This is a genomic window from Ruegeria sp. CDSA020, assembly GCF_059612345.1.
The window spans coordinates 1-56533 of record NZ_JBXWQK010000008.1 but is presented as its reverse complement, the minus strand read 5'-3'; the positions used below and the strand labels follow the sequence as shown (position 1 = coordinate 56533).

Annotated in this window: 54 protein-coding genes and 1 tRNA gene (1 of these 55 cut by a window edge); 21 read left to right on the top strand and 34 right to left on the bottom strand. The window is 56.7% G+C overall.

Going from position 1 to position 56533, the window contains the following annotated elements; translation table 11 throughout:
• Nucleotides 1-2212, bottom strand: the 5' portion of a protein-coding gene (gyrB, locus tag AC2FJW_RS14795) for a DNA topoisomerase (ATP-hydrolyzing) subunit B (RefSeq protein ID WP_271950736.1). 206 nt of this gene lie to the left of the window's left edge; the window shows 2212 of its 2418 coding nt (coding positions 1-2212); it begins with the start codon at nt 2210-2212; its stop codon lies off the left edge, out of view.
• Nucleotides 2213-2313: 101 nt separating this feature from the next.
• On the bottom strand, nt 2314-2886 hold the full coding sequence (locus tag AC2FJW_RS14790; RefSeq protein ID WP_496697438.1) for a TetR/AcrR family transcriptional regulator: 573 nt from the start codon (nt 2884-2886) through the stop codon (nt 2314-2316).
• A 99-nt stretch (nt 2887-2985) separates the two neighbouring features.
• Between AC2FJW_RS14790 and AC2FJW_RS14785 the strand changes: the two genes are divergently transcribed.
• Entirely contained in the window at nt 2986-3552 is a 567-nt protein-coding gene (locus AC2FJW_RS14785; RefSeq protein WP_271950739.1) for a carboxymuconolactone decarboxylase family protein, read from the top strand.
• On the opposite strand, the gene recF is transcribed toward AC2FJW_RS14785, so the two are convergent.
• The 6 genes from recF to mutM form a co-directional block, all read right to left on the bottom strand.
• Nucleotides 3549-4643, bottom strand: coding sequence for a DNA replication/repair protein RecF (recF, locus tag AC2FJW_RS14780; protein WP_496750470.1), 1095 nt, complete (start codon nt 4641-4643; stop codon nt 3549-3551). The two genes, AC2FJW_RS14785 and recF, sit on opposite strands and share 4 nt — an antisense overlap.
• Nucleotides 4644-4682: 39 nt before the next feature.
• Nucleotides 4683-5804, bottom strand: a complete 1122-nt coding sequence (dnaN, locus tag AC2FJW_RS14775) for a DNA polymerase III subunit beta (protein WP_496750469.1) — start codon at nt 5802-5804, stop codon at nt 4683-4685.
• 227 nt (nt 5805-6031) lie between these two features.
• Nucleotides 6032-7417: a chromosomal replication initiator protein DnaA gene (dnaA, locus tag AC2FJW_RS14770; RefSeq protein WP_496750468.1), complete on the bottom strand. Its 1386-nt coding sequence runs from the start codon at nt 7415-7417 to the stop codon at nt 6032-6034.
• 549 nt (nt 7418-7966) lie between these two features.
• The gene (rpsT, locus tag AC2FJW_RS14765; RefSeq protein WP_281973595.1) at nt 7967-8230 is read right to left on the bottom strand and encodes a 30S ribosomal protein S20; all 264 of its coding nucleotides are present in this window, start codon (nt 8228-8230) and stop codon (nt 7967-7969) included.
• 227 nt (nt 8231-8457) lie between these two features.
• A complete protein-coding gene (acuK, locus tag AC2FJW_RS14760) occupies nt 8458-9234 on the bottom strand; it encodes an acryloyl-CoA hydratase (RefSeq protein WP_142638228.1) in 777 nt (258 codons plus the stop codon).
• Between the two features lie 65 nt (nt 9235-9299).
• The gene (gene mutM, locus AC2FJW_RS14755) at nt 9300-10151 is read right to left on the bottom strand and encodes a bifunctional DNA-formamidopyrimidine glycosylase/DNA-(apurinic or apyrimidinic site) lyase (protein WP_496750467.1); all 852 of its coding nucleotides are present in this window, start codon (nt 10149-10151) and stop codon (nt 9300-9302) included.
• An 86-nt stretch (nt 10152-10237) separates the two neighbouring features.
• Here mutM and ubiE point away from each other — a divergent pair, with 86 nt between their 5' ends.
• Together ubiE and ubiB are read left to right on the top strand one after the other, a co-directional pair.
• Nucleotides 10238-10990, top strand: a complete 753-nt coding sequence (gene ubiE, locus AC2FJW_RS14750) for a bifunctional demethylmenaquinone methyltransferase/2-methoxy-6-polyprenyl-1,4-benzoquinol methylase UbiE (RefSeq protein ID WP_496750466.1) — start codon at nt 10238-10240, stop codon at nt 10988-10990.
• A complete protein-coding gene (ubiB, locus tag AC2FJW_RS14745) occupies nt 10990-12519 on the top strand; it encodes a 2-polyprenylphenol 6-hydroxylase (protein ID WP_282022492.1) in 1530 nt (509 codons plus the stop codon). The genes ubiE and ubiB overlap by 1 nt, the downstream gene beginning before the upstream one ends.
• A gap of 97 nt (nt 12520-12616) precedes the next feature.
• Here the strand turns inward: ubiB and AC2FJW_RS14740 are convergent, their stop codons facing one another.
• A complete protein-coding gene (locus tag AC2FJW_RS14740) occupies nt 12617-13792 on the bottom strand; it encodes an acetyl-CoA C-acyltransferase family protein (RefSeq protein WP_496750465.1) in 1176 nt (391 codons plus the stop codon).
• A gap of 118 nt (nt 13793-13910) precedes the next feature.
• Between AC2FJW_RS14740 and AC2FJW_RS14735 the strand changes: the two genes are divergently transcribed.
• The 5 genes from AC2FJW_RS14735 (at nt 13911) to AC2FJW_RS14715 (ending at nt 18588) form a co-directional block, all read left to right on the top strand.
• A complete protein-coding gene (locus tag AC2FJW_RS14735; RefSeq protein ID WP_496750463.1) occupies nt 13911-14474 on the top strand; it encodes a helix-turn-helix domain-containing protein in 564 nt (187 codons plus the stop codon).
• 110 nt (nt 14475-14584) lie between these two features.
• Nucleotides 14585-15769 carry a glycine C-acetyltransferase gene (locus AC2FJW_RS14730; protein WP_496750462.1) on the top strand — a complete coding sequence of 395 codons (1185 nt, stop codon included), beginning with the start codon at nt 14585-14587 and terminating at the stop codon, nt 15767-15769.
• Nucleotides 15770-15783: 14 nt separating this feature from the next.
• Nucleotides 15784-16812 (top strand): L-threonine 3-dehydrogenase, encoded by a 1029-nt coding sequence (gene tdh / locus AC2FJW_RS14725; protein WP_496750575.1) that lies wholly within the window; start codon nt 15784-15786, stop codon nt 16810-16812.
• Nucleotides 16813-16875: 63 nt separating this feature from the next.
• Nucleotides 16876-17757, top strand: coding sequence for a tryptophan 2,3-dioxygenase (locus tag AC2FJW_RS14720; protein WP_142638241.1), 882 nt, complete (start codon nt 16876-16878; stop codon nt 17755-17757).
• A gap of 3 nt (nt 17758-17760) precedes the next feature.
• Nucleotides 17761-18588: an alpha/beta hydrolase gene (locus AC2FJW_RS14715; protein WP_496750460.1), complete on the top strand. Its 828-nt coding sequence runs from the start codon at nt 17761-17763 to the stop codon at nt 18586-18588.
• A gap of 300 nt (nt 18589-18888) precedes the next feature.
• Here AC2FJW_RS14715 and AC2FJW_RS14710 read toward each other — a convergent pair whose 3' ends face one another.
• The 4 genes from AC2FJW_RS14710 to AC2FJW_RS14695 form a co-directional block, all read right to left on the bottom strand.
• Nucleotides 18889-19668: an IclR family transcriptional regulator gene (locus AC2FJW_RS14710; protein ID WP_496697447.1), complete on the bottom strand. Its 780-nt coding sequence runs from the start codon at nt 19666-19668 to the stop codon at nt 18889-18891.
• A gap of 11 nt (nt 19669-19679) precedes the next feature.
• Complete coding sequence (locus AC2FJW_RS14705; protein WP_496689852.1) at nt 19680-21038, bottom strand: TRAP transporter large permease; 1359 nt, start codon at nt 21036-21038, stop codon at nt 19680-19682.
• Nucleotides 21038-21703, bottom strand: coding sequence for a TRAP transporter small permease (locus AC2FJW_RS14700; protein ID WP_142638249.1), 666 nt, complete (start codon nt 21701-21703; stop codon nt 21038-21040). The genes AC2FJW_RS14705 and AC2FJW_RS14700 overlap by 1 nt, the downstream gene beginning before the upstream one ends.
• A gap of 65 nt (nt 21704-21768) precedes the next feature.
• The gene (locus AC2FJW_RS14695; RefSeq protein ID WP_142638251.1) at nt 21769-23007 is read right to left on the bottom strand and encodes a TRAP transporter substrate-binding protein; all 1239 of its coding nucleotides are present in this window, start codon (nt 23005-23007) and stop codon (nt 21769-21771) included.
• Nucleotides 23008-23116: 109 nt separating this feature from the next.
• On the opposite strand from AC2FJW_RS14695, the gene AC2FJW_RS14690 reads away from it, so the two are divergent.
• On the top strand, nt 23117-24712 hold the full coding sequence (locus AC2FJW_RS14690; protein WP_496697453.1) for a GMC family oxidoreductase: 1596 nt from the start codon (nt 23117-23119) through the stop codon (nt 24710-24712).
• Between the two features lie 635 nt (nt 24713-25347).
• Here AC2FJW_RS14690 and AC2FJW_RS14685 read toward each other — a convergent pair.
• Nucleotides 25348-26271: a LysR family transcriptional regulator gene (locus tag AC2FJW_RS14685; RefSeq protein WP_496698153.1), complete on the bottom strand. Its 924-nt coding sequence runs from the start codon at nt 26269-26271 to the stop codon at nt 25348-25350.
• Between the two features lie 101 nt (nt 26272-26372).
• Between AC2FJW_RS14685 and AC2FJW_RS14680 the strand changes: the two genes are divergently transcribed.
• The 3 genes from AC2FJW_RS14680 (at nt 26373) to AC2FJW_RS14670 (ending at nt 29330) form a co-directional block, all read left to right on the top strand.
• On the top strand, nt 26373-27359 hold the full coding sequence (locus AC2FJW_RS14680) for a sterol desaturase family protein (RefSeq protein ID WP_496698155.1): 987 nt from the start codon (nt 26373-26375) through the stop codon (nt 27357-27359).
• A 10-nt stretch (nt 27360-27369) separates the two neighbouring features.
• A complete protein-coding gene (locus AC2FJW_RS14675) occupies nt 27370-28140 on the top strand; it encodes a 3-methyl-2-oxobutanoate hydroxymethyltransferase (protein ID WP_496750457.1) in 771 nt (256 codons plus the stop codon).
• A gap of 419 nt (nt 28141-28559) precedes the next feature.
• Nucleotides 28560-29330, top strand: coding sequence for a lysophospholipid acyltransferase family protein (locus AC2FJW_RS14670; protein WP_496697457.1), 771 nt, complete (start codon nt 28560-28562; stop codon nt 29328-29330).
• Nucleotides 29331-29658: 328 nt separating this feature from the next.
• Here AC2FJW_RS14670 and AC2FJW_RS14665 read toward each other — a convergent pair whose 3' ends face one another.
• Nucleotides 29659-30027 carry a hypothetical protein gene (locus tag AC2FJW_RS14665; RefSeq protein WP_496697459.1) on the bottom strand — a complete coding sequence of 123 codons (369 nt, stop codon included), beginning with the start codon at nt 30025-30027 and terminating at the stop codon, nt 29659-29661.
• Between the two features lie 621 nt (nt 30028-30648).
• Here AC2FJW_RS14665 and AC2FJW_RS14660 point away from each other — a divergent pair.
• Complete coding sequence (locus AC2FJW_RS14660; RefSeq protein WP_496697461.1) at nt 30649-31245, top strand: TetR/AcrR family transcriptional regulator; 597 nt, start codon at nt 30649-30651, stop codon at nt 31243-31245.
• A 122-nt stretch (nt 31246-31367) separates the two neighbouring features.
• Nucleotides 31368-32474, top strand: coding sequence for an alkene reductase (locus tag AC2FJW_RS14655; protein WP_496750455.1), 1107 nt, complete (start codon nt 31368-31370; stop codon nt 32472-32474).
• Between the two features lie 471 nt (nt 32475-32945).
• Here AC2FJW_RS14655 and AC2FJW_RS14650 read toward each other — a convergent pair whose 3' ends face one another.
• The 7 genes from AC2FJW_RS14650 to AC2FJW_RS14620 all read right to left on the bottom strand — a co-directional run bounded on the left by AC2FJW_RS14650 (nt 32946) and on the right by AC2FJW_RS14620 (nt 40480).
• Complete coding sequence (locus AC2FJW_RS14650; RefSeq protein ID WP_496750454.1) at nt 32946-34457, bottom strand: mannitol dehydrogenase family protein; 1512 nt, start codon at nt 34455-34457, stop codon at nt 32946-32948.
• Nucleotides 34457-35230: an L-iditol 2-dehydrogenase gene (locus AC2FJW_RS14645; protein ID WP_496694124.1), complete on the bottom strand. Its 774-nt coding sequence runs from the start codon at nt 35228-35230 to the stop codon at nt 34457-34459. Before AC2FJW_RS14645 ends, AC2FJW_RS14650 begins: the two co-directional genes overlap by 1 nt.
• A complete protein-coding gene (locus tag AC2FJW_RS14640; RefSeq protein WP_142639543.1) occupies nt 35227-36231 on the bottom strand; it encodes an ABC transporter ATP-binding protein in 1005 nt (334 codons plus the stop codon). Before AC2FJW_RS14640 ends, AC2FJW_RS14645 begins: the two co-directional genes overlap by 4 nt.
• 12 nt (nt 36232-36243) lie before the next feature.
• Nucleotides 36244-37074 carry a carbohydrate ABC transporter permease gene (locus tag AC2FJW_RS14635; protein ID WP_142639541.1) on the bottom strand — a complete coding sequence of 277 codons (831 nt, stop codon included), beginning with the start codon at nt 37072-37074 and terminating at the stop codon, nt 36244-36246.
• Nucleotides 37075-37086: 12 nt separating this feature from the next.
• On the bottom strand, nt 37087-37953 hold the full coding sequence (locus AC2FJW_RS14630) for a carbohydrate ABC transporter permease (RefSeq protein ID WP_142639539.1): 867 nt from the start codon (nt 37951-37953) through the stop codon (nt 37087-37089).
• Nucleotides 37954-38060: 107 nt separating this feature from the next.
• Nucleotides 38061-39362 (bottom strand): ABC transporter substrate-binding protein, encoded by a 1302-nt coding sequence (locus AC2FJW_RS14625; RefSeq protein ID WP_271951885.1) that lies wholly within the window; start codon nt 39360-39362, stop codon nt 38061-38063.
• Nucleotides 39363-39454: 92 nt separating this feature from the next.
• Complete coding sequence (locus AC2FJW_RS14620; RefSeq protein ID WP_271951883.1) at nt 39455-40480, bottom strand: LacI family DNA-binding transcriptional regulator; 1026 nt, start codon at nt 40478-40480, stop codon at nt 39455-39457.
• Between the two features lie 113 nt (nt 40481-40593).
• Here AC2FJW_RS14620 and xylB point away from each other — a divergent pair, with 113 nt between their 5' ends.
• Nucleotides 40594-42030, top strand: coding sequence for a xylulokinase (gene xylB / locus AC2FJW_RS14615; RefSeq protein ID WP_496750452.1), 1437 nt, complete (start codon nt 40594-40596; stop codon nt 42028-42030).
• An 8-nt stretch (nt 42031-42038) separates the two neighbouring features.
• Here xylB and AC2FJW_RS14610 read toward each other — a convergent pair whose 3' ends face one another.
• The 8 genes from AC2FJW_RS14610 to AC2FJW_RS14575 all read right to left on the bottom strand — a co-directional run bounded on the left by AC2FJW_RS14610 (nt 42039) and on the right by AC2FJW_RS14575 (nt 46444).
• Nucleotides 42039-42557, bottom strand: a complete 519-nt coding sequence (locus AC2FJW_RS14610; protein WP_496697472.1) for a GNAT family N-acetyltransferase — start codon at nt 42555-42557, stop codon at nt 42039-42041.
• Nucleotides 42554-43108, bottom strand: a complete 555-nt coding sequence (locus AC2FJW_RS14605; RefSeq protein ID WP_496750450.1) for a helix-turn-helix domain-containing protein — start codon at nt 43106-43108, stop codon at nt 42554-42556. The genes AC2FJW_RS14610 and AC2FJW_RS14605 overlap by 4 nt, the downstream gene beginning before the upstream one ends.
• 112 nt (nt 43109-43220) lie before the next feature.
• On the bottom strand, nt 43221-44237 hold the full coding sequence (locus tag AC2FJW_RS14600) for a Fe(3+) ABC transporter substrate-binding protein (RefSeq protein WP_496750449.1): 1017 nt from the start codon (nt 44235-44237) through the stop codon (nt 43221-43223).
• A 247-nt stretch (nt 44238-44484) separates the two neighbouring features.
• Nucleotides 44485-45051, bottom strand: coding sequence for a hypothetical protein (locus AC2FJW_RS14595; protein ID WP_282022427.1), 567 nt, complete (start codon nt 45049-45051; stop codon nt 44485-44487).
• 20 nt (nt 45052-45071) lie between these two features.
• Nucleotides 45072-45593 carry a hypothetical protein gene (locus AC2FJW_RS14590; protein ID WP_496750447.1) on the bottom strand — a complete coding sequence of 174 codons (522 nt, stop codon included), beginning with the start codon at nt 45591-45593 and terminating at the stop codon, nt 45072-45074.
• On the bottom strand, nt 45583-45969 hold the full coding sequence (locus AC2FJW_RS14585; RefSeq protein WP_496750446.1) for a hypothetical protein: 387 nt from the start codon (nt 45967-45969) through the stop codon (nt 45583-45585). The genes AC2FJW_RS14590 and AC2FJW_RS14585 overlap by 11 nt, the downstream gene beginning before the upstream one ends.
• Nucleotides 45970-46153: 184 nt before the next feature.
• On the bottom strand, nt 46154-46279 hold the full coding sequence (ykgO, locus tag AC2FJW_RS14580; RefSeq protein ID WP_008562923.1) for a type B 50S ribosomal protein L36: 126 nt from the start codon (nt 46277-46279) through the stop codon (nt 46154-46156).
• A gap of 90 nt (nt 46280-46369) precedes the next feature.
• Nucleotides 46370-46444, bottom strand: a tRNA-Val gene (locus AC2FJW_RS14575).
• Between the two features lie 148 nt (nt 46445-46592).
• Here AC2FJW_RS14575 and AC2FJW_RS14570 point away from each other — a divergent pair.
• Nucleotides 46593-47453 carry an N-formylglutamate amidohydrolase gene (locus AC2FJW_RS14570; RefSeq protein ID WP_282022428.1) on the top strand — a complete coding sequence of 287 codons (861 nt, stop codon included), beginning with the start codon at nt 46593-46595 and terminating at the stop codon, nt 47451-47453.
• A 2-nt stretch (nt 47454-47455) separates the two neighbouring features.
• Here AC2FJW_RS14570 and AC2FJW_RS14565 read toward each other — a convergent pair whose 3' ends face one another.
• On the bottom strand, nt 47456-48709 hold the full coding sequence (locus AC2FJW_RS14565; protein WP_496750444.1) for a DNA polymerase IV: 1254 nt from the start codon (nt 48707-48709) through the stop codon (nt 47456-47458).
• A 359-nt stretch (nt 48710-49068) separates the two neighbouring features.
• Nucleotides 49069-49773 carry an orotidine-5'-phosphate decarboxylase gene (pyrF, locus tag AC2FJW_RS14560; RefSeq protein ID WP_496703150.1) on the bottom strand — a complete coding sequence of 235 codons (705 nt, stop codon included), beginning with the start codon at nt 49771-49773 and terminating at the stop codon, nt 49069-49071.
• A gap of 139 nt (nt 49774-49912) precedes the next feature.
• Between pyrF and AC2FJW_RS14555 the strand changes: the two genes are divergently transcribed.
• The gene (locus tag AC2FJW_RS14555; RefSeq protein WP_142639515.1) at nt 49913-50245 is read left to right on the top strand and encodes a hypothetical protein; all 333 of its coding nucleotides are present in this window, start codon (nt 49913-49915) and stop codon (nt 50243-50245) included.
• A 125-nt stretch (nt 50246-50370) separates the two neighbouring features.
• Entirely contained in the window at nt 50371-52989 is a 2619-nt protein-coding gene (gene clpB / locus AC2FJW_RS14550) for an ATP-dependent chaperone ClpB (RefSeq protein WP_142639513.1), read from the top strand.
• A gap of 53 nt (nt 52990-53042) precedes the next feature.
• Here clpB and AC2FJW_RS14545 read toward each other — a convergent pair whose 3' ends face one another.
• Nucleotides 53043-53522, bottom strand: coding sequence for a class I SAM-dependent methyltransferase (locus AC2FJW_RS14545; RefSeq protein ID WP_496750574.1), 480 nt, complete (start codon nt 53520-53522; stop codon nt 53043-53045).
• On the opposite strand from AC2FJW_RS14545, the gene AC2FJW_RS14540 reads away from it, so the two are divergent.
• Nucleotides 53466-53681 carry a hypothetical protein gene (locus tag AC2FJW_RS14540; RefSeq protein ID WP_496750577.1) on the top strand — a complete coding sequence of 72 codons (216 nt, stop codon included), beginning with the start codon at nt 53466-53468 and terminating at the stop codon, nt 53679-53681. The two genes, AC2FJW_RS14545 and AC2FJW_RS14540, sit on opposite strands and share 57 nt — an antisense overlap.
• Before the next feature lie 31 nt (nt 53682-53712).
• Here AC2FJW_RS14540 and AC2FJW_RS14535 read toward each other — a convergent pair whose 3' ends face one another.
• A complete protein-coding gene (locus AC2FJW_RS14535) occupies nt 53713-54528 on the bottom strand; it encodes a cyclase family protein (RefSeq protein WP_271951861.1) in 816 nt (271 codons plus the stop codon).
• 256 nt (nt 54529-54784) lie between these two features.
• Between AC2FJW_RS14535 and msrP the strand changes: the two genes are divergently transcribed.
• Together msrP and msrQ are read left to right on the top strand one after the other, a co-directional pair.
• Nucleotides 54785-55687 (top strand): protein-methionine-sulfoxide reductase catalytic subunit MsrP, encoded by a 903-nt coding sequence (msrP, locus tag AC2FJW_RS14530; protein ID WP_496697487.1) that lies wholly within the window; start codon nt 54785-54787, stop codon nt 55685-55687.
• A gap of 4 nt (nt 55688-55691) precedes the next feature.
• The gene (gene msrQ, locus AC2FJW_RS14525) at nt 55692-56315 is read left to right on the top strand and encodes a protein-methionine-sulfoxide reductase heme-binding subunit MsrQ (protein ID WP_271951856.1); all 624 of its coding nucleotides are present in this window, start codon (nt 55692-55694) and stop codon (nt 56313-56315) included.
• Nucleotides 56316-56533: the final 218 nt, after the last annotated feature.

The window sequence follows — 56533 nt, the reverse complement described above, 5'->3', positions numbered from 1 at the left end:
GCAGGGACAGGCCCTTTTCACCCTCTTCCAGAATGGCACGCAACAGGTCCAGCGGACCGTGGATGGCCTGCGACCGGTCGCGGCGGATCAGGGTTGCGGATGTGTTATAGATCTCCTGCAGGCTTTGGGTAAAACTGCCGGTCTTGCGCGCTTCGCCCGAGCGCAGCATCGGGCCATCCAGCGTACGCACCTCTTCAACACCGCGCAGGATACGAGCCAGGCGGATGCCGTGATCCTGCGTGATCCGACCCTGCCAGCCACGTTCGTATTCCAATGCGATCAGGTCAAGACGGGCTGCGACCTTGTCGGCCACGCCTTGCAGATCGGCATCAACCGCACCGGGGACAAAGGCACCGGCCACGGCGGCCTGTTCCAGAATGTGACGCGGATAGTGCGTCGGGAATGCATCCAGAACGCGTTTCAGCTGGCGCGCTTCGTCAACCACGCGCGCCAAGTCCTGGCCGGTCAATTCCTCGCCCGAACCCAGTTTCAGCACCGCACCCTCGACGCCCTGATTGATCAGGTAGTCATCCAGTGCCGCCTGATCTTTCAGATACACCTCGGACTTACCGCGCGCGACCTTATAAAGCGGCGGCTGCGCGATATACAGGTATCCGCCCTCGATCAGCTCTGGCATCTGCCGGAAGAAGAAGGTCAACAACAGCGTCCGGATATGTGCGCCATCCACATCCGCATCCGTCATGATAACGATCTTGTGGTAGCGCAGCTTTTCGATATTGAACTCATCGCGGCCAATGCCCGTGCCCAGCGCCATTACCAGATTACCGATTTCCTGGCTCGACAGCATCCGGTCGAACCGTGCACGCTCCACGTTCAGGATTTTCCCACGCAGCGGCAACACGGCCTGTGTCAAACGATCCCGACCTGTCTGAGCAGAGCCACCAGCCGAGTCCCCCTCGACCAGGAAAACTTCGGTCTTTGACGGGTCCTTCTCGGAACAATCCTTCAGCTTGCCAGCCAGATAGTTCACATCCATCGCCGTTTTGCGGCGGGTCAGTTCACGGGCTTTTCGTGCGGCTTCACGGGCCAGAGCAGCCTCGATGATTTTGCCCACGATGATTTTGGCTTCATTTGGGTTTTCTTCAAACCATTCAGCCAGCTTCTCGTTCACCATTCCTTCGACCGCCGGGCGGACCTCGGAACTGACCAGCTTGTCTTTGGTCTGTGAGGAAAACTTTGGATCCGGTACTTTGACCGACAACACGCAGGTCAGGCCCTCGCGCGCGTCATCGCCCGTAAAGCTGACCTTTTCCCTTTTCGCAATGCCGCTAGATTGGGCATAGTTGTTGATCGTGCGGGTCAGCGCACCCCGGAAACCCGCAATATGAGTACCGCCATCGCGCTGAGGGATGTTGTTGGTAAAGGGAAGAACCGACTCGTGATAGCTGTCATTCCACCACATCGCGATTTCGACACCGATATCGTCCCGCTCACCCTTGATATAGATCGGCTCGGGCATGGCAGACGACTTTGACCGGTCGAGGTATTTGACGAATTCCTTCACGCCGCCCTCATAAAACAGCTCAGTTTCCAGCCGTTCTGCGGGGCGTTCGTCGACCAGGATGATCCGCACACCCGAATTCAGGAAGGCAAGCTCGCGCAGGCGCTTTTCCAGCGTCTCGAACGAGTATTCGAGGTTCGAGAATGTATCAGTCGAGGCCAGAAAGCGCACCTCGGTCCCCGTACGGTCACCACATTCGCCGACCACTTTCAGATGTTCGACGGTTTCGCCCCCTTCGAACCGGGCGACATGTTCTTTGCCCTTGCGCCAGACGCGCAGTTCCAACCAGTTGGACAGCGCATTCACAACCGAAACGCCCACGCCGTGCAGACCACCAGACACCTTGTACGAGTTGCTGTCGAACTTACCGCCCGCATGCAGCTGGGTCATGATGACCTCGGCGGCGGACACGCCTTCTTCGGGATGGATATCCACCGGAATCCCGCGACCGTTGTCGCTGACTGAAACGCTGGAATCGGCGTGAATTTTCACTGTCACATGGTCGGCATGACCGGCCAGAGCTTCGTCAATTCCGTTGTCGACAACCTCATACACCATATGGTGCAGACCCGAGCCGTCATCGGTGTCACCGATATACATGCCGGGGCGCTTTCGAACTGCCTCTAAGCCTTTGAGAACCTTGATTGAATCCGCGCCGTATTCCTGCGGTGCCTGTGCGTCTTCGGACATGCCGTTAGTACCTATATTATTTTGGTAACTTATACGTTCTCTGGTGGGGAATGTCACGCGATCCCCCAATATTTTGTGCCAGAGTTTGGATTTTCAGCCGATCAAAGCTGATCGAGGTCTGCGGCGATATCTGCGGCGATTTCCTTGGCGTTGACGTCGCTGCGTTCAGCGGACAATCGCAGGCCCAACAGGTCGGATTGATAGCGCGCCGCAAGCCGCTCTGGATCGTGGTCAGGACCGATCTCTCGGGCCTGTTGCGCCTGTCTAAACAGCGTTGCAAAACATTGCTTCATCTCAGCCATATGCCGGCTGGCTTTCTGCGCTAGCTGGTGATCCCTGGCCTGCAATTCGGCAAAGGTCTTGGCGAGCATACAGGCCTGCACCGGCGTTTGGCTGGAATCGATCACAATCTGCGGCTGCGTCTTTAACGCGGCCAGCGGCCCGATGTCTTCTGCCAGCGCTGTCAGCCGCGCTACACCGTCCTGCGTGTAACGTTCCAGCGCCAGCGCATAAAGCGCGTCTTTCGACCCAAAGGCCGCATAGAAACTGCCCGGTTTCAACTTCAGCTCGCGCTCCAGATCCTTCAACGACGTCCCGGCCCAGCCATGGCGCCAGAATATGTCGCGGGCCTGCGCGATCAGCGCGTCTCGGTCATAGGTAGGTTTGCGGGGCATCGACATCACCAATTCTTGAACGGTCACTCAAATATATACTTGAGTGATCACTCAAGAAAGACTATTTCCAACTCAGACATCAAAAAATGGAGCATCCACATGGCCGATTTCCCATCCCACGACCTGACCACCGCGCCCGAAGCATCCAAACCTTTGCTGGAAAAATCTCAGGCCGCGTTTGGCCGCCTGCCCGGCCTGCATAAGGTGATGGCCGAAAGCCCGCAGCATCTGGAAGGCTATCAGGTTCTGCACGGTCTCTTCATGCAGACCGATTTCGACAATGACGAAAAAACCGTCGTCTGGCAGACCATCAATGTCGAGAACGAGTGCCACTATTGCGTGCCGGCCCATACCGGCATCGCCAAGATGATGAAGGTGTCGGATGACATCACTGATGCCTTGCGCAACGAAACCGCGCTGCCCAATGCCAAGCTCGAGGCTCTGCGGACGTTCACTTTGCAAATGATGCAGTCCCGCGGCAATCCGACCGATGCGCAGCTGCAAGCCTTCTTTGACGCCGGGTATTCGCACCGTGCCGTGTTGGATGTGGTGCTGGGCCTGGCGCAAAAAACCATGTCGAACTACGTCAATCACATGGCACAAACCCCAGTTGACGAAGTAATGCGCGGCTTCTTGTGGGAACGTAAGGTCAGCGAACCGGCCTAATCGACGACCGAGCCCTCATCGCCTTCGGTGACAACCAGGGTCTGGGCCCGGTCCCCCAATTCCGCAAACAGTTCAGGCCCGGTGCCCGTCATCCAGGCCTGAGCGCCCAGCGCGCAAATCTCATCATAGAGCGCGGCGCGGCGCCCGGCATCCAGATGGGCGGCAACCTCATCCAGCAACACAATCGGCGGTGCCCCGATCATCCCGGCCAAAGCTCGCGCGTTGGACAGGATCAGCGAGACCAGCAGCGCCTTTTGCTCACCGGTCGAGCAATCCTTGGCCGGAACGCCCTTGGCGGCAAAGACGCCGTACAGGTCAGACCGGTGTGGCCCGACCAGTGTGCGCCCCGCCGCCAGATCGCGAAAGCGGCTTTCATTCAGCGCCTCACGCAGATCATCCGCCGTTTCCGGCATGGCACCTTCTGTTTGAACCAGCTCAAGATCAGCCGATGGAAAACCCGTTTCGGCCTGATCCTGTGCTGTGCGCAGATGATCCAGAGCGGCCATGCGCGCCACATGGATGCGATGCCCGGTTTCGGCCATCTGCCCTTCCAGCGCCGCGTACCAATGGGCATCGCGCACCTGCTCTTTCAGCAGCCGGTTTCGTTCGCGCATGGATTTTTCATAAATCAGGGATGCTTCGGCATGGGAGGGATCAAAGCTCAGCGCGATGCGATCGAGAAATCGCCGCCGCCCCTCAGCCCCCTCGATCCACAGCCGATCCATCGAAGGAATCAACCAGACAACCCGCGCCAGTTTACCCAGATCAATCTGACTGGCGGATTTGCCATCAATCCGAACCTGCCGCGCCGTGCCGCCTTCGGACCATGTCTCGATCTCGTAATGCTGTCCCTGCGCTTGCAGCAGACCGGATAGCTTCCAGCCCAGCGCCTCGGGCCGCCGCGTCATCTCGGCAGCACTGGCCCGCCGCATGCCACGGCCGGGTGAAAACATCGAAACAGCTTCAAGGATATTGGTCTTGCCCGCGCCGTTGGGTCCGTGAATGGCAACCGGACGGCCATCCAGCGACAGACGCGCCAGTTTGTGAGAGCGAAAATGCGAGACCGTCAGTTCGGTCAGGGCCAAAGTCATGACCCCTCTCTTTCCTCAGCGATCAGCCCCCAAAGCCAATCAGACACGCATCGGCATGACCACATAGACCGCGCTTAGGTCATTGCCTTCGCGCATCAGGGTCGGATCACCGGCGGAGTTGAACAGGAACACCGCGTTTTCGCGATCTACCTGAGAAGCAATTTCCAGCAGGTATTTTGCGTTGAAACCGATCTCGAGCCGTTCATCTGAATATGCGACGGCCAATTCTTCCTCGGCTGCACCGCTGTCCGGTGCATTGACGGAAAGAACCAGTTTATCTGTATCCAGCTGCAGCTTAACCGCGCGCGAACGTTCCGACGATACCGTCGCAACCCGGTCGACGGCCTGAGCAAACTCAGCCGCATCCACTTCCAGTTGCCGCGTATTGCCCTGCGGGATGACCCGTGTGTAGTCGGGGAATGTGCCGTCGATCACCTTCGAGGTCAGCGTGATATCCGGCGTTGCGAAACGCACCTTGGTTTCGCTGACGGAAACGGCGATATCCATCTCGTCATCGTCCAACAGCTTGCGCAACTCACCCACTGTTTTGCGCGGCACGATCACGCCGGGCATATCCGCAGCCCCATCCGGAAGGTCTGCGTCAATGCGCGCCAGACGGTGACCATCGGTGGCCACACAGCGCAGCACCTTGCCGCCTTCGGAGCCATCTGAAACATGCATATAGACGCCATTCAGATAGTACCGCGTCTCTTCGGTTGAGATGGCGAATTTCGATTTGTCGAACAAACGGCGCAGCAATGCTGCCGAAGCCGTAAAGTTCGACTGGTATTCCGATGAGGCCATAACTGGAAAATCTTCTTTCGGCAGAGTCGCCAGAGAGAAGTTCGATCGCCCGGCTTCAACCGTCAGACGACCTGCCGCACTGTCGGCGGTCAGGGTGACCAGCGCACCATCGGGCAGTTTGCGCACGATCTCGTGCAGGGTTGTGGCGGCAACCGTGGTGGCGCCGGCCTTTTCCACCTGCGCAGGGGCCTTGTCGACCACTTCGATATCCAGATCGGTGGCGCGGAACATGGCCTGACCGCCTTCGGCCTCGATCAGAACATTAGCAAGTATAGGGATCGTGTTGCGTCGTTCGACGACGGATTGGGCCTGGGAAACGGCCTTGAGAAGGGTGCCGCGTTCGATGCTGATCTTCATACCCTTAATTCCTCTGACTTGCGTGCCGAAAATGGGCGGGACTGGCACGTTAGCGCCTCCGCCCTGAGGCACAAGGATTTTTTATGGATTTCTGAGTCGGTTTGCCCGCAGGGTCAAGAGGCCCGTGACCCTGCGGGCACAGTTCATAGCCAACCGTGGACTATTGCGCACAAAAAAACGCCCCGGCCATCAGGATCCGGGGCGCCTGTTTAATGCCTAGAAGATACTCAGGCTTCCAGCGCGCGACGCAGCATTTCCACGTCTTCAGCGATTTGGCCATCGGTTGTCTTCAGTTCTTCGATGCGTTTGACGCCATGCATGACCGTGGTGTGATCGCGACCGCCAAACCGACGGCCAATCTCGGGCAAAGAGCGGCTGGTCAGCTGTTTGCACAGATACATCGCCACCTGACGTGGGCGGGCATAGGAGCGCAAACGCTTGGGGCCTATAATGTCGCTAAGGCGGATATTGTAATATTCTGACACTTTGCGCTGAATCTCTTCGACGGTAATCTTGCGTTCTGACGCGCGCAGCACGTCCGCCAGGCAATCCTGCGTCAGCTCCATGTCGATCTCGCGCCCGACAAGCGAGGCAAAGGCAAACAGCCGGGTCAAGGCCCCTTCCAAAACACGCACATTGGTCGAGATGCGATGGGCCAGGAATTCCAGCACACCATCTACGATAGTCACGTCAGGATAGGTGCGGCTGTATTGCTGAACCTTGGTTTGCAGGATGCCCAGACGCAGTTCGTAATCAGTGGGATGCAGATCGACGACCAGACCACATTGCAGGCGTGATTTCACACGGTCCTCCAGGTCCTTAATCTCGCCCGGGGCGCGGTCGGCCGAGATGATGATCTGTTTGTTCTGGTCTACCAGCGCGTTGAAGGTGTGAAAAAACTCTTCCTGAGTCGAATCCTTTCCAGCGATAAACTGGACGTCATCAACCATCAGCACATCGACAGAACGGAACAGGTGTTTGAAGTCCATCATCCGGCGTTCCCGCAGGGCCTGGACAAAGCGGTACATGAACTGTTCCGCCGACAGGTACAGAACATTCAATTCGGGATGTTTGGTCTTTAATTCCCAGGCGATGGCATGCATCAGGTGGGTTTTACCCAGGCCGACACCGCCATACAGAACCAGCGGGTTAAAAGTCACGGGGCCACCTTCGGACACACGACGCGCGGCGGCATGGGCCAGCTCGTTGGGCTTGCCGACCACAAAGCTGTCAAACGTGAAACGAGAATCCAACGGCGCCGCCTGCAGGGATTCCAACGCATCATTCGCGGTCGCGGATAGAGTCGGCGTATGCGCTTCCTGAACGCGGGCAGGCGCAGTTGCCACGTCGCTCGAAGGACGTACCGGAGAGTTCGCTGCCACTCGGAACGCGAGGCGCTGTACAGATTCTCCAGCGGTGTTCATCTCATACAGGATAAGATCCGCAAAATTCTGGCTCACATAATTGCCCATAAAGTTCGTCGGAACCGAGAACACCGCTACACCGTCCTGCAGCTCTTGGAATTCAAGAGGCTCGATCCAGGTGGTATAGTTGTTCTTTCCGATCGCCTTGAGCAGTTTGTTACGCAGTAGTCCCCATTTCTCTTGTGTCATTAAGCGCCTCACGCATCCCATTCTTTATTGGCCTGTCGGCCTTATTACTAAGCCCCGGTCGCCCGGATCACGATGTCACTCGCAAAAGGATACCCTGCGCCAAACCGCAGAAGTTTGGCGGGTTTGTCCCTGAAAGTCAGCACAATCCAAACTCGTGACATCCAGCACCTGAATATCCCGAAAAGCGGCCTGCGCTTCGCAATCTTATCTTTAGACAGGGCTCGGATCCTCGGTTACCCCAAGACCCTCAGCAGATCAGCAAACCGGTTTATCCGGATGCCAACATTCGTTCCTCGACCGCTCTGATGCCCGTCAGTACAATCGCAGGAACAGCCTGTCCCCCCAAGCGAGTGAATCGCTGTATCAGTGGTAACAAGAGGCCGACGTCTGCGGCAACGAAACTCTGATATTGACTCGGGTCTTTGTGCGAAAGAATCTCTCGGCAACGTGAAGACGCGGTATTCTGGCAACAGCAAAAGGGCGCCGCGATATGCGACGCCCTTCGGAATAGTTCAGCCATGCTTACGTGACCCTAGGTCACATAAAGACTCAGCCCAGCGATTTAACGCGGGCCGACAGGCGGGACATTTTGCGGGAGGCTGTGTTCTTGTGGAAGACGCCCTTTGTGACGCCGCGCATCAGTTCGGGCTGAGCTGCGCGCAGAGCAGCAGTTGCTGCGTCCTTGTCACCGGATGCGATTGCTTCTTCTACTTTGCGCAGATAGGTGCGGATACGCGAACGACGCGCTTTGTTAACGGCGAAACGCTTTTCGTTCTGACGAGCGCGTTTTTTTGCCTGGGGCGAATTTGCCATGTGTCTCTGACCTTTGTTCGGTACGGTTATGTAGTAAGCGCGCCACGGATATCCGCACCGGATCAGAATCACGAGTGTGAGTCGGGCCAAGCGGGCCGCACGCGCATGTATAGCGGCGGTGCATAGCCAAGTTTTCAGGCTTTGCCAAGCCGATTCTTCACTGCTGAACCGCGGGCAAGAAAAAGGCGGGCTCAGCCCGCCTGTTCGATACATATTTCGTGGCCGGTTTATTTGTCCCGGAATTGAGCCGAGCGTTTTTCCAGAAAGGCTGCCATGCCTTCTTTCTGGTCCTCGGTGGCGAACATCGAATGGAACACCCGGCGCTCGAACAACATACCTTCGCTCAACGGCACTTCATAGCTGCGGTTGACCGCCTCTTTTGCCGCCATGGTCGACAGTTGCGATTTCTCGGCAATTTTCTGGGCCACGCCAATGGCTTCTTCGATCAACTTCTTGGCCGGTACAATCCGGCTGACAAGACCAGAACGTTCAGCCTCTTCCGCGTCCATGAAGCGACCGGTCAGATTCATGTCCATCGATTTTGACTTGCCGACGAACCGGGTCAGACGTTGGCTGCCGCCCAGCCCTGCAATAACGCCCAGATTGATTTCAGGCTGGCCAAACTTGGCAGTATCGGCGGCAATGATGAAATCGCACAGCATCGCCAATTCACAGCCACCGCCTAGCGCATAACCCGCAACTGCTGCAATGATAGGTTTGCGGATGGCCGAGATACGATCGTTGGCCTCGGCAAACAGGTTGACAGTGAAGACGTCAACAAAGCTCATCTCGGACATTTCCTTGATGTCCGCACCTGCGGCAAAGGCCTTGTCCGAGCCGGTGATGACGACGCAGCGTACCTTGTCGTTTCCATCCGCCTCTTCCAACGCGGTGCACAATTCACCCAGCAACTGAGTGTTCAGCGCATTCATCGCATCGGGGCGGTTGAGTTTGATGAGGGCGACGTGGTCTTCGATTTCGACGATGATCGTCTCAAAAGCCATGAGTTAAAGCTTCCGGTTGTTCCGTTCAGGTACGATTCCTTACCACGCGAAAAACTTGGATCAAGCTATCTTTGGCATTGCACACAATAGAAGGATGAGCGACCGGACTGGGTGATTCTCTTGATTTCTGCCCCGCAACCCCCTGTCCGGCAGGGCGCACCCTCGCGCCCGTAGACATCAAAGCTGTGCTGAAAATATCCAAGTTCTCCATCGGCTTGCCGGAAATCCCGCAGCGACGATCCACCTGCCTCGATCGCCTCCTGTAGCACTTGACGGATGATCGGAACCAACGCGGCAACGCGGGTAGAAGAAATCTGTCCCGCTTTGCGACGTGGCGACACTCGACCCCGATACAGCGCTTCGCAGACGTAGATATTGCCCAGTCCTGCAACGATTCCCTGATCCAACAGCGCTGATTTGACCGGTGTGTTCTTGCCTTTGAACGCTTCGATCAGATGCTGTTCATGAAAATCATTGCCCAAAGGCTCCGGTCCCAGGACCGATAACAGCTTATGATGCTCGGCGGTTGCCGTAGGTAGCAGGTCCATCGCACCAAACCGACGTGGGTCATTGAAGGTGATCCGGGCACCATTGGCCATGTGGAACACCACATGGTCATGTTTCTCGGGCATGGGATGGGTATGCTCAAATTGGCCCAGCGGATCACCCGAGACCGTCATCCGCCCGGACATGCCCAGATGAATCAGTAACGTTTCGCCACTGCTAAGATCAGCTAGAATGTACTTGGACCGCCGCCGCAACCGATCGACCCGCTGGCCGGTCAGCCGTTCGGCCATCCGGTCAGGAAACGGCCAGCGCAAATCGGGGCGATTTACATCCGCCTGTTCGATCACGATACCTTCCATCGCCGGGGACAGGCCGCGTCTTACTGTCTCGACCTCGGGCAATTCGGGCATTTCCTGGCTCCTATTCCAAAGGGCCGCATTGTGCCCGGTTCTTATCGCCCTATAACAGAGGCGAAATTCGACAAACGGCAAGGCAAATGTCCGACAACAGCGACAAGACCACTCATTTCGGGTTCGAAACCGTGCGCGAGGCCGACAAGGCCGGGCGCGTGCAGGGCGTGTTCAACTCGGTCGCCTCAAAATACGATGTGATGAATGATGTCATGTCGATGGGCATTCACCGGATCTGGAAAGACGCAATGATGGACTGGCTGGCCCCACGCCCCGGTCAGCGCCTGCTGGACGTTGCGGGCGGCACCGGCGATATCTCGTTCCGGTTCCTGAAACGCGCAGGCAGCGGCCATGCAACTGTTTTGGACCTGACCGAGCCGATGCTGATCGAAGGCCGACAGCGGGCCGAGGCGGATCAGATGTCGGACAGTCTGAATTGGGTGGTGGGCGATGCGATGGCCCTACCGTTCGAAGATAACACCTTTGACGTCTACACGATCTCCTTCGGCATCCGAAACGTGACTCGCCCGCAAGAGGCATTGGACGAGGCCTACCGCGTATTGAAACCCGGCGGCCGCCTGATGGTTTTGGAATTCAGCCAGTTGCCCAATGACGGGCTGCAGAAACTCTATGACCTCTATAGTTTCAATGTCATCCCGCGCATGGGGAAACTGATCGCCAATGATTTTGACAGCTATCAGTATCTGGTCGAATCGATCCGTAATTTCCCGGATCAGGATACTTTCCTGAACATGGTCCGCACCGCCGGGTTCGACAACGCGAAATACCGTAACCTGACCATGGGCATTGCCGCGCTGCATTCCGGCTGGAAAATCTGATGCGCGGCCCTCACAATATCATCCGCTTGATCCGGACCGGCGCGACTCTGGAACGGACAGGTGCCATGAATGTCGTTCTGGACGCGTTCGAAGCACCACGTGCCCTGCGAGTTCTGGCCCACACCCTGGGCAAACCCTTTCAATGGCTGGGTTACAAAGGCGATCCGTCGATGCCCCCAGCCACCCGTGCCCTCACCGCCCTGGGACCTGCTTATATAAAATTCGGTCAGGTTCTGTCCACGCGGCCCGACGTGGTTGGAGACGAACTGGCCGAACAGCTACGCGTGCTGCAGGACAAACTACCCCCGTTCTCCAAGGCCGAGGCCATGGCCGAGGTCGAGAAAGAGCTTGGTCAACCCGTCGTCGAGATATTCGATGAGTTCAGCGAACCGATTGCGGCCGCCTCAATCGCCCAGGTCCATAAGGCCAAGTTGGTCAGCACAGGCGAGGATGTCGCCGTCAAGGTTTTGCGGCCGGGGATCGAACGTGCCTTCCGCAAGGATGTTGATGCGTTCTATTTTGCTGCCCGAATCGTGCAACTCTTCGCCCCCGGCGCGCGCCGCCTGCGCCCGATGGAAGTGATCGAACATTTCGACGGCGTCGTGCGTGGCGAGCTGGACTTGCGTCTGGAAAGCTCGGCTGCCTCGGAATATGCCGCTAACACCAAGGACGATGCCGGATTCTGGTTGCCCCCCGTGGTCTGGTCCCTGTCGGCGCGTCGGGTAATGACACTCAGCTGGGCAGATGGCATCCCGCTGGGCGACAATGGCGCACTGGATGCAGCCGGTCATGACCGCCGCGATCTGGCCGAACGCGTGCTGCGCCTGTTCCTGCTGCATGCTCTGCGCGACGGCTATTTCCACGCTGACATGCACCAGGGTAACCTAAAGGTCGCGGCAAATAGCGATATCATTGCCTATGACTATGGCATCATGGGCCATATCGACGAATACACGCGCCGAGTCTATGCCGAGATTCTCTTTGGCTTTATCCGCCGCGACTACAAGCGCGTGGCCGAGGTGCATTTCGAGGCCGGATATGTCCCTGCCAATCAGGACGTCGATGAATTCGCCCGTGCCCTGCGCGCGGTTGGAGAGCCGATCTTTGGTATGAACGCCACCCATATCTCAATGGGACGGTTGCTCAGCTATCTGTTCGAAGTCACTGAACGCTTCGGCATGGAAACCCGTACCGAGCTGATCCTGCTTCAGCGTACAATGGTTGTGGTCGAAGGCGTCGCGCGTTCACTCGACCCGCAAATGAACATCTGGGAAGTCGCCCGGCCCGTGGTCGAAGACTACATCAAACAATCCATCGGCCCCCGCGCCGCACTTCGCGATCTTGGCAAAACAGCAATGGTTCTGGCCCGGTTTGGTCCGCGGCTTCCAGCACTGGTGGAAAACGCATTGATTTCCCAAACCCAAAAGGATGAGCCGACCCGGTCGCGCCTATGGTCCGTTGCCTTGCCCGCCACCATTGGTGCCGCTACCGGCGCGGCGCTCGTCCTATTGCTGACAAGCTTCAGCTAAACCCAATCCCGCCCGCCTCATCCGGCCAAAAATACCTTCGGGGGAATTGCGCCACAGGCGCGATGAGGGCCAGACAGCCCCCCTGCTTGGTTCGGTTTCAGAGCAGCTCAAAGGCAATGGCGATGCCCTGACCGCCACCGATGCACATGGTGACCAAACCCTTGGACCCGCCCGTGCGCTCCAGCTCATATAGGGCTTTCAGCGTTATAATCGCACCGGTTGCACCCACCGGATGGCCCAGCGCAATCGCCCCGCCATTCGGATTTACCTTGGCGGCATCCAAGCCCAGCTCTTTGTTCACGGCCAACGCTTGCGCGGCAAAAGCTTCGTTGCTTTCGATCACATCGAAATCACCCAGCGTCAGGCCCGTCCGCGCCATCAGGTTCTGCACCGCAGGAACCGGACCAATGCCCATCACCTCGGGGCGTACGCCTGCGTGGCCATAGCCCAGAATGCGTGCCTTGGGTTTCAAGCCGACCTTTTCGGCCGCCTCCGCCGTGGCCAGTACCATCGCCGCCGCACCATCGTTGATGCCCGACGCGTTGCCCGCCGTCACCCGGCCATCCTTGCGGAAGGCAGGACGCAGCCCGGCCAGCGCTTCGGCGGATGTCTGTTTGGGATGTTCGTCGACCATGAAATCGACCATGTCGCGCTTGATCTTGACCTGAACCGGCGTGATCTGGTTTTGGAAATACCCCGCCTCCAGCGCAGCCGCCGCACGGGTTTGGCTGGCCATCGCGAATTCATCCATCTGCTCACGTGTGATCTGGTGCTCATCAGCAACGTTTTCCGCCGTAATGCCCATGTGGCCAGTGCCAAACGGGCAGTTCAACGCACCCAGCATCATATCCATCGAGGCGACATCGCCCATCTTTGCACCCCAACGGGCCTGTGGCACGATATAGGGGCTGCGCGACATGCTTTCGGCGCCACCAGCCACCGCGAATTCAGCATCGCCCAGCATCAGGGACTGTACGGCCGATACAATCGCCTGCGCACCGGACCCGCACAGGCGGTTCACGTTCATCGCGGGCGTCTCAACCGGAATACCGGCCTGTTTGGCCGCGGCGCGCGACAGGTACATGTCGCGTGGTTCGGTATTGATGACATGACCAAACACCACAGTGCCGATCTGCGCGGGTGCAACACCGGACCGTTCCAGCGCGGCTTCGGTCACAACGGTCGCTAGATCAATCGGCGCGGTCGAAGCCAATGCGCCACCAAATGTGCCAATCGCGGTGCGTGCACCATCAAGAATGACGATATCTTTCATGTCTCTTCTCCTCGTGGATTTGAGGGCACTATGCATCCGACCCTTGGGGCTGTCCCATGGGACGTACCGTCACAAGCGGAATTGACACAAGGCCCATAAATGCGCATGAGATTCCGTCATGACGGACAATACAGACGATATTCTGACACGCCTGCCCACCCGCCTGAAAGAGGCCCGCCGCGCTAAAGGCCTGTCACTTGAAGCGGTTGCCAATCTCAGCGGTGTGTCCAAATCCATGGTCAGCCAGATCGAACGCGGTGAAAGCAGCCCGACGATCTCGACCCTGTGGAACCTGACCCGCGCCCTGCAGGTGGACTTCGCAGGCCTGCTGGAAGAAACCAACGGCACCGATCAGATCGAAACCCTGCGCAGTGAAGAAGTGCCCAGCATCGACAATATGGGCCAGAATTGCCGCATCCGTATCCTCTCACCGCCCGAAGAGGCCGGAGGGCACGAGGTCTATGATATAAGCTTTGACAATGACGGCGCTCTGAACAGCCAGCCCCATGCGCGTGGCGCGCGCGAACAGCTAACGGTACTTGAAGGTGCGGTGCGCGTCACCTCGGGCAGTGCCGTCAGCGAACTGAACCAGGGCGACACCGCGCGATACGCGGCCGACGTTCTGCACTCAATTACTGCCAAGAAGCCAGCAAGGGTTTTCCTGATCGTCAAAAACGCCTGACACCGGCGCATTTCCGTCTTTACGGAAATTTTTCCTTCATACTGTAATTCCCCTATTTGGGAATTTCATCCGTTATGGTAGACATGCGACTCAGTTGAACGGAGATCGCCATGTCAGATGCATTCCTGTCCCATGTCACCGACACCCTCGTGCAGATCGAAGCGGAGGGTCTGTACAAGCGTGAACGAATGATCACCTCGCCCCAGGGCGGCGAAATTACTGTGGGCGACAGGCAGGTCATCAATCTGTGCGCCAACAATTATCTGGGTCTGGCCGATCATCCGGCACTGATCGCCGCCGCCAAAGACGCGATGGAGCCCAAAGGGTTCGGCATGGCCTCGGTCCGGTTTATTTGTGGCACACAGGACATTCACCGTGAGCTGGAACAGAAGCTGGCACAATTCCTGAATAAGGACGATGCGATCCTGTTTGCAGCCTGTTTTGATGCCAATGGAGGGCTGTTTGAGCCTTTGTTAGGGCCTGAAGATGCCATCATCTCGGACAGTCTGAACCATGCCTCAATCATCGACGGGGTACGGTTGTGCAAGGCCAAACGTTATCGTTATCTGAACAACGACATGAACGATCTGGAGGCCTGGCTGAAGCAGGCACGCGAGGACGGCGCGCGTCACATCATGATCGCGACAGACGGTGTGTTTTCGATGGATGGCTATCTGGCTAACTTGCCGAAAATCCGCGAACTGGCGGACAAATATGACGCCATTGTTATGGTCGATGACTGCCATGCCACCGGATTCATGGGTCCGAACGGGGCTGGTACACCGGATCATTTCGGTGTCGCTGTGGATATTCTGACGGGAACCTTGGGCAAGGCACTTGGGGGGGCAATCGGCGGTTATATCGCCGGGCCGCAGCCGGTGATCGACCTGCTGCGGCAGCGGGCGCGGCCCTATCTGTTCTCAAATTCGCTGCCGCCTTCAATCGTTGCTGCCGGGATCGAAGCCATCCGTCTGGTCGAAGAGGGCGACATGCTGCGCGCGCAACTGTTCGGCAACGCCAAATACTGGCGCGCGGGGCTGGAAGGCTTGGGCTTTGACCTGTTGCCCGGTGAACACCCGATCATCCCGGTAATGCTGGGTGAGGCCCAGCTGGCGCAGGACATGGCATCGCGGCTTTTTGACGAAGGCGTCTATGTCTCGGGCTTTTTCTTCCCGGTCGTCCCGCGCGGGCAGGCGCGGATCAGAACGCAAATGAATGCGGCCCTGACCCGGGATGAACTGGACCGTGCATTGGCCGCCTTTGGCAAGGTCGGCAAAGAACTGGGGATCATCTGATGCGACCCAACACGATGAAAGCGCTGGAAAAATCCAAACCCGGGGAAGGTCTGTGGATGGTCCAGGCCCCGGTGCCCGAAATTGGCCCGGATGAAGTGCTGATCCGCATCAACAAGACCGGCATCTGCGGCACCGATATCCACATCTGGAACTGGGACGACTGGGCCGCCGCCACGGTGCCCACCCCGATGATCACCGGCCATGAATTTGCCGGTGAAATCGTTGAGATCGGGCGCAACGTGACCGGGCTTGAGATCGGCCAGCGCTGCTCCGGCGAGGGGCACCTGATCACAACCGACAGCCGCCAAAGCCGCGCTGGCAAGTTCCATCTGGATCCCGGCACGCGCGGAATCGGCGTCAACGAACAGGGTGCCTTTGCGCAATACCTGAAACTACCTGCCTTCAACGTGGTGCCCCTGCCCGATGACATTCCCGACGAAATCGGAGCCATTCTCGACCCGTTGGGGAATGCCGTGCACACCGCACTCAGCTTTGATCTGCTGGGTGAGGATGTGCTGATCACCGGTGCAGGCCCCATCGGCATCATGGCCGCCGCCGTGGCCCGCCATGCAGGCGCGCGGCATGTGGTGATCACCGATATCAATCCGGACCGCTTGACGCTGGCTGCGCATGTTGTGCCAACATTGCGCCCTGTCGATGTGACCAAGGAAGATTTGCAGGACGTGATCGCCGAACTGGGCATGCAGCAGGGTTTTGACGTCGGGCTAGAGATGTCAGGTTCACAAATTGCACTGGACCAGATGGTCGAGGCACTGGTGATGGGCGGCAAGATCGCTCTGCTGGGCATCCCACCTGGAAAATCCCCCGTGGACTGGTCCCGCATCGTATTCAAGGCCATCACCATCAAAGGTGTCTATGGGCGCGAGATGTTCGAGACCTGGTATAAGATGATTGCCATGTTACAGAACGGTTTGGATGTCAGCCGAGTGATCACGCACCGTTTCAAGGTTGATGAATTCGCCAAGGGCTTTGGCGAGATGAAATCAGGTCGATCCGGCAAGGTTGTTCTGGATTGGACCTAACCCTCTGGCGTTAAACGGCTTCACCCCCTAAACAGGAGGGAACTCAGGTGTTTGGAGGCGCAGATGAGCGACAAGGACAACCGGTATCTTGAACGCGGGATCGAGGACACTCTAGTCACGGATTTCGCCGAAACCCACCGCAAGAGCTATGGCGACTTCCTGCAGCTCAAAACCCTACTGAATCTGCAAAAGACGTTTCAGGATCCCGCGCAACCAGATGAGATGCTGTTCATCATCATCCATCAGGTCAGCGAGCTGTGGCTGAAGCTGATGCATCACCAGCTGGTCGAAGTGCGCCGCTTTCTGCAAGAGGACGAATTTGGCCCGGCAATGAAGAATCTCGACCGGGTCAAAGCAATCCAGCGGCAGTTGATTTCCGCGTGGGAAACGCTTCTGACCATGACCCCCGCCGATTACATGACCTTTCGGCAAGCACTTGGCAGCTCCTCGGGATTTCAAAGCTATGGCTATCGTCAGATTGAATTCATTCTGGGCAACAAGGATGCCTCGACCCTGAAGGTTCATCAGCATGATCCCGAAGTCATGGAATTATTGGATGCCGCATTGACCAAGCCTTCGCTTTACGACGAAGTGCTGCACATGCTGGCCCGGCAAGGGTTTGACGTGCCTGATGACCTGCTGAACCGTGACTTTGCACAACCCTATTCCGGCGACCCGCGCGTGGTGAAAATCTGGGCTCAGGTGTTTCACAATACCGATCAGTATTGGGACCTCTATGCGCTGGCCGAAAAGCTGATGGACGTGGAATCCCTGTTCCAGCGCTGGCGGTTTGACCATGTCACCGCGGTCGAGCGAGTTATTGGCAACCAGCCGGGTACAGGCGGGTCCAGCGGTGTGTCGTTCCTGCGCAAAGCGCTGGACTTGCGGTTCTTTCACGATCTCTACGATGTGCGCACCGAATTGATGTATAGCGGGCAGGAGTAGGCGATGCTGTATCGTGGTTTCACTCAGACAGAGCTGGAGCAGGAGTATTCTCCCAGTTCGATGGTTGGCGGCGATCTGACACCCTATCTTGAGAGCTACGCCGCGCTGAGTGCGCAGAACCGCGCCCGGATGGAATGCCGGGAAAACCTGCCCTTCGGCGAAACATCTGAACAGGTGCTCGACTTCTTTCCTGCGTCGACGGCCAACGCTCCGCTGCATGTCTTTATTCACGGAGGTTACTGGCAGGCGCTCAGTCAGCGTGAGTCGGCGATGATGGCCCCTACACTGGTGGAAAACGGGCAAGCCTTTGCAACGCTGAACTATATGCTCGCACCTGAGGCCCGACTGGATCAGATGATCAAAGAGTGCCGCGATGCCCTGCTTTGGCTGGGATCACAGGCGACGGCCCTTGGGTTCGATCCGGCGCAGATCACCTTGTCGGGGCACAGCGCCGGGGCACATCTGGCAGCCATGATGATGGCGACTTCAGCCGATGCGCTAGCCCGCGCCGGCTTGCGAGTACGAGAGGTGATTCTGATCAGCGGCGTCTATGATCTTGAACCGATCAGCCTGACGCCGGTGAATGACCCGCTGCAACTGACCCCGGTCGAAATACACGATCTCTCACCCATTCTGCACCTGCCCGCCCCCGGTCCGCGTTACCATGTAACCGTCGCCGAGCGCGACACACCCGAATTCATTCGTCAAAGCCGGGACTATGCGGAATTGCTGCGTAAAGGCGGGCATTCTGTCAGTTTTGATCTGCAGAAAGGGATGCAGCATTTCGACATCATCATGCACGCAAGCACGTTCCTGCCGGCTCCTCGGTAATCATAGGTGTTGGGCGAAAGAATATTCTGACCTTTGCGTCATGCACTGAGCAAGTCGCCATATCCCTGCATTTGTGGCGGTACACGCAAGTGTCCGATTTGCGCCCAGAGTGACAGATGCTGTACTAGCTAGGAATGGCAGCGGTGCGCTAATGTCGACTCTGCAAAGTTGAACGAACGGAGTACACGGAACTTTTATCGCGCTCTCATCCATTCTGGTGCAGAATTCTCCAAACCGGTCGATGATCGAATTCGCAGCTGGTGAAAAAAATCACGCTTTGACTGTCATCTGAAGCATTAGTCACTCGCTCAAAAGAGCCGAAAGCTGCTTCGCTCCCTTCTGAAGTATGCCCAGAAACGACATCAGACTGTTGACGTCATGACGTTGTGTCGGCGCGTGAACCGAAAGCGTGCCTACCAATCGGCCTTGTCCATCCTGAACGGGTACTGCTAGGGCAGTCATTCCGGTCATGAACTCCTCGTCATCGGTGGAATAACTATTCTCGGAGATACGTTGGATCTCCGATCGCAATGCCTTGGGATCGGTCAGCGAGCGTTCGGTTTGTGGTTGTAGATGTCCTGCCGAAAGAAACCCATCCAGCTTTCCTTGCCGTAGTGTGGACAGGTACATCTTGCCGCTGGCCGTGCAATGGAAAGGCACCTGTGTCCCGACCGGCAGTTGAATTCGCAGGGGCCACTTCGTTTCCACCCGGTCGAGATAGATCATGCCCTCGCGGTCTGGAATGGCGAGATTACATGTCTCGCCAACAGTTTCAGCCACACTGCGCAAGATCGCCAGTCGCGCAGTGCGCAAATGCTCGGACGACATGGTGTTGACCGATAGCAGTCGCAGCCGGTGTCCCGGGCCATACGATCTGCCATCGAGATCCCGCTGCAGAAACCCTTCGGCTTCTGCGGTTTGCAGCAGACGGTGAATTGTTGGCTTGGCCAGACCTAATGCCTCAATCAGATCCGATGGTTTTACGGAAACGCCACGCCGCGCCACCTCCTCGAGGATCAGCAGGAGGCGGAGGTTGGTCGGTATTTGAGTTTCTTTTTCTTGTGTTTCCGTCTCGGCCATCCTGCAACAGTCTAGCTATTTGGCAGCAGTATCAAGGCCAGATCGGGCACAAGCGACACTAAAATCCAAACCGAAAGAAGCGCCACCAGATAGGGTACCGTATACCGAAGCAACCGGAAATAGGGTACTCCTGTTACTCCTGAAGCCACATAGAGGTTCAGCCCATAAGGTGGTGTGATGAATCCAATGGACGCCCCCACAAGGAAGATCACCGAGAAATGGATTGGATCAATCCCAACCGAGGCCGCGATTGGCGCAAGAATTGGAGCGAGAATTATGGTTACAGGTAGGCTTTCCAGAACCATACCCGAGAAGAAGACAATCACCATCGACGTGAATAGAACCGCATAGTACCCACCCATCGAGGTTACAAAATCTCCAATGGTTTGTTGCGCGCCGAGCAATGACAAGATCTGTTGCATCACAACTGATATCGCGATCAGCGGCGCAAGGATGCCGGTGATCTGGGCCGAGCGGATGACGATCGAGGGGATCTCGGGGATCGTAAAGCCTTCGACCACGAACATTTCGGCGTAACTCTTCTCGGTTGGCGATATGTCGTTTCTGGCCCCCATAATCCGGTTGATCGGATAGCTGACCAAACCAGCGATCACACAGAAGCCAACCGTCACGCCCGCGGCTTCTGTCGGTGAAAATTTGCCTGTGTAGATGCCCCACAGCACCAGCCCAATGGCGAAAAATCCAAGCCAGGCGCCAAATGCCGTTTTCAGTACCCGGTTGAGCTGCAAAGGGATCAGATGGCCCCACCCGTTCATGCGGCAAATGATCCAGCACGCGAATTGCATACCAAAGACCATGAGCGCGCCCGGAAGAATGCCCGCCACGAACAACTCGGAAATAGGAAGGTTCATCAAGAAGCCATAGACGATGAAGATAATGGAAGGCGGGATAATGATCCCTACAGTACCCCCTGCCGCAGCGGTCGCCGCGCTGAACCGTTCGTCATAGCCACCTTTGACCATCTCGGGGTGCAGCATCGAACCAATTGTGGCTGTCGTCGCCGAGTTTGATCCCGAAATCGCCGCGAATAACCCGCAGGCACCAAGCGATGCCATCGCCAACCCACCACGTATCCAGCCCAGACAGGCATAGGCGAAATCGCTGAGCCTTCGGGCAATACCAGACTTGTTGATCAGGTCTCCGGTCAGGATAAAGAGCGGCATCGCGAGCAGGGCAAAGCCTTTGTTGAACACGTTCAACAGTTCGGCCCCCATATTGTCCAGCGTCAAGCCAAGGACGAATGAGCAGCCGATCACCCAATAGCCGATGACCAAAAACACCGGCACGCCCAGCATGAACAGAAAGGTAACCCCAAGTGAGATCAGTGTAACCAAAGTTCCGTCTGTCATCAGTCTGCTCCGATCACGGCCTGCTTGATCAGCGGCTCACCTGTTTTCCAGTTTTGCAGATCGTCGGCGAGGTTCTGAAACACACGCCCGATCATCAAAAAGAACGAAAGAGGCGCGGCCAGCAAAAACCACCACTGCATGATATTGTCCGTGCCGAGAACGATCTGAAAATTTGACGCCGATAACGCAACCAGTCGCGTGGTCGTCACGATGACGATCACGGCAAAGATGAACCACAGCACCGCATCAAGGATCAAACAGGCCAACTGCCCGCCTCGGGGCATTGCGGTGCGGAACTCATTGAAACTCAGATGCGTCCGCAGGCGAACATTGTACGTGGCCCCGAACCACGCCATCACCATAAACAACAAGGGAGGGATAGTGGTGGACCACGGTTCTTGATCGTTGAACACGAATCGGTCGATCACGCCCCAGAAAATGATCAACGCAATGGCGAGGTAAGAATATACCATCACCGACCGCTCCAGATGGCGTTCGATAAACGGCACTGTCCGATAGATCAGCATGATCACGAATCCGCCCATGGCTGAAACAACCGCGCCCAACACCCATGCGGCGTCCGATTCCAGCGCTGATTGAATCTCGAACGAATCCTGGCTGAGAAAGGCACTGAAGATCGCGCCTGTGTCTGCCCAAAACGACATGTACCCCGTCCTCCCAGTCGGTGTGTATTAGAACCGGCCCGCTTGGGGCCGGTTCGTCTTTTGTATCAGGCTTCGCCTTTCCACCAACGGCGCGGTTCTACGTTTTCCGGCAGGGTGTCTGCCGGAATCTCACGCGCGATGTCGTAGATTTCCTGATAGGTATCGATGCCGCCGGCCCATTTGTTCAAACGCTCACGCCACTGCGCCCAGGGTTCGGGGTTGTAGTTCGGGGCGCACATCTCTTCGGCCAGTTTGATCTGATCATCTGGCAGGAATGCCGGACGTACTCCATTTTCGGCGAAGATAGTATCAGGCAGCTGCGGTTCCGAGAAACCGACGGTGTTCAGCAAAGCCGCTTCATTGGCACCTTGAATCAAAGCCTGCGTAAAGTAGGAAGACTCCATCACAGCATCCTGAAGCTCCCCGCCCAGACTGTCGAACACTTTGGCTGACATTGAGGTATGTTCAGTGCCGCAGAAGAATTTCAGGTTGACTGACTGCGACACCACTGGAGCCATGTTGGCATATGCGACGGCCGATGCCCACGTTTCAGCCCCGTCGATCAGACCAGTCTTCAACGCATCCAGAGTTTCTTCCCATGCAACCGGTACCGGATTCAGGTTCAACAGCTGCATCGCAATGCGTCCCAGCTGTGTACCCGTCACACGGTTCTTTGTGCCGAACAGCTCTTCCAGTTTGGTGACGGTCGGCTTGTCGGCAAAGGTCGAACCCATTTGCAGGCCGCGCAATTCACAGTGGGTAAACAGGAACTTCAGGCCGTGCCGTTTCTCAAGCGGATCACGCAGAATGCGCTGGCTCGCCGGGCTGTAGAAGAAGTGATACTGCGCTGCCCGGCTGGGGAACATGTAAGCATAGTCCAGCACGTTGAGATACGGCGCGCCTCCAGCCGAGTTCTGGGTCGAGGCCGCGTAAATATCAACAATGCCCTGCTGAGTTTTTTCAACGCAGCTCAGCTGCCCGCAGATCTGGTTGTCGCCAATGAACTCGATCCGAATTTCACCGTCCGTGCGCTCTTCCAGATCGCGTGCAAACTCGATCGCGCCGGCGCGTTCGATCAGCAGATTGCGGGTGTTAAAGCCCGATGCGCCGAATTTAAGCGTGTGCTTTGGCTCTTTCGAGAAGCGCTTTTCATAGGTTGATTCGGCTGCCTGCGCCAGATTCGCCAGGCTCATCGCGCCACCGAACCCACCTGCCGCCAGCAGTGTCGAACTCATGCCATAGCGCCCGGCCACACGAAAAAAATCTCGCCGGGAAATGCCACTTAGTTTCTTACCGATCTCCATTGCCTACCTCCCTGATCGCAATTAATGAGACGTTTTGTATCAAAAAAGGCTAGTATATTTCTCGCATCTTGCATAGAGTTTTTTTCAGTCGCGTCGGGAGGAGACAGTTATGGAAGTCGATTATGCGGTAGTCGGAGCAGGATCTTCGGGCTGTGTCATTGCCAACCGTTTGAGTGCTGATCCCAATACGACCGTCGCATTGCTGGAGGCTGGCGGTCGCGACACCAACCCGTGGATTCACATTCCGGTCGGATATTTCAAAACAATGCACAACCCGTCGGTTGACTGGTGCTATCGCACTGAACCCGATCCGGGGCTTAATGGACGATCCATAGACTGGCCACGAGGCAAGGTGCTGGGCGGCTCATCCTCGCTGAACGGGCTGCTTTATGTCCGCGGCCAGAAAGAAGACTACGATCGCTGGCGGCAAATGGGCAATGAGGGATGGGGGTGGGACGATGTCTTGCCCCTGTTTAAACGCTGCGAAGATCAAGAACGCGGTGAAGATGAGTTTCACGGCATTGGCGGGCCTTTGTCTGTTTCGAACATGCGCATTCAACGCCCCATCTGCGACGCCTGGGTTGCCGCGGCACAGGCCGCAGGCTACCCGTTCAACCCCGACTACAACGGTGCTGAACAAGAGGGCGTGGGGTATTTCCAACTGACCACCCGCAACGGTCGTCGCTGCAGCGCGGCTGTGGCTTATCTCAAACCCATTCGAAGTCGTCAGAATCTGAACATCATCACCAACGCATTTGTGACGCGCTTGGTTTTGGACGGGAAAAAGGCGACCGGGCTGGTTTACCGGGACAGGTCAGGGGTCGAGCAAACTCTGAAGGTTCGACGCGAGATTATCCTGTCTGGTGGCGCGATCAATTCGCCCCAGATCCTGATGTTGTCGGGGATTGGAGACCCGGACCACCTCAAAGAAAACGGAATCGAACCGCTTCACGCCCTGTCTGGCGTTGGTAAGGGCTTGCAGGATCATTTACAGGCGCGCCTGGTGTTCAAGTGCAATGAACCAACACTGAATGATGAAGTCCGCAGCCTCTTCAATCAGGCGCGCATCGCTCTGAAATATGCACTGTTCCGTGCCGGGCCTATGACAATGGCGGCCAGCCTTGCCACCGGCTTTATGAAAACGCGCCCGGATGTAGAGACACCCGATATACAGTTTCATGTCCAACCCTGGTCCGCTGACAGCCCGGGCGAGGGCGTACACCCGTTCTCGGCCTTTACAATGTCGGTCTGCCAGCTGCGCCCGGAAAGCAGGGGGGAGTTGCGCTTGAACGGCCCCGATCCGTCCAAACATGTCAAGATCATACCGAACTACTTGTCCACAGAAACAGATTGCAGAACCATCGTCGATGGCGTGAATATCGCGCGGCGAATTGCCAAGAAAAACCCTTTGGCCTCGAAGATTTCGGAAGAGTTTCGACCAACAGCAGATCTGAATTGCAACGACTATGACGCTACGCTGGATTGGGCCAGGTCGAATTCGACCTCAATCTACCACCCAACCGGCACCTGTGCGATGGGAAGCTCTGAGGCATCTGTTGTCGATCCTAAACTAAGGGTTCACGGACTAGAAAATCTGCGCGTGGCCGATTGTTCAATCATGCCCGAAATCGTCAGTGGCAACACCAACGCACCGGCAATAATGATCGGGGAAAAGGCGAGCGATTTGATAATCGCGGATGCCTGACAGGCCCTCCATCTTGCCTGTGTGCGATGCAGAATGCCCAAAACACTCGCAACCGATGGATCGGTGTGCCAGTCGCGCAAGCTCAAGCTGTTCTGTTGATTATGTCTGATCGCAACTCGCACTTTGCCAACTCTTGTCTCATGACTGACCGTGATCTGGGAGGGCGACTCTTGGTCAACGATCTGTGCTGCATCCAGCTCAGATTTTGACGTCAAACCAATCTCGCGAAACATGCATAAGCGGTCGCGGACACTACTTGCTTTTCCAATAGTTCAAATCGGAACGTCCACTTTCCTATTTTTGGCGTACAAGTACTTCACTTGCAGAGAGAGATATAAACAGCACTGGGTCGCGAGCCTGAATGCTTGGCTACTGACACTGCGTCGGTGAACGCTATTGGCCGCTAAATCCGCGTCACCGCCATCTGCGTGCAACTCAGAGAATGTCCGGTTTACGTAGTTCGCGACCTGCTGCATGAGCGAAAGACAGAGGTGTGATCAAGGTCTGTTAAGGGCTCAGAGCGGCCATCTGACAACTTCTGTCAGCCATCAAAGGCCTCCCAGCGCGCCAGAGGTCGGCAGTGCGGGACATAGCACCATTTCGCTGCATGCGCCCCAATGGCCGCTTATCTCGGACTAGCTCGAAATAACACATCGAGTTGGCCCAGATGCAGTGAAGTGATCGCGGCAGGCTTGCGCGAATTCTTTAACGATCCGCCTTGGGCGCGCGCGGTCGTAACCGAGGGCCAGCGTCAATGGTGGCAAGGTATCTGAAATCGGACGGGCGACGACGGGCGAGCCTCCGTAGGTTTCGGATGTCAGCGGCAGCATGTTCAGGATGGCGCACCCCCTGCCTGCGGCGACAAGGCAGCGTACCATTTCGGTCGAGTTCGCATAGGCCGAGACGGGCGCTTGCCGTGTTCCAGATTGAAACAGACCTTCGTAATAGGAGGCGGCCACGGGACGGTTCAGCACGATCAAGGGTTCCTTTGCAATCTGAGCCATCGTGACTGCATCCTGGCCTGCCAATGGATGGGACTCTGGCAGCAAGCAATACGGGGGTGCCGCAATCAAAGTGTCAAATTCGATGGAAGGCCGAACACCTTCAGCCACAAACAAAATGGCATCATATCTCCCCTTGAGCAGCCCATCCTGTGCCTCATCATTGTTACATTCTTCCAGCTCAAGGGTGATATCAGCTCGGTTTGGCAAGAGCGCATCAAAAACTTGCGGGAGGAACGCGGGCGCGATGGGAGCATAGTAACCAATCTTCAACGTTCCGCTTTGCGACTGTTTCAGCTCCGTTCCTTCAATCAGAAGAGACCGATAGTCCTCCAATAGGTGTTCGCATTTTCGCGCCACATCTCGCCCAGCCGCATTCGCCTGGATTCCTCGCGCGCGCTGGCGGATCACAAGGGTCAGATCGAATTCCGCTTCGACCTGATCAATCGCGCTGGAAACTGCGGAGGCCGCGATGTTCAGCTCCGCCGCCGCTTTTACGATGCTCCCATGACGCAGGGCAGTCGTGAAATACTCCATTGCTTTAAGGGTCAGTGGCATTTCTATCTCTGAATTTGTGATAATGATGATCTTTTAATACTATTTTTCCGTCGAAACAAATCGTGCAAAAATATACGTGCTGTTAATATCGGAGGCGACTGATGTCTGACGCACCACTCAAAGGCTGGAACCACACGCCAAACGTGCCGCTTCAAGTGTCACCCTTTTTCAGTTGGCCGCAGCGCCCAATGGCGATGGTGAAGTGGTTCTGGAACTCTTGGTTCTTCATCACCGAACGATTGATCGTGGTCGCGATCGCCTGCATATCGTTCTATTGGTTTCAGCCACCGTTAGAAGAAACGCAAACGCTTGCCTTCGGGTGGGTTGCACAGATGTTCATCCGCAATGTTGCGTTGATGACTCTCGTGGCCGGAGGATTGCATCTTTATTTCTACACCTTCACCAAACAGGGGCAGAAGCTGAAGTACGACCCGCGCCCCCTGATGAAAAATGGGCGGCAGTTCACGCTAGGCGGGCAAATCCGCGACAACATGTTCTGGACCATCGCCAGTGGCGTGACAATTTGGACATTCTATGAGGTGCTGATGTTTTGGGCGATGGCCAATGGCTATGCCCCTATGCTGACATGGGCCGCGCACCCGATCTGGTTCATTGCCCTGTTCCTGCTGATACCGGTCTGGGAAAGCTTTTATTTCTACTGGATTCACCGGTTTCTGCACATCCCGTTCTTGTACAAGCACGTGCACGCGTTGCACCACCGTAACATCAACGTCGGCCCATGGTCAGGCATGGCGATGCATCCCGTCGAACACCTGATTTTCCTTGGGTCAGTGTTGATCCATTTTGTGGTTGCCGCACACCCGCTCCACATCCTGTTTCACCTGCAATACTACGCGCTGACGGCTGCGACAACACATACGGGCTTTGAAGGCATGCTGGTAAAGGACAAGAACCGCCTGAAGTTGGGGACGTTCCATCACCAGATGCACCACCGTTATTTTGAATGTAACTACGGATCGCTCGAACTGCCGTGGGACAAGTGGTTTGGCTCGTTCCATGATGGCACTGTCGAATCTGACGCGAAAATCCGCGAACGCCGCAAGAAATTTACAAACGGGGCCAAATGATACGGGTGGCATGACGGTTAAGGACCTACTGGACGCTAAAGGCAAACGCACAATTGCATATGTGCAAGTTGCCCGTGAGGAAGAAGCGATTGCGGCGGCGCAGGCAAGCATGGACATGATTGGCACAGCCTTTGTGTCAGAGCGGTCCCAATTCGCCAAAGCTGTGCCTGAAACGCATTTCCAATTTGGCCTGCCATGGGGCAAACATGCAGATGCGACAGAGGCTTTGCGCGATGCTATGGACGCAATGATGGCAGGTGCGCAGTCGGTCTATTGCGGCTACAGCCCGCGGATAGTCGAGGCACTTGTTCGCGAAGGTATTCCCGTCATTTGCCACGTCGGACTTGTGCCACCCAAAGCCACATGGACAGGCGGCTTAAAAGCTGTCGGCAAGACACTGGAACAAGCCAAGATGATCTGGACGCAAGTTCAGGAGTTCGAGAACGCCGGTGCGTTCGCCGTAGAAATGGAGATCGTGGCCGCAGGTCTTGCAACCGAGATCACCAAACGCACATCAATGCTCACGATGTCGCTGGGTTCGGGCGGTGGATGTGATGTGCAATATCTGTTCTCGGCTGATCTGTTGGGCGAAAACCGTGGCCATATTCCGCGCCATGCCAAAACCTACCGTAACTTCGCCGCGGAGAGGGACAGGCTGCAAGATGAACGTGTCGCCGCCTACCGTGAATATATCGCAGACGTCACGAACGGAGGGTTTCCTAACGCCAACCAAATCGTGAACATTGACGATGAGACACTCGCGAAAGTCTTGGAGACGTAAACTCGAATGCTTCAAAGCGGCCATTCATTTGCCGCGCATCATTTTGAAGTTTGGGCTCGCAGCCGACATTCGGTCATTTCACTCAGACAATTGACGGGAACCAAGGGGTCAAAGTCGGCAAAGTGCTGTAAGCAGCCTTGTGCACTCGCAGCTACCAGATCACTCGGCTTTGTTGGTAAGGGCTCTTACCGATATTTTATGCCAAGGCCGGTCAGTTGGAACTCAAGTCACACTGAAGCACCAAGATACATTCCCGTACGTCGTCTTTTCTCATTGATCTGGCATTGACTTCGACAGATAGAGAGGTGTGCGGTGGCTGTCTTCCTTCTCAAGTGGCGCGTGTCAAAGCGCTGCCGGAGGACCTCCGGTGGCCTTTTTTATGGCTTACGCACCTGCCACAGGCCCTATCAGAGGACGTCATGCCCCTTTCACCTGACGGTAAAGACCGCGCTACTCGCGCCATTGACCCATTGCCAATACGCCTTATCAAGCGCGCTATACTGGTTCTTATCGGCCTGTTTTATTTCCTCTTCGTGGCCTTTGCCCCTCTTCTTTGCGTTCGGCGCAGAGGGTTTCGGGGTTGGTATTGGCGCCTGGTGAAACGGTCATGTTCACGCCTGCTGTGGCTCCTCAGCATCCGCGTCGAGATGCGTCCTGAGGAAAAGAATGCCCTCGCCGCCGACACCAACAGCATCATCGTGGTCAACCACCGTAGCCATCTCGATGGCTTCAGTCTCATGCACGTGGTGCCCGACACCAAATGGTTCACTTTCGCGGCGAAGTCAGAGTTCTGGAACAGCAAACTCCTGCGCACAGGTTTTGATGGAGCGGGTCTCGTCCCTATCAACCGGGACTCCGGCTCAACGGCCATGGATACGCTGATAAAGGCTGTCAAGGAAATGCCCGCCCGCTGTTCCATCGTGCTATTCCCAGAAGGCACCCGAGCCAAAACAGAATCGCTAGGGGACTTTAAAGCGGGTGCAGTCTTAGTCGCCCGAGAAACCGGTCGCACGATCACCCCTATTGTCATCCACGACAGCGATAGTCTACTTCCACGCGGCAAACATTTACCGCGCAGCGGGACGATCCGTGTGGAGGCATTGCCAACATTCGCGTGCGATCCTACCGCTAGTGTGGATGAGGATCTGTCGCGATTGCGCAGGCAGATGATGGCTGTGTTTGAGCGGTGAAGTCTGTTTGACAGAAATATGCAGAAACCGAGTTTGTTGAGTTTCGGCTACTCGTAGCGGCAGATACCAGATTTGCGGAACAGTTTTACTTGTCGGTGGGGTTTCTCCAACGGGTATCGATATGCGAAGGCCTAGTTAGTACCCGTATTTCAGTATGCTCTTAGCCGGTCTTATCTATGGTTGGACTGCTTGGTATTGTCACTGAACCCTCAGAAGAGAATGGACATTTGAGTGCCCTGAACTCGCTATTCATGCCGGAGGTAGAAAAAGCAGGGGAGACACGAATTTGCCAGATGCTGTACGACGTATGAGTGACCAAAAGCTAACACTAAGCCGCCATCAGACCACCAGCTTCGCCTGCGATATCGACTATGCAGTCATCGCCGGTCTGAATGCGATTTGCCGGACTTTCCCCTCGGAGTTCTGATTTGGGTGAGGTTAACCAGAATGCGCATTGCCACGGCGTCATTTCTCGTGGCAGGGCTTTCAACACTTTTTCCATCAAAGGAAGCGGGGTTCCATCCTCAGCAAACTGGAAAGATGGATAGGCGTTGGCCCCTTTGTAAGGCAAAGAAAGTACCTTCCCGGTTCTTGTCCAGATATCGGCTATCCGCGTGATCTGCCTGGAGCCCTTTTGCCATTGTGCGTGCACGCCGGCATCGTCCAACAACGGATACTCAAGCGCAAAATCATCCATCCGGATGTCATTGACTGCGCTACAATGTCCCTCGAAACTATGCAAATACATCTACTTACTCACCGAACTCACTAACAACTCATGAAACGATACTGACAAGAAATCGTTCTAGCCAAAGTTAAGAAGTTCACATTGGGCGAATTAAACTTCAGCTAACCTCGTTTTTTTAACCTAGCGCGCTGAAATTATTGTTGGTTTGCTTACAACGGCCCGCCGTACTGATGCTAATAAAACCAGTTCTGAATTCGAGGCTTTGTTACTCATTGGGGTGGTAATCCTCACAAGCTGAGGGCATTGGCCATGGATCTACCGAACCAATCTCTGGTTTGTGAGTGATCAACATCTACGTATTGGACAAAGCCGCCAGTCACTCTGTCCAGTGTTGGAAACGAGTACCGAGGGTGAACTTTCTTTTCTACGATCACGATCCTCTTCGTCTGACACTCCCGCAAAAAGACAAACAGTCCTGATCCTAAGATTAGCGTGACACCAAACACGGCGGGGAGGTTTTGCATTTCCACGGACCTAAATTCCTTTCTCTGGTCACAATACGGACTGACCATTCCAAAAATTCCCTACCGCCACCTTGAAATTCTGGATCAATCATTCCACATCTTGCTCATGAGCAAAGAAACTCTCGCAGTTGGCGACATCAAATCACCCGCAGGCCCGGGTAGGCCTCGCGCCTTTGACGAAGCTGAGGCTTTGGAAAAAGCCTTGTGCGTATTCTGGCACAAGGGCTACGAGACCGCATCTGTGGATGATCTGACCAAGGCCATGGGTTTGAGCCGGTCCAGCTTCTATGGAACGTTCGTCAACAAGCAGACTTTGTTTCACAAAGCCCTCAGGCACTATTCAAGGCGTGGTTTGAAAAATCTGCGTGACGTTGCAGATGCAGGCGGAAATGACCCCGTTGGTGCGATAATGGAAGCTTTGGCGAACCCGCAAGGCGGTCGTGACGGCTGCATGCTGATCAATTGCCTAACGGAACTTGCCCCGCATGACAATGAAGTGGCGGCTCTCGGGCGACAGCATTTGGAGAGTATTGACGAGATTATTGCAAGAACGCTTGAGCCTTCGGATCCGGGACAGGTACTCGACAAGGCACGCGCCTTTGCCTCCCTTGCAATTGGCACGCTAGCCTTGCGCAAGGCGGGTGTTCCCGCGGATCAGATATCACAAACCCTGAAACAAGCCCGGTTGGTGATTTCGCCATAAGGCCTCCCCTAAAAATAAGGGCATGAAACGTAACACAAACTCAAACAAGAGACAGTGACCCTAATATTGGACTAATTGGTCCAATAATATCTGAACGAAGTTTACCAAAGAAGGAAGCAGCAATGGCTGATAAAAAACTGTTCTCCGGCATCAAAGCTGGTGCAATCGAGCTGAAAAACCGCGTTGTCATGGCACCACTGACCCGCAACCGGGCAAGAGCCGAAGATGACAGCGTCCATGAATTGCAGACCAAGTACTACGTGCAACGGGCGGGTGCTGGATTGATCATCACGGAAGCTTCGCAAATCTCGCCCCAAGGCAAAGGCTATGCCTGGACGCCTGGCATTTATTCCGAAGCACAGATCGACGGCTGGAGAAAAGTGACTGAGGCCGTCCATGCTGAGGGCGGCAAGATCGTGATCCAGCTTTGGCATGTGGGCCGGATTTCGCATACCAGCTTACAGCCGGATGGCGGTGCCCCTGTTGCGCCATCTGCGATCGGCGCAAAGGCCAAGACCTTTGATGGTGAGCAGTTCGTCGAAACATCCGAGCCGCGGGCTCTGGCTGTCGAAGAAATTGCTGGCATCGTTGCCGACTACCGGAGGGCCGCAGAAAACGCCAAGGAGGCCGGTTTCGACGGTGTCGAGGTCCATGCAGCCAACGGATACCTTATCGATCAGTTCCTGAGGGACGAGTCCAACAAGCGTGAAGACGAATACGGCGGTCCTGTCGAGAACAGAGCACGGTTTCTGAAAGAGGTCATGGACGCAGTTGTTGACGTGTGGGGCGCCGACCGTGTTGGTGTCCGCCTAAGCCCGTTCTCGGACGCCAACAACATCTCCGACAGCGACCCGCAGGCGACATTCACTCATGCGGTCAAATTGCTGAATGGCTATGGGCTGGCCTATCTCCATCTTGTGGAGGGACAGACCGGCGGCCCCCGCGATATTCCGGAAGGTGGCGATCTGAAGATGCTCTATGATCTGTTTGACGGTGCGAAAATGGGCAACAACGCTTATGACCGAGACATGGCGATTGAAGCGGTTGAAACCGGAGCCGTCGATCTGGTGGCCTTTGGCCGGCCGTTTATTTCCAACCCTGATCTTGTCAACCGGTTGGAGAAAGGCGCCGCTCTGAATGAGCTCGATCCAACCACGCTCTACGGCGGCAATGAAAAAGGGTACACCGACTACCCGGTACTGGAAGAGAAAGCTGTTGCCGCAGAGTGATACATCGCTCTTAACTCCGTAGTGACAAGCAATACCAAGCAAAGTGAGCGCGTCGGTTTGGACGCGCTCACTTGGCAATTACGGAAATATCCATTCTCCAAGCGAGGATCTATCACAAGCCCTCGAAAGAACTGCTTCCCTATGATCAGGGTCGAATATTTCCAATAAGAATTTACTCTTGATTGAGAAACGCCCGGCTTTAGTTGAAGAAGATGTTTGGTGACTACCATCAATTGAGCGCGTTTCTCGAACCGCGCAATGTTATGGGCAAATCGTGCAAATTTATGCGCAAAAGTCTTCAATTTTTGTGAGTAAAATCAATGGCGGCGATGCAGCGTTATGAGAGCACCTACAATTTTTATGGGTGCGTGCCAATTTGCTGTGTCAGAACCCCTGCGCCGCGTTTGCACGTGATACGTCACGGAACTGCGCGGTTTTGGCCCGCGACTGATCTCCATGTGTTTTGACCGGTTATTCTGACGCGGAGGTCTGCGCGACGTAGTCTGCTATCGCAGCGCGGCTGCCATGTCTCCAGATCTTGGTCAGCCAAAAAGAAAAGGCCTGACCAAAGCGGGTATCACGGCCAATCTCGCCGTAATACTGATCCTGCTCGATCCACAGTTTCGGATCATTTCTGGACGCCAGCGCGATGTGCTGAAGAGCGTCCCAATGGGGGTCGTTTGGCGCAATTTCAGACCCATCCTCGCGCCTGCCTGCACACATCCGGCACCAGAATGCCTCGGCCAGGGCCAGCCCGCTGGGGGCAGGGTCCGAGGCAACCGCGTCACGCAGCGAAGGCAGCAAGAAACCGGGATGCCGTGAGGATCCGTCAAACGCGACGCGGCGCGTGGTGTCATGGATGGCGGTGTTTGCAAATCGCTTTTCGACCAGATCAAGATATTCACTTGGTTTAGCGCCGGGGACAGCAGCGACATGCGGGAGGATTTCTTCTGCCTGAACTTTAGCGAAAAACGCCAGGATATCAGAGTCCTGCATGCATCGTGAAATCGTCGGGACGTTCAGGATTTCTCCGACATTCGCAAGCAGCTGATGACCGCCGTTCAAAATACGCAGTTTCATCGTCTCATAGCTATGAACATCGTGGGTCAGTGTGACACCGACTTGTTCGAGCGGCGGACGCCCTGCGCAAAAATTGTCCTCGATCACCCATTGGCGAAAGTTTTCATGTGAGACAGGGACGCGGTCATCGATTCCAAGTCCGTGGCATTGCGAAACAACCTGCTCTGTCGTAGCGGGTACAATGCAATCCACCATCGAATTGGGAAATGCGCCATATTGGTCGATCCATGTGGCTAGATTCGGGTCAGACATACGCGCCAAACCAACAATGCAGTTTCGCAGGATCACCCCGTTGCCCTGAAGGTTGTCGCAGCTGAGTGTGGTAAAGGGTTTCAAACCCTCCTTCTTGCGCTGCCGAAGAGCTGCAACAATGGCGCCAAACGCGGTTCGCGGCTGGTCTGGATGGGCGGCATCGTATCGAATGTCTTCGTGATCGGCGTTGAACGCGCCGGTATTGGCGTCCAGAAAATAGCCGCCCTCGGTCACTGTAAGCGACACAATCCGGATGGACGGATCGGCCATCTGCCGGATCAGCGTCGCATTGCCCTCTTCGATTGGCAGGTAGTCGATCATGGCTCCGACAATTTCGGCGGATATTCCCTTTGGGTCCAGCTCGATCAGTGTTGTCAGACAGTCCTGCGCCAGCAACCTCTCTCGCATTTCGGCATCATAGCTGCGGACACCGGCCCCGATGATCGCCCAGTCCAGTGCTTGGCCCTGTTGCATCAACTGGTGGATATACCAGGCCTGATGCGCGCGGTGAAAATTGCCCAGCCCGATATGGACGATGCCGGGTTTCAGGTCTGTGGGCAGGTAATTCGGTGTCCTGACAGCCTCAGGCAAGTTTGCAAGGTTGTCGCGCCGTAGCCGTATCGCGGGATTTGCGTTCGTCAGTGGGGTCATCAGCTCATCCAGTTCCCGCCGTCGACATTATAGGTTTGCGCGACGATATACTGCGCCTCGTCTGAGGCCAGAAACACGGCCATTCCGGTCAGGTCCTCGGCACGGCCCATCCGACCGTGCGGCACCGCTGCGGCTACTTCGCGTTTCTTCTGCCCGGGCTCTTTGCCCTCATGCTTTGCAAAAAAGGCGTCCACACCATCCCAGTGTTCGCCATCGACAACCCCCGGAGCAATGGCATTTACGTTGATGCCGTGTTGGATCAGGTTCAGCCCTGCAGATTGGGTAAGCGAAATGATAGCGGCTTTGCTTGCGCAATAGACGGCGACCAGAGGCTCGCCCCGTCGTCCGGCTTGCGATGCCATGTTGATGATCCGGCCTTTGGTCCCGTGTTCGATCATGTGGCGCGCGACGGCCTGCATCGTGAACAAGGCGCCCGAGACATTGATGTCAAAGACGCGGTTATAGTCGGTGCGCTCGATTTCGATGATGGGTGCTGCGGTAAAGATGGCAGCGTTATTGATCAGAATGTCGATGGGACCGAAATGTGAAGCCGTCTTTGCCACCGCGGCATCGATGCTCTGCTGGTTGGTCACATCCATCTCGATAGCCAAAGCGGCCTCACCGATTTCGGCGGCCGCGGCTTGCACGCGCGCGCCGTCAATGTCGGCCAACGCGACACGGGCCCCTTCGGCAACATAGGCTTTGGCAAAGGCCAGTCCGATGCCACGCGCGGCCCCGGTAATCAGGGCGGTTTTACCGACCAGACGTGTCATTCGATCCGCAGGCCCTTTGCGTCAAACCGATGGATCACATCCGCGCGTGGCGTCAGATAGATACGGTCGCCGTGGTTGAAGCCAACTTCACCCCCCGCTCGTACGGTGATCGTGTCCGCAAGGCCGGTTTCGTGAATGTGGAAGAACGTGTCCGAGCCCAGATGTTCGGAAACCCCAACCACCCCGGACCAGGTGCCGGAGCTGTCGGATACTTCCAGATGCTCGGGGCGGACCCCGATCGTATGGGCGTCATGTTTCGCGGCTTCTTCGCCCGCGATGAAGTTCATTTTGGGTGAGCCGATAAAGCCCGCGACAAACAAGTTTCGCGGAGTCTTATACAGCTCGAGCGGGCTGCCCACCTGTTCGATCACACCGGCCTGCAGCACGACGATCTTGTCGGCCATCGTCATCGCCTCGACCTGGTCGTGGGTCACATAGATCATCGTGGTTGCAAGACGCTTATGCAGCTCGCTGATTTCGAGCCGCATTCCAACGCGCAAGGCGGCGTCGAGGTTCGAGAGTGGCTCGTCAAACAGAAACGCCGCAGGCTCACGTACGATGGCGCGGCCAATGGCAACGCGCTGGCGTTGACCGCCGGACAGTTGGCCCGGTCTGCGATCCAGGTAATCGGTCAGGTTCAGAACATCAGCAGCGCCTTCTACGCGGCGGTCAATCTCGGCCTGGTCCAGCTTGGCCATGCGTAGCGGGAACGCGATGTTCTTGCGCACCGTCATATGCGGGTACAGCGCGTAGGACTGGAACACCATCGCCAGACCGCGCTTTGCGGGCGGCACATCGGTGGCATCCGCCCCGTCAATGTCGATATTGCCCGAGGTGATATCCTCCAGCCCGGCAATCAGCCGCAACAAGGTGGACTTGCCGCAGCCCGAGGGGCCGACGAAGACAGTGAACTCGCCATCTTGAATGGTCAGGTCCAGCGGCGGAATGACTTCAACGTCGCCAAATTTCTTGGTCACGGATTTGAGTTGAATGCGTCCCATGCGGAGTTTTCCTTATTTCACGGCGCCGAAGGTCAGGCCGCGGACAAGTTGTTTCTGGCTGAACCAGCCAAGGATCAGGATTGGTGCGATTGCCATGGTCGATGCCGCGCTGAGTTTGGCAAAGAACAGGCCCTCGGGGCTTGAATAGCTGGCGATGAAGGCCGTCAGCGGTGCCGCGTCAACCGCGGTCAGGTTGAGGGTCCAGAACGCCTCGTTCCAGGCGAGGATAAAGTTCAACAGGATGGTCGAGGCGATACCGGGCACCGCCATGGGCGTCAGCACATAGAGGATCTCCTCTTTCAGCGTTGCCCCGTCCATGCGGGCGGCTTCCAGGATCTCGCCGGGGATTTCGCGGAAATAGGTGTACAGCATCCAGACAATGATCGGCAGGTTGATCAGCATCAGAACCACAACCAGACCTGCGCGACTGTCCAAAAGCCCAAGCCGGATGAACAGCAGGTAGATCGGGTATAGAACACCGACCGCAGGCAGCATCTTGGTGGACAGCATCCACAGCAGGATGTCCTTGGTGCGTTTTGATGGTACAAAGGCCATCGCCCAGGCGGCGGGCACCGCGATGATCACGCCCAATATGGTCGAACCGCCCGCGATGATGACCGAATTCCACAGGAACCGCATGTAATCCGAGCGTTCCTGCACGATGGCATAGTTTTCCAGCGTCCAGTCAAAGTTCAGAAACAGCGGCGGGCTGGCGATGGCCTGTGCTTCGGTCTTGAAGCTGGTCAGGATGGTCCAGAGGATCGGGAAAAAGATCAGCAGCCCAACGGCCCATGCCAGGGCGGTGTTAAGCGACTTGCGACGGGGTGTAACTGAGCGGCTCATATCGTTACCTCCTCACGCGTCCAGGTTCTTGCCGACGATGCGCATCAGGAAGATCGCAACGATATTGGCAAGGATGATTGCATAGACACCTCCGGCTGATCCAAGGCCGACGTTCTGGCCCTCTAGCACGCGCTGGAAGATCAGGTAGGTGAGTGTACGGGTGCCGAAGGCGCCGCCGGTGGTCACGAAGATTTCGGCGAAGATCGACAGCAGGAAAATGGTCTGGATCAGGATCACGATGGTGATCGCGCGGCTTAGATGCGGCAGGATGATATGGTAAAAGCGCTTGAGCGGTGGCGCGCCGTCCATTTCCGCGGCTTCCAACTGTTCACTGTCCAGCGACTGGATCGCGGTCAGCAGGATCAGCGTCGCAAATGGCAGCCATTGCCACGATACGATCATGATGATTGACGTCATCGACGCCTCGGATAGCCAGGAAACTGGCTCAGCCCCGAAAAAGCGCCACAGATGGGCCAGCAACCCGTTGACCGGGTCCATGAACATGTTCTTCCAGACCAATGCGGAAACGGTCGGCATCACAAAGAACGGTGCGATCACTAGGATGCGGACAACGCCTTGGCCCCACATCGGCTGATCCAGCAGCATTGCCAGAAGGATGCCCAGAACAACCGTGATGGCAAGCACACCGCCGACGATCATCAGCGTGGCCTGAACCGCGGGCCAGAAGGAACTGGAGGAGACGAAACGGACGTAGTTGTCCAAGCCGACCCATCCCAGATCACCGCCGCGCAGGGGCAGGTATTTCTTGAAGGAAAAATACAGCGTCATCGTCAGAGGCACGAGCATCCAGCCAAGAAGCAGGATCACTGCAGGTGCCATCATCAGGCGTGCAACTGATCGGGAATGTTGAGTAGCCATGACGCAAAACCTCTCTGTTCAGGCATAGCTCAGCCTGCGAGAAAAACGCGAGTTGTGGAAGGGTGAAGCGGGGGACAGACGTCTGTCCACCCGCTGGGAAGGAGGCCTTAGTAGCCTGCGGCTTCCATTTCTTCGGCAGTGAAGGCTTGCGCTTTGGCAAGAGCTTCTTCTACCGTTTGCTGCCCGGCATAAACTGCCGAGAACTCCTGGCTCACCTGCGTGGCGATACCTGCGAATTCCGGGATCGCTGCAAACTGAATACCAACGTAAGGCACTGGCTTTACAGTCGGATTGTTCGGATCAGCCGACAGGATCGAGTCCAACGTCATCTTGGCGAACGGAACCGCCTGATAGTCCGGATTTTCGTACAGCGACGTACGTGCGCCCGGAGGCACGTTGGCCCAGCCTTCGTTTTCGGCTACGAGTTCGATGTAGTCTTTGGATGTTGCCCACTCAATGAACTGTTTGGCCGAGTCTGCTTGTTCCGTACCAGCCGGAATTGCCAGAGCCCACGCCCACAACCAATTCGAGCGCTTGCCAAGCCCCGTGTCGGGTGCAAGTGCAAAGCCGACGCTATCCGCGACTGTCGAGTCGGTCGGGTTGGTCACGAAAGAGGCCGCAACCGTTGCGTCGATCCACATGCCGCATTTGCCCTGCTGGAACAACGACAGGTTTTCGTTAAATCCGTTAGTGGCGTAACCTGCGGGGCCGGACTCGTTCATCATACCCACGTAGAAGTTCAACGTGTCAGCCCATTCAGGCTGATCGAACTGCGGCTTCCAATCTTCATCAAACCAGCGCGCACCAAAGGAATTGGACATCGCTGTGATGAAAGCACCGCCTTCGCCCCAACCGGCCTTGCCGCGCAGGCAAATACCGTTGATATCAGCGTCGCGATCGGTCATCGCAGCAGCCGCTTCGCGGATGAACTCCCAAGTCGGAGCGTCCGGCATTTCCATACCCGCTTTTTCCATCAGGTCAGTGCGATACATGATCATCGAGCTTTCGCCGTAGAACGGAGCCGCGTAGAGCGTTCCATCATGGCTAAGGCCGCCTGACATGGCGGGCAGGATGTCACCTACGTCGTATTCATCCGACAGCCCGTCCAGGGGTACCAGCCAGCCGTTCGCGCCCCAGATCGGCGTCTCGTACATGCCGATGGTCATGATGTCGAATTGGCCACCTTTGGTCGTGATATCCGTTGTCACGCGCTGGCGCAGCACGTTTTCTTCCAACGTAACCCACTCGACATCGATGCCGGTCGCTTCGGTGAATTTATCGGTATAGCCCTGCATCCGGATCATGTCGCCGTTGTTCACGGTCGCTATTGTTAAGGTATCCGCTTGGGCTGCTGCCGTGGCGACGAAAGTCATTGCTGTCGCCGCACGAAGTGCGTTCTTGAGATACATCCTTGTCCTCCCTGAGCTTGGATGTTGTTTGGACAGGGTAAGGGGAAAATTGTCGCGGCGTCAATAAAAACTTTACGCGCGTTAATTTTTGATCATGCGGAGTCTCTCAAAACAAGTCGTGCAGGAAACAGTGTTTCCGTCCTCTCGTTAAATTTCCCTCCATTTTCAATGAGTTCAAAGAGAGTTTCGACGCTGCGCCCCGCTACATTGTCGTAGTCATGGGCGGCCGTTGTCAAAGACGGGCAGGTAAACCTTGAGAAGGGATGGTCATCGTTTGAAGCGACCCGCAACGCGCAGTCTTTCTTGCGACCGACCCGAATCCCTTGTTCGTAACATGCCGAAAGAAACCCGATTGCCAGGCGGTCGTTGCTGCATAAAACCGAATCCGTTTTCAGCTCTTGCCGCTCCAGAACTCCGGCGGCTCCATGTTTGCCAATCTCTTCAAATGCCCAACCCTGGCCGTCGATACTAATGACATGTGGTTCAAAGCCGAGCTGTTCCATCACTTCAATATAGGCGTGGCGCCGCTTATTAGCATTGGGGTTCGCTGGCGTTCGCATCTCAAAAAATGACGGCGGTTCGCCGGTGCGGGTCATGTATTCGACGGTTTGTGAGACGAAACTGAAATTGTCCGACCCGATAAAGGCCGCGCCCAGGCCTTCGAGATTACTGTCAAACAGGACGGTCGGCACATTGGCGCAAAACTTCTCGATCGCTGACCGATCCGAGGTGCGCCCCAAGGGCGCCAGCAGCACTCCAGCAGGCTTCATGGATTTCAATCCGTCGAGAATTTCGATTTCCAGCTTGGGATCACCATGCGAGCTGAACAGCGACGGGCGATACCCCGCAGCAATACAGCTTTGTTCCAGATAGCGCGCGATTTCGGCAAAGAACGGATCGGCAAGATAGGGAACCACGATGCCGATATTCTTGGTCAGCTTTCGGTTCTGGTTCACCGCATAGATGTTGGGGCGATAGTCGAAGCGCTCAAGCGCCTCTTCGATGCGGAGCCGTGTTGTGGGTCGAACGCTGTCCGGATCCTGAAAATACTTCGATACGGTAGGCCGAGAGATGCCGCTGAGGGCCGCAAACTCTTCCATGTTCCTGATCTTCGTCATGCCAGTCTGTTCGTCCGCCTTGATCTTATCATAGTTTTACATATTCTTTGCGCGCGCAAAAAAATCAATAGCCTGGCCGGTGACACCAGAATTATACAGGGCAAGGGGTGTAAATGTATCTCGGGATCGACATCGGAACCTCAGCGGTCAAGCTGGTCTGCGCGGATGCGGGGCGAATTCTTGCGACCTCTTCCGTGGGGATCGGGACGTCGTCGCCACAGCCCGGCTGGTCCGAGCAGAACCCGGAGATTTGGTGGCAGGCGACGCGCGATGCGTTGGGCCTGCTTGCCGGCGAAATTTCCCTGTCGGATGTGAAAGCAGTCGGATTGTCGGGGCAGATGCACGGGGCCGTGCTGTTGGACCGCGACCAATGCCCCATCCGTCCGGCGATTCTGTGGAATGACAGCCGCGCGGTCCGCGAATGCGACGACATTCGCGCGGCACAGCCGCAGGTTGGTCACATCGCAGGCGTCCTGCCCTTGCCCGGCTTTACGGCGCCCAAGATTGCCTGGCTGAAACGGCATGAACCGCACAATTATGCCCGACTCTCCCATATCCTGCTGCCAAAGGATTATGTCGGCCTACGTCTGCATGGAGAACTGGCAACCGATACTTCCGATGCCGCAGGAACAATGTGGCTCGATCAGGCTTCACGCCACTGGCATACCGGAATGGCGGAAGCCACGGATGTCGCTGTTGACTGGCTGCCGCAGGTGTTCGACGGCCACAATGTCGTTGGCACGGTAACAACGCAGGCTGCAGTTGAGACCGGATTGAACTCCGGCGTGCCCGTCGTGGCCGGAGGTGGGGATGCGGCAACCGGTGCGGTGTCATTGGGCGCAACCGAACCTGGACGTGGGTTTATCTCGTTGGGGACATCTGGTCAGTTGTTTGTTGCGGATCGTAAATACAAGCCCAACCCCGAACGCTATGTCCATGCGTTTGCGCATACATTGCCCGACCGCTGGTATCAAATGGCGGCGATGCTGAACGGGGCAAGGCCCATTTCGTGGATTGGTGATCAGCTGGGGCTGTCCGCTGCCGAGGTTGTCGGGCTTGCTGAAACCGTCAGCGGTGATCGTGTGCCCATATTCCTGCCCTACCTGACAGGTGAGCGCAGCCCCCTGGGGGACCCGCATATCCGAGCCTGTTTCTTTGGCCTTGAGGACGCCACAACGCGTGCCGAGATCTGCCGCTCGGTGGTCGAGGCAATCGCCTTTTGTTTTGCTGATGCGGCACAGAGTTTTGGCGACACCATTGACAGTTTGCCAGAGCTTGCAGCGATTGGCGGGGGCAGTCGATCTGATCTGTTGCTGGGTCTGATTTCAGCTGTAACCGAGAAGCCCATAGTGCGATCAGTGGGGGCGGAATCCGGCCCGGCCTATGGCGCCGCCCGGCTGGCGGCCTGTGCTGACGGTGCGCTGACCATAGCTGATCTGGCCGAGCAACCTGCGACGACGGACAGGTTCGAGCCTGTAGAAATGCATGCGTTATTTGAACGCCTGGGGCGGTTTCGGCGGCTTTATACTGCCGTTAGCACCGTGGACTGATCGCCCTCTCAGCTAAGGTCTTTGAACATGAAGGTTGTTGGTTCCAGCCGATCATTTTCCGGGCTGCGGCAGTAGTTCGGAATCTCTCCGGCAATTTCAAACCCAAGGCTTTGATAGAGGAGGAGCGACGGGTCCGTGCTGCGCGTGTCCAGCACCAAAAGGGACCGCCCCAGTTCGCGTGCCCGCGCCTCAACCGCCGCCATAAGCGCCCGCCCAATGCCCCGCCGTCGCGCGCGGGGATGAACAAGCAGCTTGGACACGTCGGCGCGATGCGTTTGGTTGGGTATCGCGGCAGGCACCAGCTGTGCGGTGCCGACAATCCGTTCGCCATCACGATAGACGAATATCTCGGCCGCGCCGGACTGGATGTTTGGCCAGACATGGGACTGCCAATAGCGCAGCGCGTCACCCGACGGAAATGGCTGAATGAACCCGATACTCGCCCCGTCATGCACGCAGGCGTGCAGTATCTCTGTCAGATCGTTCAGGGCTTGGTTCAGATCATTGGCCGCCAGTCGTAAGATCATATCAGCACCATCAGGTACCGAGCACCTCGGTCGGCTTGGGTTTCGAACCGTGTCGGGCCAGACAGGTGATAGCGCAGGCAATCCCCGCTCGTCAGATGATGCGCGGTTCCATCCACGGTCAGGGTCAGGCCACCGTCCAGCATGATCAGGTGATGCTCCTGCCCGTGTTTTGGCGGCGTGTCATAGGTGATCACAACGCCTGGGGGCAGATGGCCTTCCATGACCTCTCCGCCAAGACCCACGGCCGGAGGGGAGACGGATCGGCGGGTAAAGCCGGTTTCGGGGTCGCGCCATTCGGGTTGGTTTTCGAAGGGAACGCGGGGGGCGAAACTGTCCTCGACCATCATCAATAGACGCGACATCGGCAGCCCATAGGCCGCACATAACCGGCCCAGAGTTTCCGCGGTGGGGCTGACATCCCCCTTTTCCAAGCGCGACAGAGAGGCCCGGCTGACACCGCTGTGTTCCGCCAACTGATCCAGCGACCATCTCCGCGTTTGGCGAAGTTGATTCAGGTGGTTTGCAAGGCGGTCGGATAGGATATCAGGCATAGCTCGTATATGGGAATCATTTTCGTATATGAGATTATTGACTGGAAAACATAACTTCACAATAGAAAAAGGGCGCAGAAAACTGCGCCCTTCTGCTCGATAGAATGAAAGATTACTTCCAGCCGGCCTCGTTAAAGATCTTCTGTGCCTCGGGGATGTTTTTGGCGACCTCGGACAGGTTGATCTCGTCGGCTTTGAACTCACCCAGCGCTGCCACGTTATCCGCAAGGGCGACGCCTTCGACCGCCGGGAATTCGTCATTGCCGTTCGAGAAATAGACCTGCGCCTGATCGCTGGCGAGGTATTCTAGGAACTTGATCGCGTTGTCCTTGTTCGGGGCATTTGCGGCCACGCCGGCACCGGACAGGTTCATGTGCGCGCCTTCGGCTTCTTGCGCCGGGAACTGGACGCCGATCATGTCAATCTCAGCGCTCAGGCCTTTGACGTCTTTACGCATTGCACGGGCAAAGTAGTAGGAGTTCGAAACGGCGATCTCGCATTCACCCGAAACAATGCCGCGCAGCTGGTCAGTGTCGCCGCCTTGCGGTTCGCGCGCCATGTTCGCGACCATGCCTTCGGCCCAGGTCTTGGCGGTTTCCGCGCCGTGGTTTGTGATGATCGAGGCCAGCAGGGTCTGGTTATAGGTGTTGCTGGACGACCGGATGCAGACCAAACCTTTGTATTCGGGCTTGGCCAGATCCAGATAAGACGCGGGCGGGTTGGTCACATCGACCTTGTCAAAGAAGATGATCCGTGCGCGCTGCGAAAAGCCATACCACTGGTTGTCTTCGTCTTGCAGGTTAGCGGGGATACGTTCTTCCAGAACTGCGCTTTCGACCGGCTGCAGGATACCCGCGTTCTTGGCACGCGCCAGACGCGAGGTATCAACGGTCAGCAAGATATCTGCGGGTGAGTTCGCGCCCTCGGCTTCCATCCGGGCAATCAGCTCGTCCGCTTTGCCTTCGATGCGGTTGATGGTTATACCGGTGGCCTCTTCGAAATCGGAATAGAGGCGTTCGTCAGTGTCGTAGTGGCGCGAAGAATAAAGGTTCAGTTCGCCCTCGGCAGCGGCAGAGGTCGCGATCAGGGCCGTCAGGGCGGCGGCAACGCAGGTAGAGGATTTCAGCATCATGTGTCCCAACATTGAAAATCGGCGCGGGTAATAACCCGACTGAAATGGTCAATTAAACGATTCTCAGAGGGATGCAAGAAATTCCGACAAAATTAGTTGGTCAAATCACCGCCAACATGTCGCCGGCCCCGACCAAGTGGTACAGCACAGCGGGGCCTGAGGGTCGGCAAAGCCCATCCTGGCTACGCCGTCATGGCTGGCCTAGTCGTGTTGATTTAAGAACTGAAAGATCGAGAGATGCTGCTTAGCGCTTTCTCTGTCTTTTTTCAGGTTCAGTCGGAGACGGGTCCGGGACAGGTGCGGGGGCCGGCTCAGGGTCTGGATCGTCGGTCAACACCGGTTCTTTTTTCAGCATGACCTGTGTGACAGCTTCCATATATTTCTGCAGCAAGACCGGCGGATCGGCCGGGGCCAGTTTGATGGTCAGCCTGCTTGCGCCTTCTTGGCTGTACGCATAGCGCGAGGAATAGCTGGCATTGACTTGCGCTGCGACAGGGCCCCAACCACCTTTGACCGAAGCGCTGCCCGCTTTTTCGGTTTGCTTGGTCATTGAGATCGCCATTTTGACCTCAATTTCGGCTTCTTGCACCGCGTAGAATGCGGGTAGAAAGCCCATGGAAACCAAACTGAATTCTTTGGGGGGGCCATTGGGGTTGGACAGGTCCGGAAGCTGGATCTTCTGATCGGCCATATATTTGGCGACATCTGTAGAATGTCGATCCAACTCGGTCTGCGACTCGGCAACGGAAAGCGCAAGCTTTTGAACCATTTCCGCAAACGGGACGTTTAGCAGTTCCTGCCCGATACTCATTTCCAATCTCCTCTGTTAATTCAGTCTTTCTCAATAATTTGCGTGGCGGTCCGCCTCCTGACGGAAAAAGTGACTTTGGATGCGTTCTGGCTGATCGCCTGCTTTCGGGCATTCGTCGCGATTTGGGCTTTGGTGCCGTCCTGACCCAACCCAACAACCGCTTCGACTTTGACGTTGTCGATGGTGAAATCACTGCTGCCATCAGACCCGGCGAGGATCTGTTCACCCAGGGCTTGCGAGAATTCCTGCGCGTTGACGACCTGTGTGTCAGGATCGTCCGCTCCCATTGTCGCGCGGCCCTCGGCCATCGGGTTCATCACCGGGTTACCCGCGCCCATCAACATGCCGCCGCTGCCTTCTTCCAGATCGTCGATCCGTTCTTGCAGGTCGTTGATCGTCTCGAGCAGCGCGACTTCGCGCGCCTCCATTGCCGTCATGCGGTTTTCAAGTGACTGAAGCAGAGTGGTGAATGCCTCGGGCATCTCGGTGACGCGGACATCTATGGGCGCTCTTTTGGGGGCTTTGACTTTCTTAGTTGCCATCATTGCCATCCAAAGATCTGCTCTCATCTACGGGACCGGGCGCGAAACGCATTCGCATCGTGGACGCGCTTTTGGAATCGAGCGTGTCTGTCTGAGTCAGCTTCGGGCCAAAAATAAAGGTGCCAATCCTGCTGCGCTGGCCTTCTTCGGTGGAAGTGCTCATCTCCATGACAACCTTCAGCTCCACGTCGACATCCTGCATGTGGTAAAAGACCGGCGGGATGCCCAGATCGCGCAGTTCCTGGGGGTAGTTCTTCAGCGCTTTCAGCTGATCAATGCTAAGCTGTTCGGCCGCCTGGGCCACACTGCGGCCTATATCGGCTACCATGTCGGTCAGAGTTGTTCCGAATATCTTGTCCAGATCATCGTTGGCCAATCCGACCTCCCGTCATAAAATCACGGAAAGCGTAGCACGAGATCGCCCTATCACAACGTTGAATCTTAGAACCGAACTTTCTGAGCGAATTCCTGCAGTTCCGTCCGCATTACATCTGGTTGAAATGCCGGACAAAAAAACCGCACCCGAAGGCGCGGTTCTTTGAATTCAGTATGTGCAGTTCTTAGCCCTGACGAGCTTTGAACCGACGCTGCGTCTTGTTGATCACGTAGACGCGGCCTTTGCGACGCACAACCCGGCAATCACGGTGCCGGTTCTTGAGCGAGCGGAGCGAGTTCTTGACCTTCATGGGTCTGTCTCCAATCTGCGGCGCCTTCATCAAGGACGTGGCCAGCGCCTGGGTTTGCGGGTGCCCCGGAAATCCGAAGCAGTGAGTTCATGGTGGGCGGTACAAGGATCGAACTTGTGACCCCTTCGATGTCAACGAAGTGCTCTACCGCTGAGCTAACCGCCCATGAAACCGTCGCGTGGCCAACCCCATAACGAAATGGGGCGCGGAACCCCGCGCCGGTAGCGGGGTCTATAAAAGGAGTCGCAAAAGGGTTCAAGGGGTTTGGTAGAACTATTTTCCGGTCTATGTTTGGTGCGAACAAGGAGTCGCCATGCAAAACGCTGCTTACCTACTGGATATGCCTGCCAAGCGCACGTCCTGTGTGGTTTTTTCCTCTCCGCATAGCGGTCGAAACTATCCAAATGGGCTGATGAAGCGGTCGGTTCTCAGCCAAGATGTGATTCGTTCTTCCGAGGATGCTTTTGTGGATCAGTTGTTTTCATCAGCGGCGGACCATGGTGCGCCACTGATTTCGGCGATGATGCCACGCGCCTATGTCGATCTGAACCGCAGCGCAGAAGAGCTGGATCCAGCCCTTATTCAGGGCGCGCGCCGCCAAGGCCATAACCCGCGGGTAGCGTCCGGGCTGGGGGTGATTCCGCGTGTGGTCGCCAATGGTCGAGAAATCTATCGCGGTAAGCTGACCATGGATGAGGCGCGTCTGCGAATCGATACCTGTTGGCGTCCCTATCATGCCCGGATCAAATCGTTGCTGGCAGAATCGCATCAGGAATTCGGGCAGGCGATTCTGATCGACTGTCATTCGATGCCGCACGAAGCCGTGGCCCTTGCGTCAACAGTCAATTCCAGACGTCCCGAGATCGTGCTGGGGGATCGGTTCGGTGCCTCTGCAGCGCCAGAGGTCGTCGAACAGATAGAGGCCGCTTTCGTCTCGGCGGGTCTGAGCGTGGCCCGAAATACGCCGTTTGCCGGGGCCTATGTGACCCAGACCTATGGACGCCCCAGCCGCCACCAGCATGCTGTACAGATCGAGATCGACAGATCCCTGTATATGGATGAAAGCAGGATCGAGCCGAATGACAATTTCGCTGCCTTCAAAGAGACCCTGGGCGAAATCATCATGGATATTGCGCGGATCGGGCCTGAGCCGCTGCAGCTTGCAGCCGAATAACCTCAGCGCAGGGCACGTCCTTTGACGATGGCATCCGTCCCAAAGCGGCGGCGAATCTCATCCGTGGCGCGTTCGGCCTGCGACCTGCGCGAGGCATCCGGATCCAGCAGATCCCCTGAAATATCCGCCTGATCCTCGGGGCACAGATCCGACAGGCCACACCCCAACAGCCGATAGGGGCCCTGATCACCAACCTGATCAAACAGCGCCCGTGCTGTGCGATAGATCCGATCGGCGATCTGCGTGGCATCGCGAAGAGAAACGCGTCGCGTAATGAGTTTGTGATTGGCCCGTTTCAGTTTGAGCGTCACAACCCGCCCGGCCAGCCCCTTGGCCTTGGCCCGATCCGAGACTTTTTCCGCCATCCGCCAAAGGTGCCCATCCAGAATGTCGGCATTGGCCGTATCTTCAAAAAAGGTCGTTTCGTTGCTGATGGACTTCATTGGTTCATGTGCCGAAACCCGGCGCTTGTCCTGACCGCGGGCCAGATGCCACAGCCGGTAGCCCATGGAGCCAAACCGCGCGGTCAGATCCTCTTGGTCCCAGCGCAACAGGTCCGAGAACAAGCGTATGCCTGCGCGGTCCAGCGATTCCTGCGCCGCAGGGCCTATGCCCCAGATCAGGCGCACTGGCTTGTCGTTCAGAAACGCGGATGTCTCTTCCTTGCCGATCACCGAAAATCCGCGCGGCTTGTCCAGATCGGATGCGACCTTGGCCAGAAACTTGTTATGTGACAGCCCGATTGACCCGGTCAGCCCCAACTCGTCCTTCATCCGTTTGACCAATCGTGCAAGCATGACGGCGGGAGGCGCACCGTGCAGACGTTGCGTGCCGGATAGGTCCATGAACGCTTCGTCCAGGGACAGCGGTTCAACAATCGGAGTCAGCTCGTCCATCATCGACCTGATTTGGCGCGAAGCCTCGGCATAGACCGACATGCGCGGTTTGATCACGACAGCGTCGGGGCATAGTTGCAACGCCTTGAACATCGGCATTGCCGAACGGACGCCGCGAATTCGGGCGACATAACAGGCCGTAGACACAACACCGCGCTTGCCGCCCCCGATAATGACGGGTTTGTCAGCCAGCTCCGGATTGTCCCGTTTTTCGACAGAGGCGTAGAAGGCATCGCAATCCATATGTGCGATGGACAGGTCAAACAATTCAGGATGCGTTTTGACGCGCGGGCTGCCGCAGTCCGGGCAGCGGCGTTCCTTCGTCAGTTCTGTCAGGCAATCTCGGCAGAGGCCGGGCATTTTCTTTTCCCGTCTTCCATGCGGTCCGTAAGGTTCGGTGACTATATCATCCGCTTGCCACGGGCAAAACCCGCGCATTGAGGGTAGGAACCAGATCTGCCAAAAGAAGGCCCCCCGCAAAGTGGCGGGGGGAGGTGACGGACCTCAGGAAGAGATGGTCCGCGGGGAGTATCACCTACTTAGATTCTCTCAAAATCGAATTTTTCGATAGAACCCAGTTCACACAGTGGAAACTCGTGTTTTGCATGTGTGTTTTGGGGCACAGGGACGATTTGGCGCGGATCGGGTGAAAAGTGACCTTAGGTCAACTGTTTGCGGGTTATTCTGGCAATAATTTTGCCTGATTTAGCCGGATTGCCCTAGTGTCGGGATAAGGAATTTAACTCTGCAAGCACCGCTTCTGCGGCGGCTTTAGGGTCTTGTGCCTGATAGATTGGGCGTCCCACTACGATGTGATCGGCGCCGTCACCGATAGCAGTTGCCGGGGTTGCGACCCGTTTCTGATCACCCAACGCGGCACCGGTGGGCCGAACGCCGGGTGTCACGATCAAGCGGTTTTCGGCCTGGGGCAGGGCACGGATCAGCGCGGCTTCTTGCGGGCTGGCGATGACGCCATCGGCGCCGGCCTCCAGCGCTTTGGCCGCGCGTTCGACGACCAGATCCTGGACATCGCCAGACTTCAGCAGGCTGGCATCCAGATCATCCCGGTTCAACGAGGTCAGGATGGTTACGGCCAGGATCTTGAGGTCTTTGCCAGACGCACCCTCTTTGGCGGCCCGCACCACGTGCGGGTCACCATGTACGGTCAGGAAATCCAAATCGAACTGTGCCAGACCGCGCACCGCATTTTCCACCGTATTGCCAATGTCGAACAGTTTCATGTCCAGAAAGATGCGCTTGCCCTGATCCTGCTTTAACTCGTTCGCCAGGGCTAGCCCGCCCCCTGTCAGCATTCCCAGACCGATCTTGTAGAATGAGACACTGTCCCCCAGCCGCTCGGCCAAGGCCAGACCGTCCAGGGCGTTGGGGACATCAAGGGCTACAATCAGGCGGTCATCGGACATTGGGGGCTCCTTTTTGGCAAACGTCTGCGTCCTAACGGTTTCGTGCGCATCTGTCCATGCGCGCCTTGCGTGATTCAGATCACGGCAGAGGTTTCCGACTGTGCTATTATCGCGTTGTGCAACTGGGACGGAATTCGGAATGAGACAGTTTACGAAACCCACTATCGCAATCTGCGCGGGGCTGATGCTGGCCGGGTGTCAGGACATGGCGCTGGAAAAAGAGGCTGCTGATACAGTTCTGAGGTCTCCGACAAACGACAACCTCCGGCTGATTGGCGGTTATCGTTCGATGGATGATGACTGTCAGGTTACGGGGGAATCCGCCTTTACCGTGGATTTTCTGGATGACGCCGCCGATCTGGTTTCCTGCCCGACGGGCAGCGATGCGGCGCAATCGCTTGTCGATATGTACGGTGCGCGTTCTGTCGCGAAAACTGGGGGGTATACAGTTTATTCTGTGCCGCGTCGGTAGGTTGGATTCTGTTGGCAGACCCCTTGAACCGGGCAAGATATTTCCCAGATTGAATGTGAGGCCCAGACCGACGCGCGCTGCCAGGCGGGCGCGTCAAAACAGGGCGCTTAGAGAAGGAGCAAAATATGGACTTGAACAAGTTCACCGAGCGGGCACGAGGTTTCGTGCAGGCAGCGCAAACGATTGCGATGCGCGAGGGGCACCAGAGGTTGACCCCTGAACATATACTCAAAGCCTTGATGGACGATGATCAGGGGCTGGCCAGCAATCTGATCACCCGCGCAGGCGGAGCGCCCAGCCGTGTCGTTAACGCACTGGATGCGTCCATGGCCAAAATTCCAAAGGTCAGCGGCGATGCGGGCCAGGTTTATCTGGATGGTCAGACCGCCAAAGTTCTGGATGAAGCTGAAAAGATCGCCACCAAGGCAGGCGATAGTTTCGTGCCGGTTGAACGTATTCTGATGGCGCTGTGCATGGTGAAATCCAAAGCCAAGGATGCTTTGGAAGATGGCGCGGTGACGGCGCAGAAACTGAACGAAGCCATCAATGACATCCGCAAAGGGCGCACCGCTGACACCGCCTCGGCAGAAGAGGGCTATGATGCGCTCAAGAAATACGCGCGTGACCTGACCGAAGCGGCGGCTGAGGGCAAGATCGACCCGATTATCGGGCGGGATGAGGAAATCCGCCGCTCGATGCAGGTTCTGTCGCGCCGCACCAAGAACAACCCCGTTCTGATCGGCGAGCCCGGCGTGGGTAAAACAGCGATTGCCGAAGGTATGGCCCTGCGCATCATCAATGGGGATGTGCCGGAATCGCTAAAGGATAAAAAGCTGCTCGCGCTCGACATGGGTGCGCTGATCGCAGGTGCGAAATACCGTGGTGAGTTCGAAGAACGCCTCAAGGCGGTATTGACCGAAGTGACCGAAGCCGCCGGTGAAATCATCTTGTTCATTGATGAGATGCACACGCTGGTGGGCGCGGGCAAATCCGACGGCGCGATGGATGCTGCCAACCTGATCAAGCCTGCGCTTGCCCGGGGTGAGCTGCATTGTATCGGTGCCACCACGCTGGATGAGTATCGCAAATACGTGGAAAAAGACGCGGCTTTGGCGCGCCGGTTCCAGCCGGTTGTGGTTCAGGAACCGACTGTCGAGGACACGATCAGCATCCTGCGCGGTATCAAGGAAAAGTACGAGTTGCACCATGGTGTGCGTATCTCTGACTCGGCTTTGGTGTCGGCAGCGACCCTGTCGCATCGCTACATCACTGATCGCTTCCTGCCCGATAAAGCTATCGACCTTGTCGATGAAGCGTCGGCTCGCTTGCGGATGGAAGTGGATAGCAAGCCCGAAGAACTCGATCAGCTGGATCGTCAGATTCTGCAGATGCAGATCGAGGAACAGGCGCTGAAGCTTGAGGATGATGCGGCATCGAAGGATCGTCTGGAAACCTTGCAAAAGGATCTGGCCGATCTGCAGGAGCAATCCGCCGAGATGACTGCACAGTGGCAAGCCGAACGTGACAAGCTGGCTGGTGCGCGCGATCTGAAGGAACAGCTCGACAAGGCCCGGGCCGATCTGGAAATCGCCAAGCGCGAAGGCAACCTCGCCAAGGCGGGTGAGCTGTCCTATGGCGTCATCCCCGAGCTTGAGAAGAAGCTGACCGAAGCCGAAAACGCCGAAAGCAGCCAGATGATGGCCGAAGAAACGGTGCGCCCCGAACAGATCGCAAGCGTTGTCGAACGCTGGACGGGGATCCCGACCTCGAAAATGCTGGAAGGTGAGCGCGAAAAGCTGCTGCGGATGGAAGACGATCTGCATTCCCGCGTGATCGGTCAGGATGCGGCCGTCACTGCCGTTTCCAACGCCGTGCGCCGTGCGCGTGCGGGTTTGAACGACGAAGGCCGCCCGCTCGGCTCGTTCCTGTTCCTCGGACCAACCGGTGTGGGTAAGACCGAACTGACCAAGGCCGTGGCAAACTTCCTGTTCGACGACGACAACGCGATGGTGCGCATCGACATGTCCGAGTTCATGGAGAAACACGCGGTTGCCCGTCTGATCGGCGCCCCTCCAGGCTATGTCGGCTATGACGAAGGCGGTGTGCTGACCGAAGCCGTGCGGCGCAGGCCCTATCAAGTCGTGCTGTTCGACGAGGTCGAAAAGGCGCATCCGGATGTGTTCAACGTGCTGTTGCAGGTACTGGATGATGGTGTGCTAACCGATGGTCAGGGCCGCACCGTGGACTTCAAGCAGACGCTGATCATCCTGACCTCGAACCTCGGCTCTCAGGCGCTCAGCCAGTTGCCCGACGGTGCCGACAGTGCACAGGCACGGCGGGATGTGATGGATGCGGTCCGGGCGCATTTCCGGCCCGAATTCCTGAACCGTCTGGACGAAACGATCATCTTCGACCGCCTGAAACGGGGTGATATGGATGGCATTGTCGATATCCAAATGGCACGCCTGCAAAAACGTCTGGCTGCGCGGAAGATCGAGCTGGTTCTGGACGACGGGGCTAAGGAATGGCTGGCCAACGAGGGCTATGACCCGGTCTTCGGTGCTCGCCCACTGAAACGCGTGATCCAACGCGCCTTGCAGAACCCGCTGGCCGAGGCGCTGCTGGCGGGTGAGATCAAGGATGGCGAGTCTATTCCGGTCACCGCCGGGGCCGAGGGCCTGATCATAGGCGATCGGCTGGGCACGTCTGAGCGACCACGACCGGATGATGCCGTGGTGCATTGAACCTAAACTGATTGTTGAATGGACCCGCTTGACTGGTGGGTCCATTCTTGAATTTACCCGCGTTTTTTTGCGACTAACCCCCGGCTTGTCCGAGAGGGTGGGCCAGATGGGAAAGAATAGACCGTTTCGCAATCAAAACCTGCTTCATCTAGCAGCTCTAAGATCTCCGCGCGCTGAAACGTTCTATGTCGCCATTGCAACCAGATGATGGCGTTACACCAATGTGGCTTTGATACCACCAAAAACAGGCGACCCCCCGGGCGCAGCAGTCTGTGAATGTCTTGCAAGGCTTGGGACGGATCTGCGCAATGTTCAATCACATGGGCCGCAAGAGCTACGCCCACGGGGTCTAGATTGACATTACCTAGCACCCCTTGGGCTAGTTCTGGTTCGACCCCCCGCGCCCGCAGAGCCTTTTGGCCTTGCCTGATCATCCCCGCGCTGGGTTCAAGTAAGGTTATCCTGGCCGGTTTTCCGTGGACCGCTACCCAGGCCTCGGCGAAGGACGCAGTGCCAGCCCCAATATCGACCACATGTGTCACGTCGTCAGCGACAGGCAATCCCGAGGTCAGGAATTCGAGGTAGCCATCATAGTACCCAAGCGCGCGCATCTTGTCCCGCCACCGGGGCGCGGCTGTATCGTAACGATGCGTGATTTCGGCAATGGGTTTGGGCATCGGTCCGTGCTTTGAAGGTATGCTGCATCACTAGTGCATCGTGGCTTTAGACCAACGCGAATATCCGTGCCGGACCTCCGGTGCCGCCAGCATGTTTCGGTGCGCCGATGACCAGCGTGGCCCCCGCGGCCGGAACCCGATCCAGGCCCGCAAGGCATTCGATGCCAAACCGACCCGAGGGCAGCCAGGCATAGTGGGTCGCGAAATCAGCAGACATGCCGTGATCCAGCGACAGGGTATCCACCGCAATCGACCGCGCGCCGGTGTCTTCCATTAACATCTGCGCCGCTTCGACGTGAAACCCGGGATAGTGCTGCGCCTCACCGTCGAAATTGCGGAACCCGTCCGTGGCGGTCTTGCCGGACCAACCGGAATGCATCGCCACGCAAGCGCCGTCGGGGATGTCTCCGTTGGCCGCAATCCACGCCTTCAGATCGTCCGGGGTAACGCGGGTGTCGGCGTCTTCGGCCGCGCGGGCGGCGATATTGACGACACAAAGCGGTGCAACCAGATCAGTCACCGGTATCTCATCGACCGACATACCATCCGCGGAAAAATGCAGGGGCGCATCTATATGCGTGCCGGTATGTTCGTTGATCGACAGATTGAACAGGTTAAAGCCGTGATCCGCGAAGTTGAACGCCTGTTCGGCGGAAATGCCGGGTTCGCCTCCCCAGGTCGGAAAGTCGGGGCTGAGCGTATGGGTCATGTCCTCGACCCCGCCATGACCTGCGGCCAGCGCTGCTGGTGCAATCGCTCCGGTGGTCGCAGCCGCAACGCTCGTGGCGGCCGCAGCTTTGAAGAAACTCCGCCGCGACAGCATTCGATCTTTGACGGCATTCATAACGCAGATGTCACACATTCTTCTTCTCCCACTGGTGGATTTCAATCGTTGGATGGGTCGTCCATCTTTTCCCTTGTTGGTTATACCTGCGGCCCAGCCTGCATTTTTGAGGCCTGCGTTGTAAAGGTGGTGACCACAGGTGGTGCCGCGACAACAGCCTCACCCCCCCCTGATACGTTACAAACTGGTCGCTCAATCGTGAGGCCTGTTTCCTTGGCTCTGTGCTATCAGCGGACTACCTCACCTCAGAGGATGTATGAAGACGGAGACTTAGATGGCGCATCGCTGGACCAACACATTGACACATGCCGACGTCACCCCCCGGGCGGCGTTTCTGAACCGGCGCCAGATGATGGCCGGGATGGCGGGTGTCGGATTGGCAGGGCTGGCGCAGGGGGCAGCCGCGCAAGAGGCGCTGGAGCCGAATACCTGGGAAGAGATCACCGGTTATAACAATTATTACGAGTTTGGTACGCGGAAAGAAGATCCTGCAAAATACGCCTATACTCTTGTTACTGAGCCGTGGAGCATCAAGATTGACGGTCTGGTGGACAAGCCCGGCGATTACAATTTCAAGGACATCCTGTCCGAAATGACCGTCGAAGAACGGATATACCGGTTTCGCTGTGTCGAGGCTTGGTCGATGGTGATCCCCTGGAACGGGTTTGAACTGGCCGACCTGCTGAACATGGCCGGTATTCAGGATGGCGCCAAATACGTGGCCTTTGAAACCGCTTATCGTCCAGATGAAATGCCGGGTGTTCAGTATCCGGTTCTGGACTGGCCGTACCGTGAAGGTCTGCGGCTGGACGAAGCAATGCACCCGCTGACCCTGATGGCCACTGGTATTTATGGCCGGCCGATCCCGAACCAGAACGGCGCACCGTTGCGTCTGGTGGTTCCGTGGAAATACGGGTTCAAATCCATCAAGTCGATCGTTCGCATTACGGTGTCAGATGTTGAGCCACCGACAAGCTGGAACATGGCCGGTCCGCGCGAATATGGTTTCTATAGTAACGTGAACCCCAATGTGGATCACCCGCGCTGGTCGCAGGCCTCGGAGCGTCAAATCGGCGGTGGGCTGTTTGCCAAGCGCATCCCGACGCTCATGTTCAATGGCTACGAGGACGAGGTCGCCGGGCTTTACGAAGGCATGGATCTGTCCAAGCATTATTGAGAGTATGAGCGCGCTGAACCAGATATTCCGTCGGATCCCTGTTTGGGCCGTCTATTTGCTGGGGGTCCTGCCGGCACCCTGGCTGTTCTATCAAGGGCTGACCGGAGGTTTGGGTGCCGACCCGATTGAGGCTCTAGAGCATAAGTACGGCAAACTGGCATTGCAGTTTTTGATTGTTGTTCTGGCTATATCGCCCCTGCGCAGGTTTGTCGGCGTGAACCTGATCAAGTTCAGGCGGGCGCTGGGCGTTTTGACATTTATATATATCAGTCTGCATCTTTTGGTTTGGCTGGTATTGGATGTGCAGGCCCCCGGGCAGATCTGGGCGGACATCCTGAAGCGCCCCTATATAACTGTGGGTATGGCGGCATTTGTTCTGACGCTGCCACTGGCCGTGACGTCGAACAACTTTTCAGTACGGCAGCTTGGCCCGGGCTGGCGCGCGCTTCAGCGTTTGGTCTATCCGGCAGCAGTTCTGGGGGGCGTGCATTATGTAATGCAGGCCAAAGGATTTCAGATCGAACCCTTGATCTATTTGTCCGTGATTTTGGCTTTGCTTGCTTTGCGCCTACCGATCTCGACCCTGATGAGCCGATTCCGGGGTGCGATTCCGCCCGACTCGGCCTGAGTCTCTCGGTAAGCCTGTGCGAAACACAATTTTCCGTACGCATTTTGGCGGTTGGTCGCCGTATTTGGGCCTGGTAGTATTTGTAAGTATTTGTTTTATTTCATTAAATAATAGTTCTGAAGATTTTCGCGAGTTTCGGGAATTTTCTGCTTGCGGTGTATGTTTGTAATGCTTAGAACCCCCTTCACCGGCGCTGCTGAGGCGCTTGGGACACACTG

Excerpts from the sequence above, each read along its gene's own strand:
- AC2FJW_RS14790 (WP_496697438.1), bottom strand. The coding sequence starts at position 2,886 with ATGCCCCGCAAACCTACCTATGACCGAGACGCGCTGATCGCGCAGGCC.
- AC2FJW_RS14785 (WP_271950739.1), top strand. The coding sequence starts at position 2,986 with ATGGCCGATTTCCCATCCCACGACCTGACCACCGCGCCCGAAGCATCC.
- recF (WP_496750470.1), bottom strand. The coding sequence starts at position 4,643 with ATGACTTTGGCCCTGACCGAACTGACGGTCTCGCATTTTCGCTCTCAC.
- dnaN (WP_496750469.1), bottom strand. The coding sequence starts at position 5,804 with ATGAAGATCAGCATCGAACGCGGCACCCTTCTCAAGGCCGTTTCCCAG.
- dnaA (WP_496750468.1), bottom strand. The coding sequence starts at position 7,417 with ATGACACAAGAGAAATGGGGACTACTGCGTAACAAACTGCTCAAGGCG.
- rpsT (WP_281973595.1), bottom strand. The coding sequence starts at position 8,230 with ATGGCAAATTCGCCCCAGGCAAAAAAACGCGCTCGTCAGAACGAAAAG.
- acuK (WP_142638228.1), bottom strand. The coding sequence starts at position 9,234 with ATGGCTTTTGAGACGATCATCGTCGAAATCGAAGACCACGTCGCCCTC.
- mutM (WP_496750467.1), bottom strand. The coding sequence starts at position 10,151 with ATGCCCGAATTGCCCGAGGTCGAGACAGTAAGACGCGGCCTGTCCCCG.
- ubiE (WP_496750466.1), top strand. The coding sequence starts at position 10,238 with ATGTCCGACAACAGCGACAAGACCACTCATTTCGGGTTCGAAACCGTG.
- ubiB (WP_282022492.1), top strand. The coding sequence starts at position 10,990 with ATGCGCGGCCCTCACAATATCATCCGCTTGATCCGGACCGGCGCGACT.
- AC2FJW_RS14740 (WP_496750465.1), bottom strand. The coding sequence starts at position 13,792 with ATGAAAGATATCGTCATTCTTGATGGTGCACGCACCGCGATTGGCACA.
- AC2FJW_RS14735 (WP_496750463.1), top strand. The coding sequence starts at position 13,911 with ATGACGGACAATACAGACGATATTCTGACACGCCTGCCCACCCGCCTG.
- AC2FJW_RS14730 (WP_496750462.1), top strand. The coding sequence starts at position 14,585 with ATGTCAGATGCATTCCTGTCCCATGTCACCGACACCCTCGTGCAGATC.
- tdh (WP_496750575.1), top strand. The coding sequence starts at position 15,784 with ATGAAAGCGCTGGAAAAATCCAAACCCGGGGAAGGTCTGTGGATGGTC.
- AC2FJW_RS14720 (WP_142638241.1), top strand. The coding sequence starts at position 16,876 with ATGAGCGACAAGGACAACCGGTATCTTGAACGCGGGATCGAGGACACT.
- AC2FJW_RS14715 (WP_496750460.1), top strand. The coding sequence starts at position 17,761 with ATGCTGTATCGTGGTTTCACTCAGACAGAGCTGGAGCAGGAGTATTCT.
- AC2FJW_RS14710 (WP_496697447.1), bottom strand. The coding sequence starts at position 19,668 with ATGGCCGAGACGGAAACACAAGAAAAAGAAACTCAAATACCGACCAAC.
- AC2FJW_RS14705 (WP_496689852.1), bottom strand. The coding sequence starts at position 21,038 with ATGACAGACGGAACTTTGGTTACACTGATCTCACTTGGGGTTACCTTT.
- AC2FJW_RS14700 (WP_142638249.1), bottom strand. The coding sequence starts at position 21,703 with ATGTCGTTTTGGGCAGACACAGGCGCGATCTTCAGTGCCTTTCTCAGC.
- AC2FJW_RS14695 (WP_142638251.1), bottom strand. The coding sequence starts at position 23,007 with ATGGAGATCGGTAAGAAACTAAGTGGCATTTCCCGGCGAGATTTTTTT.
- AC2FJW_RS14690 (WP_496697453.1), top strand. The coding sequence starts at position 23,117 with ATGGAAGTCGATTATGCGGTAGTCGGAGCAGGATCTTCGGGCTGTGTC.
- AC2FJW_RS14685 (WP_496698153.1), bottom strand. The coding sequence starts at position 26,271 with ATGCCACTGACCCTTAAAGCAATGGAGTATTTCACGACTGCCCTGCGT.
- AC2FJW_RS14680 (WP_496698155.1), top strand. The coding sequence starts at position 26,373 with ATGTCTGACGCACCACTCAAAGGCTGGAACCACACGCCAAACGTGCCG.
- AC2FJW_RS14675 (WP_496750457.1), top strand. The coding sequence starts at position 27,370 with ATGACGGTTAAGGACCTACTGGACGCTAAAGGCAAACGCACAATTGCA.
- AC2FJW_RS14670 (WP_496697457.1), top strand. The coding sequence starts at position 28,560 with ATGCCCCTTTCACCTGACGGTAAAGACCGCGCTACTCGCGCCATTGAC.
- AC2FJW_RS14665 (WP_496697459.1), bottom strand. The coding sequence starts at position 30,027 with ATGGATGATTTTGCGCTTGAGTATCCGTTGTTGGACGATGCCGGCGTG.
- AC2FJW_RS14660 (WP_496697461.1), top strand. The coding sequence starts at position 30,649 with ATGAGCAAAGAAACTCTCGCAGTTGGCGACATCAAATCACCCGCAGGC.
- AC2FJW_RS14655 (WP_496750455.1), top strand. The coding sequence starts at position 31,368 with ATGGCTGATAAAAAACTGTTCTCCGGCATCAAAGCTGGTGCAATCGAG.
- AC2FJW_RS14650 (WP_496750454.1), bottom strand. The coding sequence starts at position 34,457 with ATGACCCCACTGACGAACGCAAATCCCGCGATACGGCTACGGCGCGAC.
- AC2FJW_RS14645 (WP_496694124.1), bottom strand. The coding sequence starts at position 35,230 with ATGACACGTCTGGTCGGTAAAACCGCCCTGATTACCGGGGCCGCGCGT.
- AC2FJW_RS14640 (WP_142639543.1), bottom strand. The coding sequence starts at position 36,231 with ATGGGACGCATTCAACTCAAATCCGTGACCAAGAAATTTGGCGACGTT.
- AC2FJW_RS14635 (WP_142639541.1), bottom strand. The coding sequence starts at position 37,074 with ATGAGCCGCTCAGTTACACCCCGTCGCAAGTCGCTTAACACCGCCCTG.
- AC2FJW_RS14630 (WP_142639539.1), bottom strand. The coding sequence starts at position 37,953 with ATGGCTACTCAACATTCCCGATCAGTTGCACGCCTGATGATGGCACCT.
- AC2FJW_RS14625 (WP_271951885.1), bottom strand. The coding sequence starts at position 39,362 with ATGTATCTCAAGAACGCACTTCGTGCGGCGACAGCAATGACTTTCGTC.
- AC2FJW_RS14620 (WP_271951883.1), bottom strand. The coding sequence starts at position 40,480 with ATGACGAAGATCAGGAACATGGAAGAGTTTGCGGCCCTCAGCGGCATC.
- xylB (WP_496750452.1), top strand. The coding sequence starts at position 40,594 with ATGTATCTCGGGATCGACATCGGAACCTCAGCGGTCAAGCTGGTCTGC.
- AC2FJW_RS14610 (WP_496697472.1), bottom strand. The coding sequence starts at position 42,557 with ATGATCTTACGACTGGCGGCCAATGATCTGAACCAAGCCCTGAACGAT.
- AC2FJW_RS14605 (WP_496750450.1), bottom strand. The coding sequence starts at position 43,108 with ATGCCTGATATCCTATCCGACCGCCTTGCAAACCACCTGAATCAACTT.
- AC2FJW_RS14600 (WP_496750449.1), bottom strand. The coding sequence starts at position 44,237 with ATGCTGAAATCCTCTACCTGCGTTGCCGCCGCCCTGACGGCCCTGATC.
- AC2FJW_RS14595 (WP_282022427.1), bottom strand. The coding sequence starts at position 45,051 with ATGAGTATCGGGCAGGAACTGCTAAACGTCCCGTTTGCGGAAATGGTT.
- AC2FJW_RS14590 (WP_496750447.1), bottom strand. The coding sequence starts at position 45,593 with ATGGCAACTAAGAAAGTCAAAGCCCCCAAAAGAGCGCCCATAGATGTC.
- ykgO (WP_008562923.1), bottom strand. The coding sequence starts at position 46,279 with ATGAAGGTCAAGAACTCGCTCCGCTCGCTCAAGAACCGGCACCGTGAT.
- AC2FJW_RS14570 (WP_282022428.1), top strand. The coding sequence starts at position 46,593 with ATGCAAAACGCTGCTTACCTACTGGATATGCCTGCCAAGCGCACGTCC.
- AC2FJW_RS14565 (WP_496750444.1), bottom strand. The coding sequence starts at position 48,709 with ATGCCCGGCCTCTGCCGAGATTGCCTGACAGAACTGACGAAGGAACGC.
- pyrF (WP_496703150.1), bottom strand. The coding sequence starts at position 49,773 with ATGTCCGATGACCGCCTGATTGTAGCCCTTGATGTCCCCAACGCCCTG.
- AC2FJW_RS14555 (WP_142639515.1), top strand. The coding sequence starts at position 49,913 with ATGAGACAGTTTACGAAACCCACTATCGCAATCTGCGCGGGGCTGATG.
- clpB (WP_142639513.1), top strand. The coding sequence starts at position 50,371 with ATGGACTTGAACAAGTTCACCGAGCGGGCACGAGGTTTCGTGCAGGCA.
- AC2FJW_RS14535 (WP_271951861.1), bottom strand. The coding sequence starts at position 54,528 with ATGTGTGACATCTGCGTTATGAATGCCGTCAAAGATCGAATGCTGTCG.
- msrP (WP_496697487.1), top strand. The coding sequence starts at position 54,785 with ATGGCGCATCGCTGGACCAACACATTGACACATGCCGACGTCACCCCC.
- msrQ (WP_271951856.1), top strand. The coding sequence starts at position 55,692 with ATGAGCGCGCTGAACCAGATATTCCGTCGGATCCCTGTTTGGGCCGTC.